Origin of the sequence: Pseudomonas sp. ES3-33 (genome assembly GCF_000952175.1) — a bacterium.
In the GTDB taxonomy this organism is placed as follows: domain Bacteria; phylum Pseudomonadota; class Gammaproteobacteria; order Pseudomonadales; family Pseudomonadaceae; genus Aquipseudomonas; species Aquipseudomonas gregormendelii.
In genome coordinates this window covers 1-56,155 of the sequence record NZ_JZRI01000034.1, presented here as the reverse complement: position 1 = coordinate 56,155, position 56,155 = coordinate 1, and the positions used below count along the sequence as shown (strand labels likewise).

The 56,155-nt window shown below is 59.7% G+C and carries 53 protein-coding genes and 1 pseudogene (1 of these 54 cut by a window edge); 23 read left to right on the top strand and 31 right to left on the bottom strand.

What is annotated here, in order from left to right; translation table 11 throughout:
• Positions 1–677: the 5' portion of an MIP/aquaporin family protein gene (locus tag UB23_RS03895; protein ID WP_045058010.1), read on the bottom strand. It extends 175 nt beyond the left edge of the window; the window shows 677 of its 852 coding nt (coding positions 1–677); the start codon lies at positions 675–677; its stop codon lies beyond the left edge, outside the window.
• 296 nt (positions 678–973) lie between these two features.
• Here UB23_RS03895 and ybaK point away from each other — a divergent pair, with 296 nt between their 5' ends.
• Entirely contained in the window at positions 974–1,444 is a 471-nt protein-coding gene (gene ybaK, locus UB23_RS03890; RefSeq protein ID WP_045058009.1) for a Cys-tRNA(Pro) deacylase, read from the top strand.
• A 139-nt stretch (positions 1,445–1,583) separates the two neighbouring features.
• On the opposite strand, the gene UB23_RS03885 is transcribed toward ybaK, so the two are convergent.
• Positions 1,584–2,693, bottom strand: coding sequence for an ABC transporter ATP-binding protein (locus tag UB23_RS03885; RefSeq protein ID WP_045058008.1), 1,110 nt, complete (start codon positions 2,691–2,693; stop codon positions 1,584–1,586).
• Positions 2,690–3,610, bottom strand: a complete 921-nt coding sequence (gene argF, locus UB23_RS03880; RefSeq protein WP_045058007.1) for an ornithine carbamoyltransferase — start codon at positions 3,608–3,610, stop codon at positions 2,690–2,692. Before argF ends, UB23_RS03885 begins: the two co-directional genes overlap by 4 nt.
• Before the next feature lie 396 nt (positions 3,611–4,006).
• Here argF and UB23_RS03875 point away from each other — a divergent pair, with 396 nt between their 5' ends.
• The 3 genes from UB23_RS03875 to grxD all read left to right on the top strand — a co-directional run bounded on the left by UB23_RS03875 (position 4,007) and on the right by grxD (position 6,979).
• On the top strand, positions 4,007–4,297 hold the full coding sequence (locus UB23_RS03875) for a hypothetical protein (protein WP_045058006.1): 291 nt from the start codon (positions 4,007–4,009) through the stop codon (positions 4,295–4,297).
• A 134-nt stretch (positions 4,298–4,431) separates the two neighbouring features.
• Positions 4,432–6,540 (top strand): molybdopterin oxidoreductase family protein, encoded by a 2,109-nt coding sequence (locus tag UB23_RS03870; RefSeq protein WP_045058005.1) that lies wholly within the window; start codon positions 4,432–4,434, stop codon positions 6,538–6,540.
• A gap of 97 nt (positions 6,541–6,637) precedes the next feature.
• Positions 6,638–6,979, top strand: coding sequence for a Grx4 family monothiol glutaredoxin (grxD, locus tag UB23_RS03865; protein ID WP_045058004.1), 342 nt, complete (start codon positions 6,638–6,640; stop codon positions 6,977–6,979).
• Positions 6,980–7,186: 207 nt separating this feature from the next.
• Here grxD and bfr read toward each other — a convergent pair whose 3' ends face one another.
• On the bottom strand, positions 7,187–7,660 hold the full coding sequence (bfr, locus tag UB23_RS03860) for a bacterioferritin (RefSeq protein ID WP_045058003.1): 474 nt from the start codon (positions 7,658–7,660) through the stop codon (positions 7,187–7,189).
• Positions 7,661–7,859: 199 nt separating this feature from the next.
• A complete protein-coding gene (locus tag UB23_RS03855) occupies positions 7,860–8,078 on the bottom strand; it encodes a bacterioferritin-associated ferredoxin (protein ID WP_008057530.1) in 219 nt (72 codons plus the stop codon).
• A gap of 302 nt (positions 8,079–8,380) precedes the next feature.
• Here UB23_RS03855 and UB23_RS03850 point away from each other — a divergent pair, with 302 nt between their 5' ends.
• Positions 8,381–8,983, top strand: a complete 603-nt coding sequence (locus UB23_RS03850) for a peroxiredoxin (protein WP_017340570.1) — start codon at positions 8,381–8,383, stop codon at positions 8,981–8,983.
• Between the two features lie 69 nt (positions 8,984–9,052).
• Here UB23_RS03850 and rnt read toward each other — a convergent pair whose 3' ends face one another.
• Together rnt and pyrC are read right to left on the bottom strand one after the other, a co-directional pair.
• Positions 9,053–9,727 carry a ribonuclease T gene (gene rnt / locus UB23_RS03845; RefSeq protein WP_045058002.1) on the bottom strand — a complete coding sequence of 225 codons (675 nt, stop codon included), beginning with the start codon at positions 9,725–9,727 and terminating at the stop codon, positions 9,053–9,055.
• The gene (gene pyrC, locus UB23_RS03840; protein ID WP_045058001.1) at positions 9,724–10,770 is read right to left on the bottom strand and encodes a dihydroorotase; all 1,047 of its coding nucleotides are present in this window, start codon (positions 10,768–10,770) and stop codon (positions 9,724–9,726) included. The genes rnt and pyrC overlap by 4 nt, the downstream gene beginning before the upstream one ends.
• Before the next feature lie 159 nt (positions 10,771–10,929).
• Here pyrC and UB23_RS03835 point away from each other — a divergent pair, with 159 nt between their 5' ends.
• The 3 genes from UB23_RS03835 to UB23_RS03825 all read left to right on the top strand — a co-directional run bounded on the left by UB23_RS03835 (position 10,930) and on the right by UB23_RS03825 (position 14,488).
• Positions 10,930–11,847: a flagellar protein MotY gene (locus UB23_RS03835; protein ID WP_045058000.1), complete on the top strand. Its 918-nt coding sequence runs from the start codon at positions 10,930–10,932 to the stop codon at positions 11,845–11,847.
• A gap of 129 nt (positions 11,848–11,976) precedes the next feature.
• Complete coding sequence (locus UB23_RS03830; protein WP_008032151.1) at positions 11,977–13,194, top strand: argininosuccinate synthase; 1,218 nt, start codon at positions 11,977–11,979, stop codon at positions 13,192–13,194.
• 667 nt (positions 13,195–13,861) lie between these two features.
• Positions 13,862–14,488: a response regulator transcription factor gene (locus UB23_RS03825; RefSeq protein ID WP_045057999.1), complete on the top strand. Its 627-nt coding sequence runs from the start codon at positions 13,862–13,864 to the stop codon at positions 14,486–14,488.
• Positions 14,489–14,553: 65 nt separating this feature from the next.
• Here UB23_RS03825 and UB23_RS03820 read toward each other — a convergent pair whose 3' ends face one another.
• The 8 genes and pseudogenes from UB23_RS03820 to metG all read right to left on the bottom strand — a co-directional run bounded on the left by UB23_RS03820 (position 14,554) and on the right by metG (position 21,145).
• A complete protein-coding gene (locus tag UB23_RS03820; protein ID WP_030128194.1) occupies positions 14,554–14,733 on the bottom strand; it encodes a PA3496 family putative envelope integrity protein in 180 nt (59 codons plus the stop codon).
• A 106-nt stretch (positions 14,734–14,839) separates the two neighbouring features.
• Positions 14,840–15,478: an endonuclease III gene (nth, locus tag UB23_RS03815; RefSeq protein ID WP_045057998.1), complete on the bottom strand. Its 639-nt coding sequence runs from the start codon at positions 15,476–15,478 to the stop codon at positions 14,840–14,842.
• Between the two features lie 24 nt (positions 15,479–15,502).
• Entirely contained in the window at positions 15,503–15,979 is a 477-nt protein-coding gene (locus UB23_RS03810; RefSeq protein ID WP_236695831.1) for an Rnf-Nqr domain containing protein, read from the bottom strand.
• Positions 15,980–16,005: 26 nt separating this feature from the next.
• Positions 16,006–16,614, bottom strand: coding sequence for an RnfABCDGE type electron transport complex subunit G (locus tag UB23_RS03805; RefSeq protein ID WP_045057996.1), 609 nt, complete (start codon positions 16,612–16,614; stop codon positions 16,006–16,008).
• Positions 16,611–17,603 (bottom strand): RnfABCDGE type electron transport complex subunit D, encoded by a 993-nt coding sequence (locus UB23_RS03800; RefSeq protein ID WP_045057995.1) that lies wholly within the window; start codon positions 17,601–17,603, stop codon positions 16,611–16,613. Before UB23_RS03800 ends, UB23_RS03805 begins: the two co-directional genes overlap by 4 nt.
• 424 nt (positions 17,604–18,027) lie before the next feature.
• Positions 18,028–18,402 (bottom strand): annotated as a pseudogene (rsxB, locus tag UB23_RS30640) (electron transport complex subunit RsxB); the annotation flags it as partial.
• A 17-nt stretch (positions 18,403–18,419) separates the two neighbouring features.
• Positions 18,420–18,989 (bottom strand): electron transport complex protein RnfA, encoded by a 570-nt coding sequence (locus UB23_RS03790; protein ID WP_045057994.1) that lies wholly within the window; start codon positions 18,987–18,989, stop codon positions 18,420–18,422.
• 104 nt (positions 18,990–19,093) lie between these two features.
• Positions 19,094–21,145: a methionine--tRNA ligase gene (gene metG, locus UB23_RS03785; RefSeq protein ID WP_045057993.1), complete on the bottom strand. Its 2,052-nt coding sequence runs from the start codon at positions 21,143–21,145 to the stop codon at positions 19,094–19,096.
• 259 nt (positions 21,146–21,404) lie between these two features.
• On the opposite strand from metG, the gene apbC reads away from it, so the two are divergent.
• The gene (apbC, locus tag UB23_RS03780) at positions 21,405–22,499 is read left to right on the top strand and encodes an iron-sulfur cluster carrier protein ApbC (protein ID WP_045057992.1); all 1,095 of its coding nucleotides are present in this window, start codon (positions 21,405–21,407) and stop codon (positions 22,497–22,499) included.
• Positions 22,500–22,624: 125 nt separating this feature from the next.
• On the opposite strand, the gene UB23_RS03775 is transcribed toward apbC, so the two are convergent.
• Positions 22,625–23,383, bottom strand: a complete 759-nt coding sequence (locus tag UB23_RS03775) for an SDR family oxidoreductase (RefSeq protein WP_045057991.1) — start codon at positions 23,381–23,383, stop codon at positions 22,625–22,627.
• 164 nt (positions 23,384–23,547) lie between these two features.
• On the opposite strand from UB23_RS03775, the gene UB23_RS03770 reads away from it, so the two are divergent.
• The 4 genes from UB23_RS03770 (at position 23,548) to groL (ending at position 27,057) form a co-directional block, all read left to right on the top strand.
• Positions 23,548–24,279, top strand: coding sequence for a HugZ family pyridoxamine 5'-phosphate oxidase (locus tag UB23_RS03770; protein ID WP_045057990.1), 732 nt, complete (start codon positions 23,548–23,550; stop codon positions 24,277–24,279).
• Between the two features lie 66 nt (positions 24,280–24,345).
• The gene (locus UB23_RS03765; RefSeq protein ID WP_045057989.1) at positions 24,346–24,822 is read left to right on the top strand and encodes an FxsA family protein; all 477 of its coding nucleotides are present in this window, start codon (positions 24,346–24,348) and stop codon (positions 24,820–24,822) included.
• Between the two features lie 248 nt (positions 24,823–25,070).
• A complete protein-coding gene (locus tag UB23_RS03760) occupies positions 25,071–25,364 on the top strand; it encodes a co-chaperone GroES (protein WP_019827816.1) in 294 nt (97 codons plus the stop codon).
• Positions 25,365–25,413: 49 nt separating this feature from the next.
• A complete protein-coding gene (gene groL, locus UB23_RS03755; protein WP_045057988.1) occupies positions 25,414–27,057 on the top strand; it encodes a chaperonin GroEL in 1,644 nt (547 codons plus the stop codon).
• 203 nt (positions 27,058–27,260) lie between these two features.
• On the opposite strand, the gene UB23_RS03750 is transcribed toward groL, so the two are convergent.
• Positions 27,261–28,004, bottom strand: coding sequence for a phosphatase PAP2 family protein (locus UB23_RS03750; RefSeq protein WP_045057987.1), 744 nt, complete (start codon positions 28,002–28,004; stop codon positions 27,261–27,263).
• A 53-nt stretch (positions 28,005–28,057) separates the two neighbouring features.
• The gene (locus tag UB23_RS03745) at positions 28,058–30,007 is read right to left on the bottom strand and encodes an LTA synthase family protein (protein WP_045057986.1); all 1,950 of its coding nucleotides are present in this window, start codon (positions 30,005–30,007) and stop codon (positions 28,058–28,060) included.
• A 196-nt stretch (positions 30,008–30,203) separates the two neighbouring features.
• Between UB23_RS03745 and colR the strand changes: the two genes are divergently transcribed.
• From colR to UB23_RS03720, 5 genes are all read left to right on the top strand, one after another.
• Complete coding sequence (colR, locus tag UB23_RS03740) at positions 30,204–30,887, top strand: two-component system response regulator ColR (protein WP_045057985.1); 684 nt, start codon at positions 30,204–30,206, stop codon at positions 30,885–30,887.
• On the top strand, positions 30,877–32,160 hold the full coding sequence (locus UB23_RS03735) for a sensor histidine kinase (protein WP_045057984.1): 1,284 nt from the start codon (positions 30,877–30,879) through the stop codon (positions 32,158–32,160). The genes colR and UB23_RS03735 overlap by 11 nt, the downstream gene beginning before the upstream one ends.
• A 161-nt stretch (positions 32,161–32,321) precedes the next feature.
• Entirely contained in the window at positions 32,322–32,990 is a 669-nt protein-coding gene (locus tag UB23_RS03730) for a class I SAM-dependent methyltransferase (RefSeq protein ID WP_045057983.1), read from the top strand.
• A 4-nt stretch (positions 32,991–32,994) separates the two neighbouring features.
• A complete protein-coding gene (locus UB23_RS03725; RefSeq protein WP_045057982.1) occupies positions 32,995–33,708 on the top strand; it encodes a lipopolysaccharide kinase InaA family protein in 714 nt (237 codons plus the stop codon).
• Between the two features lie 2 nt (positions 33,709–33,710).
• Positions 33,711–33,938, top strand: a complete 228-nt coding sequence (locus UB23_RS03720) for a hypothetical protein (protein WP_045057981.1) — start codon at positions 33,711–33,713, stop codon at positions 33,936–33,938.
• Between the two features lie 158 nt (positions 33,939–34,096).
• Here UB23_RS03720 and UB23_RS03715 read toward each other — a convergent pair whose 3' ends face one another.
• The 10 genes from UB23_RS03715 to UB23_RS03670 all read right to left on the bottom strand — a co-directional run bounded on the left by UB23_RS03715 (position 34,097) and on the right by UB23_RS03670 (position 47,949).
• Positions 34,097–37,123, bottom strand: a complete 3,027-nt coding sequence (locus tag UB23_RS03715; protein WP_045057980.1) for a multidrug efflux RND transporter permease subunit — start codon at positions 37,121–37,123, stop codon at positions 34,097–34,099.
• A 13-nt stretch (positions 37,124–37,136) separates the two neighbouring features.
• Complete coding sequence (locus tag UB23_RS03710) at positions 37,137–38,285, bottom strand: efflux RND transporter periplasmic adaptor subunit (RefSeq protein ID WP_045057979.1); 1,149 nt, start codon at positions 38,283–38,285, stop codon at positions 37,137–37,139.
• Between the two features lie 201 nt (positions 38,286–38,486).
• Positions 38,487–39,587 carry a DUF1513 domain-containing protein gene (locus tag UB23_RS03705; protein WP_045057978.1) on the bottom strand — a complete coding sequence of 367 codons (1,101 nt, stop codon included), beginning with the start codon at positions 39,585–39,587 and terminating at the stop codon, positions 38,487–38,489.
• A 14-nt stretch (positions 39,588–39,601) separates the two neighbouring features.
• Positions 39,602–40,666, bottom strand: coding sequence for an imelysin family protein (locus UB23_RS03700; protein ID WP_045057977.1), 1,065 nt, complete (start codon positions 40,664–40,666; stop codon positions 39,602–39,604).
• 27 nt (positions 40,667–40,693) lie between these two features.
• Entirely contained in the window at positions 40,694–42,121 is a 1,428-nt protein-coding gene (locus UB23_RS03695) for a di-heme oxidoreductase family protein (RefSeq protein ID WP_045057976.1), read from the bottom strand.
• Between the two features lie 248 nt (positions 42,122–42,369).
• The gene (locus tag UB23_RS03690; RefSeq protein ID WP_045057975.1) at positions 42,370–43,707 is read right to left on the bottom strand and encodes an imelysin family protein; all 1,338 of its coding nucleotides are present in this window, start codon (positions 43,705–43,707) and stop codon (positions 42,370–42,372) included.
• Positions 43,708–43,831: 124 nt separating this feature from the next.
• Entirely contained in the window at positions 43,832–45,883 is a 2,052-nt protein-coding gene (locus UB23_RS03685) for a putative bifunctional diguanylate cyclase/phosphodiesterase (protein WP_045057974.1), read from the bottom strand.
• A gap of 281 nt (positions 45,884–46,164) precedes the next feature.
• On the bottom strand, positions 46,165–46,761 hold the full coding sequence (locus UB23_RS03680) for a superoxide dismutase (protein WP_008034365.1): 597 nt from the start codon (positions 46,759–46,761) through the stop codon (positions 46,165–46,167).
• 177 nt (positions 46,762–46,938) lie between these two features.
• On the bottom strand, positions 46,939–47,541 hold the full coding sequence (locus UB23_RS03675; RefSeq protein ID WP_045057973.1) for a LysE/ArgO family amino acid transporter: 603 nt from the start codon (positions 47,539–47,541) through the stop codon (positions 46,939–46,941).
• 6 nt (positions 47,542–47,547) lie between these two features.
• On the bottom strand, positions 47,548–47,949 hold the full coding sequence (locus UB23_RS03670; protein WP_045057972.1) for an ACT domain-containing protein: 402 nt from the start codon (positions 47,947–47,949) through the stop codon (positions 47,548–47,550).
• 96 nt (positions 47,950–48,045) lie between these two features.
• On the opposite strand from UB23_RS03670, the gene UB23_RS03665 reads away from it, so the two are divergent.
• From UB23_RS03665 to UB23_RS03650, 4 genes are all read left to right on the top strand, one after another.
• On the top strand, positions 48,046–48,939 hold the full coding sequence (locus tag UB23_RS03665; protein WP_045057971.1) for a LysR family transcriptional regulator ArgP: 894 nt from the start codon (positions 48,046–48,048) through the stop codon (positions 48,937–48,939).
• A 54-nt stretch (positions 48,940–48,993) separates the two neighbouring features.
• A complete protein-coding gene (locus tag UB23_RS03660; protein ID WP_045057970.1) occupies positions 48,994–49,986 on the top strand; it encodes an NAD-dependent epimerase/dehydratase family protein in 993 nt (330 codons plus the stop codon).
• Positions 49,987–50,092: 106 nt separating this feature from the next.
• Entirely contained in the window at positions 50,093–50,962 is an 870-nt protein-coding gene (locus tag UB23_RS03655) for an ATPase (RefSeq protein ID WP_045057969.1), read from the top strand.
• A 72-nt stretch (positions 50,963–51,034) separates the two neighbouring features.
• Positions 51,035–51,883 (top strand): cache domain-containing protein, encoded by an 849-nt coding sequence (locus tag UB23_RS03650; RefSeq protein ID WP_045057968.1) that lies wholly within the window; start codon positions 51,035–51,037, stop codon positions 51,881–51,883.
• Between the two features lie 52 nt (positions 51,884–51,935).
• Here UB23_RS03650 and UB23_RS03645 read toward each other — a convergent pair whose 3' ends face one another.
• Positions 51,936–53,453 carry an MDR family MFS transporter gene (locus UB23_RS03645; protein WP_045057967.1) on the bottom strand — a complete coding sequence of 506 codons (1,518 nt, stop codon included), beginning with the start codon at positions 53,451–53,453 and terminating at the stop codon, positions 51,936–51,938.
• Positions 53,454–53,529: 76 nt separating this feature from the next.
• Positions 53,530–54,723, bottom strand: a complete 1,194-nt coding sequence (pobA, locus tag UB23_RS03640) for a 4-hydroxybenzoate 3-monooxygenase (protein WP_045057966.1) — start codon at positions 54,721–54,723, stop codon at positions 53,530–53,532.
• Positions 54,724–54,903: 180 nt separating this feature from the next.
• Between pobA and UB23_RS03635 the strand changes: the two genes are divergently transcribed.
• Positions 54,904–55,800 (top strand): helix-turn-helix domain-containing protein, encoded by an 897-nt coding sequence (locus UB23_RS03635; RefSeq protein ID WP_045057965.1) that lies wholly within the window; start codon positions 54,904–54,906, stop codon positions 55,798–55,800.
• 9 nt (positions 55,801–55,809) lie between these two features.
• On the opposite strand, the gene UB23_RS29865 is transcribed toward UB23_RS03635, so the two are convergent.
• Positions 55,810–55,986: a hypothetical protein gene (locus tag UB23_RS29865; RefSeq protein ID WP_163019474.1), complete on the bottom strand. Its 177-nt coding sequence runs from the start codon at positions 55,984–55,986 to the stop codon at positions 55,810–55,812.
• Positions 55,987–56,155 lie beyond the last annotated feature (169 nt).

Below are 56,155 nucleotides of genomic sequence, written 5' to 3'. Positions count from 1 at the left end.
GAAATTTCACCCCAGCCGGTGAAAAAAGTCATCAGTTTCGGACCGAAGTCCCGGGCCGGGTTCATCGCAAAACCGGTCAGCGGGCCCATCGAGCTGCCGATCACCGCGATCAGCAAGCCGATCAGCAGCGGGGCCAACGGGCCCTTGGGCAAGCCGTTGTTGTCGTCGGTGAGGGACATGATGACGCCCATCAGGATGGCAGTGATGGTGACTTCAACCAGAAACGCCTGGGCCGTGGACAGGGCCGGGTGCGGGAAGGTCGAGAACACCGAGGCCAGTTCCAGGCTTGCCTGGGTGCCGCGAACCATTTGGTGGGTTTGTTCGTAATCGAAGAACAGGTTGCTGTAGAGCGTGTAAACCAACAAGGCGCCACAGAAGGCACCGGCGACCTGGGCGAGGATGTAAAAGGGCAGTTTGCGCTTTTCGAAGTCAGTAAAGATGCACAGCGCGATGCTGACGGCGGGGTTGAGGTGAGCCCCGGAAACGCCGGCGGTCATATAGATCGCCATGCTCACGCCGATACCCCAGATGATGCTGATTTCCCACAAGCCGAAGCTGGCACCCGCGACCTTGAGCGCAGCCACACAACCGGTGCCGAAAAAGATAAGCAGGGCAGTGCCCAGGAACTCGGCCATGCACTGGCTCGAGAGCGGCGGTTGTTGTAAAGCAGTTGTCATTGAAAACCTCGTTGTTGTTTTTGTCTGCGTGCAGCGTAGGACCATTCGTACAGCATTCGTATTCGAAAAAATATAGACAAGAAACACTGCTGTCAAAGGTCGAAAGTGAACCATCGGTCACATTTCAACTATTAGTCATGTGAATGATCCTATTGTTCACCCGGCAGGAGGAATGCGGACGAGTGGTAAACCGCTGCTGCGCACCGATGAAACAGTGGCGCTATAGAGCCTTTTAGGGGGCAATGACCTAGAATCCGCCAGTGGATTTTTCTACCGCCGCCCAGTCTGGAGCTGACATGACCCCCGCATTGGATTTGTTGAAAAAAGTTCGAGCCGAACATCGTGTGCACAGTTACGAACATGATCCCAAGGCCGCTTCTTATGGTTTGGAGGCCGCGGAGAAGCTCGGCCTTGATCCGGCACAGGTGTTCAAGACATTGCTGGCGGCCAGTGAAAAAGGCGAACTGTTGGTGGCGGTGGTGCCGGTCGTCGGAAGTCTCGACTTGAAGGGCTTGGCGCACGCTGCGGGGGTGAAGAAGGTCGAGATGGCAGATCCCGCGGCAGCGCAGCGCTCGACCGGGTATTTGCTGGGGGGGATCAGCCCGCTAGGGCAGAAGAAGCGCTTGCGCACTTTTATCGATAATTCAGCTCAGGTGTTTGACAGCATCTTTGTCAGTGCGGGGCGCAGGGGGCTGGAAGTGGAGCTGGCTCCTGCGGTGCTGGCCGAGCATACCCAGGCGAAGTTTGCGGATATCGGGCGTGCCTGACACCGCTCCTGTAGGAGCGAGCTTGCTCGCGAAAGACTGCAGTGCGCCGCTGGGTATCAGGATCTTCGCGTAATCGTTAACGTCCATCGCGAGCAGGCTCGCTCCCACAGGGGAACGAGCCGGTTCAACTGCGCTTGGCTCAGCTGGCTGTGCTGTACCGTCGAACGCCGGTCTCGGTTGCCGGAATCTGCGCCGCCGTGCTGCCGGAGGCCTGGAACAACACCAGGTGTTCAGCCGCGACACGAATGCCCACTTCAGCACCGACCAGATGATCGGCGTGGCTCGGGAAAATCGACTCCAGCTGTGCACCCGTCGGCAATTGCAGGCGATACAAGGTCGAAGCCCCCTGGAACGACTTGCCGACGATCCGCGCTCTCAAGCCGCTGTCCGGTGCATAAACGATATCGTCGGGACGCAATAGCACGTCCACGGCGCCGCCGACCGGCCAGGTATACGCCCGATTACCGCGCAACTCGCCCAGTTCGGTCTGCACCGACTCGGGACTGTCCAGCCTGCCGCGAATGAAATAGCCCTGGCCGATGAAGCTTGCGACATAAGGTGTCAGCGGTTCGTGGTACAGGTTGTAGGGCGTGTCCCACTGCTCCAGGCGCCCCTCCTTGAATACCCCTACATGATCGCTGACAGCGAAGGCTTCTTCCTGGTCGTGGGTCACCAGAATCGCGCTGGTGCCACGGGCCTTGAGGATGTCGCGCACCTCATGGCTGAGCTTGCGTCGCAACTCGCCATCAAGGTTGGAAAACGGTTCGTCGAGCAGCAGCAATTGCGGCTCCGGCGCGAGGGCGCGGGCCAGGGCGACACGCTGCTGCTGGCCACCGGAAAGCTCGTGCGCAAAGCGTTTGCCGAGGCCTTTGAGGTTGACCAGTTCCAGCAACTCTTCGGTCACACGATCTTTTTGCGGGTGCTTGCGAATGCCGAAAGCGATGTTTTCGGCGACGCTCAGATGCGGAAACAGCGCGTAATCCTGGAACACCATGCCGATCCGGCGTTTCTCCGGCGCGAGGGTGAATCCGGCGCTGGAGATCGTCTCGCCCGCCAGGGTAATTTCCCCTTCGTGCACCGGTTCGAAGCCGGCAATGGCGCGCAGGGTGGTGGTCTTGCCGCAGCCCGAAGAGCCCAGCAGGCAACCGATATCACCGGCATTCAAATGCAGGTTGAGGTTCTGCACGACTCGCTGGTCTTGATAGCCGCAGGCGAGGTTGCGCAGGTTTAGCAATAATGGCTGGCTCATGCGTGGTGGTACGCCGGTTCGACGAGAAATTCGAGCAGGGCCTTCTGTGCGTGAAGACGGTTTTCGGCCTGATCCCAGGCGACCGAGCGCTTGTCATCGAGCAGGTCGAGGCTGATTTCCTCGCCACGGTGGGCAGGCAGACAGTGCATGAACAGCACGTCCGGAGCGGCCAGGTCGAGCAGCGCACGGTTGACCTGGAAGGGAGCAAACAGCTTGAGACGCTTGGCGGTTTCTTCTTCCTGGCCCATGGAGGTCCAGACGTCGGTGCTCACCAGGTGCGCACCGTGTACGGCGTCTTTCGGGTCGCGGACGATGGTCACACGATCGCCGGCCTTGGCCACGAATTCCGGATTGGGCTCATAGCCTACCGGGCAGGCAATGCGCAACTGGAAGTCGAACTGGATCGCCGCTTCTATATAGCTGTTGCACATATTGTTGCCGTCGCCGATCCAGGCCACGGTCTTGCCCTGGATCGAGCCCCGGTGTTCGAGGAAGGTTTGCATGTCGGCCAGCAACTGGCACGGGTGCAGGTCATCGGACAGGCCATTGATGACCGGCACGCGGGAGTTGGCGGCGAATTCGGTCAGGGTGCTGTGGGCGAAGGTGCGGATCATCACCGCGTCAAGCATGCTCGACATAACGATCGCGCAGTCACTGATCGGCTCGCCGCGACCCAGTTGGGTGTCGCGCGGCGACAGGAAGATCGCCTGGCCACCCAGCTGGATCATGCCGGCTTCGAACGAAATACGGGTGCGCGTCGAGGACTTCTCGAAGATCATCCCGAGTACGCGGTTTTTCAGAGGCTCGAACAGTACGCCGCGGTTACGCAGGTCCTTGAGCTCAACGCCTCGACGGATCACGCTGACCAGCTCTTCGGGCGTGCAATCCATCAGGGAGAGAAAGTGCCTTGCGCTCATCATTGACTACCTTTTTGCAACAGACCGCAGATACTCAAAGCCTTGTTTAACTGAAAAACGGGCGAGACCTGCGGCGTAAGCCGCACGGGGCGACGAAATAGGGGAAGGCGCGATATTATAATTAAATGTCGCGTCTTACCAATAGGGCTACGGTTTTTAGGGGATTCGGAGGGGCTACGGGATTACCGCAGTAGCGCTTTTGAAGCCTGTTTCCTGACAGCAGCGCACCATTTGTACACTGCGGCCCCGGGGCTTTGCAATCAAACCGGGCAGGCAGAGTCGATTTCTGACCTTTCGTCCAGTCACGGCAACGCGCCTGTTTCTGGTCTGAAAGTTTTGCTAATACAAAGTGCTGGGTTATAACTAACGCACGAACGACGCAGGAAGCCCTTCGGAATGGAATCGAAAGAACAGCAACTCATGGAACTGCTCGGCCTCACGGCCCGCTCCCTTACTCACCTCACCGCTTCCATGACTTCGATGTCCTTCGAGCTGCTGCGCAGCAATGACGAAGTTACCAAGGCCGCCGGCCGCCGCATGATCGACCGCATGGCCACCATCAGCAGCGGCCTGGACGAACACTGGCGCCTGATCGGCGAGCTCACCGGCGTGCATGTCGGCCATGAGCAGATCGAGACCGTCCAGGAAATCCAGCAGCAACTCCCCCCCAGGCTGCCGCCGAACTGATTCCTTGTGTGCATCGGCTGGCCTGATGGCGGCCGATTCACAAGACGAACGTCGCTGGCGAAGTGGCAGGGCAGGCGCCATAGTTTTGTTCCCGCGGTCGCTATTGCCCGCCCAGAACAAGACAGAGACTGGCCATGACCAAGACTCTCCACCACCGTGCGTGCCACCTGTGCGAGGCCATATGCGGCCTGACCATCGAAACCACTGAAGTCGAAGGCGCGGGCGTGCAGATCACCTCGATCAAGGGTGATGCCCAGGATACGTTCAGTCGCGGTCACATCTGCCCCAAGGCGGTGGCCCTGCAGGATATCCAGAATGATCCGGATCGCCTGCATCGGCCGATGCTTCGAGTGGGCAGTGAATGGCAGCCGATCGAGTGGGAGGCAGCGTTCAGTCTGGTGGCCGAGCGCCTGGCGCACATTCAGGAGCGTCACGGACAGAATTCGGTGGCGGTCTACCAAGGTAACCCCAGCGTGCATAACTACGGGCTGATGACCCACAGCAACTACTTCCTCGGCCTGCTGAAAACCCGCAACCGCTTTTCCGCGACCTCGGTCGACCAGTTACCCCATCACCTGACCAGTCACCTGATGTACGGCCACGGTCTGCTGCTGCCGATCCCGGATATCGATCACACCGACTTCATGCTGATCCTGGGCGGTAATCCCCTGGCCTCCAACGGCAGCATCATGACCGTGCCGGACGTGGAAAAACGCTTGAAGGCCATTCAGGCCCGGGGCGGCAAAGTGGTGGTGGTCGATCCGCGGCGCAGTGAAACGGCGGCGATCGCCGACCAGCATCTGTTCGTGCGTCCCGGCGGCGATGCGGCGCTGCTGTTTGGTCTGCTCAACACCTTGTTCGCTGAGGGCCTGGCCAAGGGCAGTCACCTGCCGGTGGATGGCCTGGACGAAGTGCGTGCGGCCGTTGCGCCATTCACAGCCGAGACCATGAGCCCGCTGTGCGCGGTGCCGGCCGAGTCCATCCGCCAGCTGGCCCGTGATTTCGCCGGCGCGCCTACGGCGGTGTGCTACGGACGCATGGGGGTGTCGACCCAGGCCTTCGGCACGCTGTGCCATTGGCTGGTGCAATTGATCAACCTGGTCACCGGCAACCTTGATCGGGTGGGTGGGGCGCTGTGTACCGAGCCCGCAGTGGACCTGGTGGCGTCGACTTCCGGCGGGCATTTCAATTTGTGGCAGAGCCGCGTGTCCGGGCGGCCAGAGTATGCCGGCGAGCTGCCAGTCTCGGCGCTGGCCGAGGAAATGCTCACCGAGGGCGATGGGCAGGTGCGGGCGCTGATTACCGTGGCGGGCAACCCGGTGTTGTCCACGCCCAACGGTCGCCAGCTGGAGCAGGCGCTGGATGGCCTGGAGTTCATGGTCAGTATCGACCTGTACATCAATGAGACCACGCGTTACGCCGACCTGATCCTGCCGTCGACCTCGGCCCTGGAGAACGATCACTACGACACCACGTTCAACCTGTTCGCGGTGCGCAACGTCAGCCGCTTCAACCGGGCGATCCTCGCCAAGCCTGAAGGCGCGCTGCACGACTGGGAGATTTTCGTGGGGCTGGCCCAGGCCTTTGCCGCCAGGACCGGCAAGGCGCTCAAACCGACGATTGCGCCCGCGCAGATGATCGACCTTGGCCTGCGCATGGGCGCCTATGGCGACGCTTCCGAGCACAAGTTGTCATTAGCGACCTTGTTCGATCACCCCCATGGCGTCGACCTGGGCGCTTTGAAACCCAACCTGGCGCAGCGCCTGAAAACCGCCAACCAGCGACTTCAGGCGGCGCCGCCGGTGATCCTCGCTGACCTGACACGTTTCGCTGCCCTGCAGGCGCCGGCCGCCGATGAGCTGTTGATGATTGGCCGCCGTCATGTGCGCAGCAACAACTCCTGGATGCATAACTATCACCGTCTGGTGAAAGGCAAACCGCGCCATCAGTTGCTGATGCACCCTGAAGACCTGAGCAAGCGCGGGCTGGTCGATGGGCAGCGGGTGCGGGTGAGTTCGCGGGTAGGGGTGATTGAAGTCGAGGTGATGGCGAGCCTGGACATGATGCAAGGTGTGGTCAGCTTGCCTCACGGTTGGGGCCATGCCCGCCCCGGTGTGCAGATGACCATCGCCAGCGGCCAGCCTGGCTCGAGCGCCAATGACCTGACCGATGAATGCCAGCTCGACGAACTTTCAGGTAACGCGGCGTTGAACGGCGTGCCAGTGACGGTGGCGGCGGCGTGATCGTGTCTGTCGGGGAGACCGAGCATGGCGCTCGGGTTTCCGTTACAATGCGCCACCGTGCCGACCCTTGAGTCGGAAAGTTCAGCCGAGGTGCTCCATGGATATCATCGAAACGATTAAAGAGCAGATTGCTAACAACACCATTCTGCTTTACATGAAAGGTTCGCCGAATGCCCCGCAGTGCGGCTTTTCCGCAAAAGCTGCGCAGGCCGTGATGGCATGCGGTGAAAAGTTCGCTTACGTGGACATCCTGCAGAACCCGGAAATTCGCGCCAACCTGCCAAAATACGCCAACTGGCCAACTTTCCCGCAACTGTGGGTCGGTGGTGAGCTGGTCGGCGGTAGCGACATCATGACCGAGATGGCTGCTGACGGTTCGTTGCAGACTACGATCAAGGCTGCTGTCGAAGCGGCTGCTACGACCAAGACCGAAGCCTGAAAACGATTGGCTCCGCTGTAGGAGCTGTGTAGGAGCTGTCGGGTGCAGCGAGGCTGCGATCTCGTGATTTCCGGCAACTAAAAAGCCCCGCCCTCGGAAGAGGAGCGGGGCTTTTTATTGCGGTTGATAAGTTGTGTCGAGGTCGAGTTTGAGGTTGCCATCGAAAAGATCGCAGCCTCGTTGCACTCGACAGCTCCTACAGTGCTATTACTCTTCGCCCATCTGCGACTGCAGGTAGTTCTCAAGACCAATCTTGTCGATCAGGCCCAACTGCGTTTCCAGCCAGTCGATATGTTCTTCTTCGGATTCAAGAATGTCTTCAAGCAGTTCGCGGCTGCCGAAGTCGGCAACGGTTTCGCAATGCGCGATGGCCACCTTGAGGTCGGCATGCCCAGTGCGTTCGATGCGCAGGTCACACTCGAGCATTTCCCGGGTGTGCTCGCCGATCTGCAGCTTGCCCAGGTCCTGGACGTTCGGCAGGCCTTCCAGGAACAGGATGCGCTTGATGAGCTTGTCGGCGTGCTTCATCTCGTCGATGGATTCTTTGTACTCATGCTTGCCGAGCTTGTTCAGGCCCCAATCTTCGTACATGCGCGCATGCAGAAAATATTGATTGATCGCGACCAGCTCATTGGCAAGGATCTTGTTGAGATGCTGGATGACTGTAATGTCGCCTTTCATGATGGGGTCCTGCCCTGTATTAACTGTCTATAAGGCAGAGTTTGAGCCGCTCAACTAAGAGTGTCAAACCTAAGTTATTGAAAGATAAGTGAAAATTAATCGGAATAAGAATGTTTGTGTTCCGCGTCTAGCATCTAAGCAATTGATTTAAAGGCATAAAAAAACCGGACATGAAGTCCGGTTGTTCGAAATAGGGTATTTAAGCCGCAGTAAATTCTACCGGGAAGGGGATCGCCGCCTGGGCGGTTTGCAGCTTGGTCAGGGTTTCACGCACCACTTCCTTGGCAAGGCAGGCGCATTTACCGCATTGGCTGGCTACGCCGGTAGCCTGACGGACTTCCTTGTAGCTGCAGCAACCTTCATAGATTGCATCGCGGATTTGACCGTCGGTGACGCCAGTGCAGAGGCAGACATACATAAGTGAGAACCGTCGCTGGTTGTGACTCAATTGCGATGGATCTTAATGTTAACGAGAATGATTGTCAAAGTGGTTTATGAAAGCATCTCGTTATAAGGGCGTGTCTCTGACGAACGGTTCAGACTAACGAAATCATCGGCCACGATATTTTGTGGCGCTCGGGAAATCCGTTGGGGACAGGTTAAAAACCCAGTGTATGATTGCCGGTCCTTATGAAGCGGGTTCGTGTCACAGGGCTGTCGCCTGAAGGTGGCAGGCTGGCACCGACCCGGCACTTCACGTTTCTACACCAGGAGATATCAATGAGCGTACTCGTAGGCAAGCAAGCCCCTGACTTCACCGTACCGGCCGTACTCGGCAATGGCGAAATCGTAGACAGCTTCACCCTGTCGTCGGCCATCAAAGGCAAATACGGCCTGGTGTTCTTCTACCCGCTGGACTTCACTTTCGTTTGCCCGTCCGAGCTGATCGCTCTGGACAACCGCATGTCTGACTTCAAGGCACGCAACGTCGAAGTGATCGCAGTGTCGATCGACTCGCACTTCACTCACAACGCATGGCGCAACACCCCGGTGAACAATGGCGGTATCGGCCAGGTTCGCTACACCATGGCTGCCGACATGAAGCACGAAATCGCCAAGGCCTACGACGTTGAGTCCGAAGGCGGCGTGGCTTTCCGTGGCGCGTTCCTGATCGACGACAAAGGCGTTGTCCGTTCGCAGATCATCAACGACCTGCCGCTGGGCCGTAACATGGAAGAGCTGATCCGTCTGGTCGACGCTCTGCAATTCCACGAAGAGCACGGCGAAGTCTGCCCTGCCAACTGGAAGAAAGGCGACAAGGGCATGACGGCTTCGACTGAAGGCGTTGCTGCTTACCTGACCGAGAATGCTGCTGCCCTGTAAGACGCATTCGAGGCAAAAAAAACCGGCCATTGCGGCCGGTTTTTTTATGGATGGGATAAACCGACTGCGTCAATCGTTGAAGTCTTCCCAGCCGCCCATCTGCTTCCAGCGATTGACGATGCCGCAGAACAGCTCAGCGGTTTTCTCGGTGTCGTAGCGAGCCGAGTGCGCCTCACGACCGTCGAAATCGATGTCGGCGGCCTGGCAAGCCTTGGCCAGTACGGTCTGACCGTAGGCGAGACCGGCGAGGGTTGCGGTATCGAAGCTGGAGAACGGATGAAACGGGTTACGTTTCATGTCCAGGCGCGCAACGGCTGCGTTGAGGAAGCCCAGGTCGAAGCTGCTGTTGTGGCCGACCAGGATCGCGCGCTTGCAACCGTTGGCTTTGAGTGCCTTGCGGATGCCGCGGAAAATATCAGTCAGTGCAGCTTCTTCGCTCACCGCCATGCGCAGCGGGTGATCGAGCTTGATCCCGGTGAACTCCAGTGCTGCCGCTTCAATGTTCGCCCCTTCAAAAGGCTCTACACGGAAGAAGTAGGTGTGGTCCGGATACACGAAGCCTTTTTCATCCATGGCAATCGTGGTGGCGGCGATTTCCAGCAGGGCGTCAGTGGCAGAGTTGAAACCACCGGTTTCAACGTCGACAACGACTGGCAGGTACCCACGGAAGCGGGCAGCCATCGGGTGGCGTGAACCACCGCCGCCTTGACCTTCCTGTTCGTCGTCGTAATGGTCTTCACTCACGCGTGTTCCTCCAGCAGGCGCCAGCGCAGTTTTTCACCGGCGCGCAGCGGGATAACGGTCAGCTCGCCAAATGGCAGGCTGGTAGGGGCGGTCCACTCCTCGCGGACCAGGGTGATGCGATCGGTGTTCGCCGGCAGGCCGTAAAAGCGCGGGCCGTTGAGGCTGGCGAAGGCTTCGAGCTTGTCCAGCGCGTTGCGTTGTTCAAATGCCTCGGCGTACATCTCGATTGCCGCATAAGCGGTGTAGCAACCGGCACAACCGCAGGCGGCTTCTTTAGCGTGCTGGGCGTGCGGCGCCGAATCGGTACCCAGGAAGAACTTGGCGCTGCCGCTGGTGGCGGCGTCGAGCAGGGCTTCCTGGTGGGTATTGCGCTTGAGGATCGGCAGGCAGTAGAAGTGCGGCCGAATCCCGCCCACCAGCATGTGATTGCGGTTGTACAGCAAGTGATGCGCGGTGATGGTTGCGCCGACGTTGGCCGAGGCTTCGTTGACGAACTGCACGGCGTCTTTGGTGGTGATGTGTTCGAACACCACCTTGAGGGTCGGGAAACGCTCGACCACTCGACGCATGTGCTCGTCGATGAAGATTTTCTCCCGATCGAAGACGTCGACATCGCCACGGGTGACTTCACCATGGATCAGCAAGGGCATACCGACTTCGGCCATGGCCTCGATTGCCGGGAAGATCTTGTCGATGCTGGTGACGCCAGAGTCCGAGTTGGTGGTGGCACCGGCCGGATACAGCTTGGCGGCGTGCACGAATCCACTGGCCTTGGCCTCGCGAATTTCTTCAGGCTGGGTGCGGTCGGTCAGGTACAGCACCATCAGAGGTTCGAACTGGCTGCCGGATGGGCGCGCGGCGAGAATCCGCTGGCGATAGCCATCGGCTTCAGCCGCATTGCGTACCGGAGGTACCAGGTTGGGCATGATGATGGCGCGACCAAAGGTGCGCGCGACATCCGCGACGGTATTGGTCAACACGGCACCATCGCGAAGATGAATGTGCCAGTCGTCGGGACGCAGCAGGGTCAGGCGGTCGGACATGAGGAGATTCCAGGCGGGTCAAACTGAGGGGAATGCTACCGGAAAAGACTCTTCCAGGCACTCGCTATCAAGTTTTGCGACAACCTTCCGATATCCAACAGGTACGCCGTAAACAAGTCGGCGTCCGTCTTTCAGTTGTCGAAGCCAGTGGAGCCTCCCGTGCGCCAGCGATATTTAGCCTTGCTCAGTGTGTTTACCAGCGTCCCCGCGATGGCGCTGACTTTCCAGACCCGCCTGGAGAACACCGAGTGGACGGTCGCCGGCGACCGGTTCGAATGCCGTCTGGCCCAGCCCATCACGGACTTCGGTGCGGGCGAGTTCGTTCGCCGCGCGGGCGAGCAGGCGGTGTTCCGCCTGACGGCCTACAACGCGATGATCGGCGGCGGGTCGGCGACGCTGCTGGCCGCTGCGGCTCCCTGGCAGCCGGGACGTGGCGACATCAACCTGGGCTCGGTGCATATCGGCAGTGGCAACGTGCTTTTTAATACGTCCCAGGTCCAGGCAGGCCGCTTGATCAGCGGCTTGCTCGACGGCCGCAGCCCGGTGATCCGGCATTCGTCAGGCGATGGGCGAGTGTCGGAAGTGCGCCTGTTACCAGTCAGGTTCAGTCAGGCGTTCAATGAGTACCAAGGCTGCGTGGCGAAGCTGTTGCCGAAGAATTTCGAACAGGTGAGGCAGTTACAGATCGGTTTTCCCGGAGAAAGCCTGGACCTCGACGCGCGCGCCAAGGCTCAGTTGCAGGTGATGCTGGAGTACATGAAGGCCGATCCAACGGTCAATCACATCGAACTCGATGGGCACTCCGACAACAGCGGCAACCGCCTGACCAACCGTGACCTGTCACGTCGCCGAGCGCTGGCGGTGATGGAGTTCTTCAAGGCCAATGGCATCCTGGAGTCGCAGGTAACCCTGCGTTTCCACGGCGAGCGGTATCCGTTGGCACCCAATACCAACGCCGCCAACCGGGCGAAGAACCGGCGGGTGGCCGTGCGTCTTGAGCGCGTGGCTGCAGACAAGGCCGCCCCTCAAGTCGCCCCGCAGACCAACACTCCCGGGGCCGCGCCTGCAACTTCCTGACCGGCGAGTCATCGTCGCGCTCTCGACAGAATCTGTCGCTTCGTCGTCATAAGCTGTCGCGCCTCTGTAAATTAACGCGCATGACCGGTAGACTCGACGGCTTTCCGTAGAACCCCGTGGAGTGATGGCATGGCGGACGTAAACAAGGTCGTTCTGGCGTATTCCGGCGGCCTGGACACTTCGGTGATCCTCAAGTGGCTGCAGGATACTTATAACTGTGAAGTGGTGACTTTCACCGCTGACCTGGGTCAGGGCGAAGAGGTCGAACCTGCACGCGCCAAGGCTCAGGCCATGGGCGTCAAAGAGATCTACATCGACGACTTGCGCGAAGAGTTCGTGCGCGATTTCGTTTTCCCGATGTTCCGCGCCAACACCGTTTACGAAGGCGAGTACCTGCTGGGTACTTCCATCGCTCGTCCGTTGATCGCCAAGCGCCTGATCGAAATCGCCAACGAAACCGGCGCTGACGCCATTTCCCACGGTGCCACCGGTAAAGGTAACGACCAGGTTCGTTTCGAACTGGGCGCGTATGCCTTGAAGCCTGGTGTGAAAGTGATCGCTCCGTGGCGTGAGTGGGACCTGCTGTCCCGTGAAAAACTGATGGATTACGCCGAGAAGCACGCGATTCCGATCGAGCGTCACGGCAAGAAGAAGTCCCCGTACTCGATGGATGCCAACCTGCTGCACATCTCCTATGAGGGCGGCGTGCTGGAAGACACCTGGACCGAGCACGAAGAAGACATGTGGAAATGGACCGTCTCCCCGGAGAAGGCTCCAGACAAGGCGCAATACCTGGAACTGACCTACCGCAACGGCGACATCGTCGCGCTGGACGGCGTCGAGATGACCCCGGCCACCGTGCTGGCGACCCTTAACCGCATAGGTGGCGAACACGGCATCGGTCGTCTGGACATCGTCGAGAACCGCTATGTGGGCATGAAGTCCCGTGGCTGTTACGAGACCCCAGGCGGCACTATCATGCTGCGCGCCCACCGGGCGATCGAATCGATCACCCTGGACCGTGAAGTGGCTCACCTCAAAGACGAGCTGATGCCTAAATACGCCAGCCTGATCTACACCGGTTACTGGTGGAGCCCTGAGCGGCTGATGCTGCAACAGATGATCGACGCATCCCAGGCCCACGTGAATGGTGTTGTGCGCCTGAAGCTGTACAAAGGCAACGTGATCGTCACCGGTCGCAAGTCTGACGAATCCTTGTTCGATGCCAATATCGCAACGTTCGAAGAAGACGGCGGAGCCTACAACCAGGCGGACGCAGCGGGCTTTATCAAGCTCAACGCGTTGCGCATGCGCATTGCCGCGAACAAGGGCCGCAAGCTGTTCTGAGCCCTGTGAGCCAATGAATGAAAGGCCTTGTCATCGACAAGGCCTTTTTTTTTGTCATTCGTGCCTGCCATCGGCGGTGCGCGTTGGTTTGCGTGTGTCCACTGGCGTCCCGCCTCGGCAGGCTTCAGATAACGTTGCGAATATCGCAAATATTGACATGGGGTTGGTTGGTGTTTGCTTGATTCTGTCCATTGTTTTTACTTGTTTGATTGTATGTTTAATTAGCAAATAGTTTGAACATTGTGGGTGTTGGCCGGTGCATGATAAGCGTCCAGAGTTGTTCGTTTAATGTGCCTGCTTTTCACTAGGATCGATCAAGGCTTTTTTCGGTAATTATTGCTCACTGTTGCGCATCTATCGTGGTTACTTCATTTGTTTTATTGTTGGTGCTGATCTGATAAGTCGTGCCGAATACGTAAATATCTGGAATTGTAAGAAATCCCCGATCTCGCATTCCGATACAAAAAAACCCGGGCAAACGGATTTTGGTGGTCAGTACCCTCACTCCTGTTCGCTCAGTTCAAGGATTTTTTGTAGGAATTTTCTTTATGTTTTGTAGGGTATGTCTCTTGGTGAGGGCGCGCAGGGGACGCACCGTGCCAAGGGTGAAACGACTAGGCTATTGTGCTGGTTCTAAAAATTCGAACAGCGAAAATTGGACTTGCCCATGAATAAAGTGCTGATCGTGGATGATCACCCCGTCATTCGTCTTGCGGTGCGTTTGCTGATGGAACGTCATGGCTACGAGGTCGTTGCAGAGACCGATAATGGTGTAGACGCATTGCAACATGCCCGCGACTATACGCCGGACATTGTCATTCTGGATATTGGGATACCGAAGTTGGACGGGTTGGAAGTCATTGCGCGGCTGGCATCTTCTGCGATGCCGATGAAAGTACTGATATTGACATCGCAGGCGCCGGGGCGTTTTTCCATGCGTTGCATGCAGTTGGGCGCTGCCGGGTATGTCTGCAAACAGCAGGATCTCACAGAGTTGTTAAGTGCGATCAAAGCGGTGCTGTCGGGCTACAGTTACTTTCCCAATCAGGCGCTGCATACAGTGCGCTCCAGTCTAGGCAATGCCAGTGAAGCCGATATGGTGGATCGGCTATCGGGGCGCGAAATGATGGTCTTGCAACAATTGGCAAGAGGAAAAACCAACAAGGAAATTGCCGACGGAATGTTCCTCAGCAACAAGACCGTCAGCACTTACAAAACCCGCTTGCTGCTTAAACTCAATGCACGCTCCCTGGTCGACCTGATCGAGTTGGCTCAACGCAATGGCCTGGTGTGAAGGTGCAGGCCCTGATCATGCTTCATACAAAGTAAAAAGCCTCCGTTTCGGGAGGCTTTCAGGTTTCACAAGTCAAAATCGTAATCGGCCAATTGCTTTTGCAGTCGGCGCTCCTCCAACATATTATCGATGGTGCGGCGCTTGCTCAGGTTGGTCTTTGCCACTTCCACCACCGGTTCGGCGTCATCAGCCTCCACGGGAGTAAAATCGTCTTCGACGTCCAATTGCTCTTTGCCAGTGCTCATAGGTTAACTCCAGGCTAAAGATGCCTTTGGCGCCTCTTATATCGATAATCTCCCAGCGGGTAAAAAAGATTTTTTCAATCGGTTGATAAAGAAACCTAATAGTCACTCAATCGTCCGAAGTCTTGTGCTTGTATTCGCACAGGTCTTCGATGCGGCAACTGCCACACCGCGGCTTGCGGGCCAGGCACACATAGCGCCCGTGGAGGATCAGCCAGTGGTGGGAATCAAGCAAAAACTGCTTGGGCACAAACTTCATCAACTTGGTCTCGACCTCCACCACGTTCTTGCCTGGCGCTATACCCGTTCGGTTGCTCACCCGGAAAATGTGAGTGTCAACGGCCATGGTCAATTGCCGAAATGCGGTGTTGAGGACCACATTTGCTGTTTTGCGACCCACGCCCGGCAGCGCTTCCAGTTCTTCGCGGGTTTGCGGCACTTCACCGCCGTGGCGTTCCACCAACAGGCGACAGGTCTCGATGACATTCTTCGCCTTGCTGTTGAACAGGCCGATGGTCTTGATGTACTCCGACAGACCCTCGATCCCCAGCGCATGAATGGCCGCCGGAGTATTGGCGACCGGGTAAAGCCTGGCTGTGGCTTTGTTGACGCCTACGTCGGTTGACTGCGCCGAGAGGATTACCGCGATCAGTAGTTCGAACGCAGAAGAGTAGGCAAGCTCGGTTTTCGGTTCCGGGTTGTCTTCATGCAGCCTGCGGAAAATTTCCAGACGTTTTGCGGCATTCATGTGAAGTGCGTTTCCTCGCAGGAGTCAATTCGATGAGATGGGGCGCGCCCAGGCTTGCCGTGCAGCGATCAGCAGTCCGAGCACAATGAACCCCCCCGGGGCCAGCGTGGCCAGGCGCAGCCCGCTGTCGCCAAGCAGTTCGCGCAACAGGCCCAGGCCTACCATCAGTACGCCAAATATTGCGGCCTGGCGCAGGCGATCAAGCACTGGGCGCTGATGAAATCCACTGTATTCGAGCACCACGCATTGCAAGGCAATCAGTCCTGAGTAAAGTCCCAGTTGCTGGTGCCACTGCAAGGCCATAGCTTGCAGGGCCAGTTGCAGGCAACTGGTGAACGTTGCCGCGACGATCACTGCGGCCACCAGCCGGCTTGCGGGCGTCAGCCGCAGGCGCAGCCCCGCCATGGCCAAGCCGAACACGCTGATGACGACAACGAACATCAGCCATACGCCCAGCGCGGGCATCCACGAATACGTGGCACCGATCAACGGTGTCAGCATCAGAGCACCTGGCAAGGATGACCTTTTCATTCGTCACTACCCCCAATCAAGGCCTGCCGATGTTCGTCGAAATAGCGTAACGCGTCATGGATGGCATTGATCGCCGCCCGTGAGGTGATGGTTGCGCCGGCAATCTGGTCGAACTGCCCCTGATCCTTTTTCAGCGCCCATCCCGCGTCGACAGGATCGGCGCGTGACCGGCCGGCAAACACCTGGAGCCAGCCCTGCGGCCAGTCGGCGATATGAGCGCCGAGCCCCGGAGTTTCCGAGTGCTTGAGGGTCTTGACTGCCAGCAGCCTGCCGTCGGGACCGATGGCGATCATCAAGTCAATGCTGCCCGCATAACCCAGGGTCTGGCTGCGCAGCAACAAGGCAATGACCTGTCCGGATCGCGTCGCGCGGTAGCCGCCGAGCAGGGTGCTATGGGCCAGCTTGACGTCGGCGAGGCTAAGCGGTTGCTCCAGTGGCTGATTGTCATAGCTGTCAGGCGCGAGCATGTCGAGCAAGTGACGACTGTCGAGCAGGCGTTGTTGCTCGGCAATACGCGGTGCGGCCGTATGCTGGACGAACCAGGTCCCGCCGGTGCCCAGCACCGCCAGTAACGCCAGGGTGGCAATGCTCGTGGTTCGATTCATCGCGCAAGCCTTTCCTGCCGCGACGCCACCAGTCGGTCCAGCGCGGGTACGCCCAGATTCATCAGCAGCACGGCAAACGCCACCCCATCAGGATAGCCACCCCAGGTGCGAATCACGTAGGTCAGCAGCCCCACGCCCGCGCCGAACAGCAGGCGCGCACCCGGGGTCCTGGGCCCGGACACCGGTTCGGTGGCGATGAAAAACGCGCCCAGCATGCTCGCGCCGGTCAACAGGTGAAACAGCGGCGAGCCATTGGAATCGGAGCCCGAGCCGTTCCAGCACAGCAGGCTGATGACGAACAGGCTGGACAGCATCCCGGCCGGCGCATGCCAGGTGAACACCCGGCGCTGCAGCAAAAAAATGCCCCCGGCGAGAAACGCCAGGTTGACCCATTCCACGCCGTGGCCACCATAGCGGCCGAACGCCGGATTGGCCGTGAACAGCTCGTCCATGGTCAGGCTTTTATTGATGCGCAGGCTGTCCAGCGCAGTGGCTTGGGCCCAGGCGTCCGGCGCCTGATCCACGCCAAGACCGAAGACGTGCTGCAGGCCCTTCAACAGGTCCATGCCATGGGACACCGGCCAATGCGTCAGCTGTTGCGGGAAACTCACCATCACCAAGGCGAAACCGAGCATCGCCGGGTTGAAGGGGTTGCTGCCGACGCCGCCGTACAGGTGCTTGCCGAATGCCATCGCGCAGAGGGCGGCGCTGACAGTCACCCACCAAGGGCAATACGGGGGCAGGGCCAGCGCCAGGAGTGTCGCCGTGACGAGCGCGCTGCCGTCTTGCAGGGTTGGCCACAACGGGCGCTTGCGCAATTGCAGCACCAGCGCTTCGGTGGCCAGGGCGGAAATACCCGCCAGAAGCAGATTGATCAGCATGCCCCAGCCGTTCAGCCAGAACATCACTGCCATACCGGGCAGCAGCGCCAACAGCACCAGCTTCATCGCCTGCTGCAAGCGCTCATCGACCGGTTCAAGGGGAGGCATGGGCGTGCACCAGTTTCGCCAAGGCCTGCTCGGCGGCTTCGAATTGCTGTTGCAGTACGATCAACTGCGATTGCTGGTCGAAGGTTGGGGGATGCCCGAACGCCTTGAGTGATTTGTTCAGCTGGGCGCGGCTCATGGCCACTTCAATCTTGGCCTTTTTCAACGCCGCGTCAGCGCCTGCGGCCTTCTGCGCGCGAACCCGTTCGAGGGCGGCCCGGACCGGATCCTGCGCAATCTCGTCAGCCTTGGGTACGGCCTGCTGCGCCCGGGCCAGGCGCTCGGCGATTCTCTGTTGTTCCTCGCGCTGCAAACGCGCATTGCGCTGTTCGAAGCGGCCGCGGGCGTGGTTGCGTTTGACGGCTCGTGCGCGGTGTTCTTCAAGGCTTATGGCGAGCCCACCGACGACCGGCACCACCGTTTTCAGTGGCAGCGGCCGCATCTCGATGCAATCCACCGGGCAGGGCGCTACGCAGAGATCACACCCGGTGCACTCATCGATGATTACGGTGTGCATCAATTTTGCCGCGCCGACAATCGCATCGACAGGGCAGGCCTGGATGCACTTGGTGCAACCAATGCACTCGGCTTCGCGTATGTAGGCAATTTGCGCCGGCGCCGCGCCGCGGCTGATATCCAGCTCCAGCACCGGAACCTTCAACAGCTCGGCGAGCGCGCTGATGGTCTCGTCGCCCCCGGGCGGGCATTTGTTGATCGGCTCCCCGGCGGCGATGCCTTCGGCGTAGGGTTTGCATCCTGGATGGCCGCACTTGCCGCATTGGGTCTGCGGCAGAAGGGCGTCGATGCGTTGAATCAGACTCATGTTTTGATCAGTCCGCTGAATCCGAGAAAAGCCACTGCGATCAGTCCGGCGCCTATCAGATCGATCGGCAGGCCGCGGAAGGGCAGGGGGACATCATTATCACGTGTACGTTGGCGCAAGTCGCTGAACAGGCTCAGCACCAGCCAGAAGCCCAAGCCCGCGCCGAGGCTGAGGGCCGTGGCGCGCAGCATACCCAGGTCGTCCCGCGCGTTGAGCAGCATCAGGCCCAGGACGGCGGCGTTGCCCAGTACCAGCGGCCATAGTCGTTCAAAGCAGAGCTGGGGCAATGCAGCAGACAGTAACTTCAGCACCGGACTGATCAGCAGCACGCTCAGCGGCAGGAAGACCAGCAATTGCAGCGATGTCAGTTGCAGGGGGACCAGCAGCCACCGATGGAGCGCATGAGCGAGCAGGCCGGCGATCAGCATCAGGCTCGTCGTGGCGATGCCCAGTGCATGCACCTGGCGGCGCTCGGCCCCCAGCAGTGGATCGACGCCCAGCGGCCAGTGCAACACGAAATTGTTGATCAGGGCTGCGCTGACAAGCGTAAGAATAATTTCGCTCATGATCGTCCGAGGTTGCAGGCTCCTATGGGGTAATTATGGGCCAGACATGAAAATCCCACAGTCATGCCGGGCACGACTGTGGGATCGGTCGAGCAGATCGAACCTTACTTGATGCGCTGACCTGGCTTGGCGCCGCTGTCCGGGCTGAGCAGGTAAATCTCTTCACCGCCTGGGCCCGCTGCCATCACCATGCCTTCGGAGATGCCGAACTTCATTTTTCGTGGCTTGAGGTTGGCGATCATCATGGTCAGGCGACCATTGAGCCTGGACGGATCAGGATAAGCGCTCTTGATCCCGGAGAACACATTGCGCTGCTCATCGCCGATGTCCAGGGTCAGGCGCAGCAGTTTGTCGGCACCTTCCACGGCTTCGGCCTTGAGGATCAGCGCAACGCGCAGGTCGACGGCGGCAAAGGCGTCGAACTCGATTTCCGGCGACAACGGATCCTTGGTCAACTCGCCGTTGCCGACCTGGGCAGCTTCGCCGGTGTCGGTGGCGCTGGCGGTCAGGTCTTCTTTCGAGGCGTCGGTCATGGCTTGCACTTTTACCGGGTCGATACGAGTCATCAACGGCTTGAACTCGTTCAACGGGTGGTTACTGAGCAGGGTAGCGTGGTCATTCCAGGTCAGCGGCGCGACGTTCAGGAACGCCTCGGCGTCGGCGGCCAGCAACGGCAGTACCGGCTTGAGGAAGATCACCAGCTGGCGGAACAGGTTGATACCCAGGGCACAGATGGCCTGGACTTCGTCCTGCTTGCCTTCCTGTTTGTTCAGCGACCAGGGTGCCTTGTCGGCGATCCACGCGTTGGCGCGGTCTGCCAGGCCCATGATCTCGCGCATGGCGCGGGCAAAGTCACGAGCCTCATAGGCCTCGGCGATGCTCGGTGCGGCAGCCAGGAACGCGTCGGTCAGTTCCGGTGCGACGTTGCCGGCCACCAATACGCCGGCGTTGCCTTTATGGATGAAGCCGGCACAGCGACTGGCGATGTTGACGACTTTGCCCACCAGGTCGGAGTTGACCTTCTGCACGAAGTCTTCAAGGTTCAGGTCCAGGTCATCGACGCCACGGCCCAGCTTGGCCGCGTAGTAGTACCGCAGGTACTCCGGGGACAAGTGGTCCAGGTAGGTCCGCGCCTTGACGAAGGTCCCGCGGGACTTGGACATTTTCTGGCCGTTGACGGTCAGGTAGCCGTGCACGTTGATGCCGGTCGGTTTACGGAAACCGGCGCCTTCAAGCATCGCTGGCCAGAACAGGGCGTGGAAGTTGACGATGTCCTTGCCGATGAAGTGGTACAGCTCGGCGGTGGAGTCCTTGGCCCAGAACGCGTCGAAGTCCAGGTCTGGACGACGCGCGCAGAGGTTCTTGAAGCTGGCCATGTAGCCGATTGGCGCGTCCAGCCAGACGTAAAAATACTTGCCTGGCTCACCCGGGATTTCGAACCCGAAGTACGGCGCGTCGCGGGAAATGTCCCACTGTTGCAGGCCTGCATCCAGCCATTCGGCGATCTTGTTCGCCACAGCGTCCTGCAGCGTACCGCTGCGGGTCCATGCCTGGAGCATTTGCTGGAAGTCCGGCAGCTTGAAGAAGAAGTGCTGGGAATCCTTGAGCACCGGGGTGGCGCCAGAGATCGCCGACTTCGGATCCTTCAGGTCGGTCGGTGCGTATGTCGCGCCGCATTTTTCACAGTTGTCGCCGTACTGGTCTTCAGTGCCGCATTTAGGGCAGGTGCCCTTGATGAAACGATCGGCCAGGAACATTTTCTTTTCCGGGTCGAAATACTGGGTGATCGAGCGCTGGTCAATGTGCCCGGCGTCACGCAGCTTCAGGTAGATCTGGCTCGACAGCTCACGGTTTTCTTCGGCGTGAGTGGAGTGGAAGTTGTCGAAGTCCACCAGGAACTCGGCAAAGTCGGCGCTGTGTTCGGCCTGGACGTTGGCGATCAGTTGCTCCGGAGTGATGCCTTCCTTTTCCGCGCGCAGCATGATGGCCGAACCGTGGGCGTCGTCGGCGCAGACATAGATGCATTGGTTGCCGCGGTGCTTCTGGAAGCGCACCCACATATCAGTCTGGATGTATTCCAGCATGTGGCCAAGATGGATCGAACCATTGGCATAGGGCAGGGCGCTGGTGACGAGGATCTTGCGTGGCTCGGACATGGGGCTCGGCTACTTGATGAAACGGAGGTCGGCCACTATAAAGCGCTGGCGCAGATTTTTCACCCCGTGAGGTTGTTTCCTCCGATGATTGAATCGGTGGTGCGGCCAAAAGCTCGCAGCCTTCGGCAGCGCCCACAGGCGCGTAGGCGCTGCCGAAGGCTCGGGCCGCGTTCGGACGATCTTTTCTCGGCATCCCGCGAAACGATCAGAACAGGTACGATACCCGCCTGATTTTCCAGTCTTGCTATCGGAGTTGCCCATGAGCGCCGTCAATCGCGCAGCGGTGGAAGCCGTCCTTCGCCAATACACCGACCCTTACCTGAACCAGGACCCGGTCAGCGCCGGGTGCGTGCGCACCATCGACATCCAGGGTGATCGCGTCAGCGTCCAGCTGGAGCTCGGTTACGCCGCCGGTCTGTTCAAGACGGGCTGGGCGCAGATGCTGGAAATGGCCCTCCAAAACCTGGACGGCGTGACCAGCGCCCGCGTTGATATCACCAGCGTCATCGCCGCACACAAGGCCCAGGCGCAGATTCCGGGCCTGGCCAACGTGAAGAACGTAGTCGCCGTGGCCTCCGGCAAAGGCGGCGTCGGCAAATCCACCACCGCTGCCAACCTGGCGCTGGCGCTGGCGCGCGAAGGCGCCAAGGTCGGTATTCTCGACGCGGACATCTACGGCCCGAGCCAAGGCATCATGTTCGGTATTGCCGAGGGCACACGGCCCAAGGTCAAGGATCAGAAATGGTTCGTGCCGATCGAGTCCCATGGCGTAGAAGTGATGTCCATGGCGTTCCTCACCGACGACAACACACCCATGGTCTGGCGCGGCCCGATGGTGTCCGGTGCGTTGTTGCAGCTGGTGACACAAACCGCTTGGGGCGACCTGGATTACCTGGTCATCGACATGCCGCCAGGCACCGGCGACATCCAGTTGACCCTGGCGCAGAAAGTCCCGGTGGCGGGTGCCGTGATCGTCACCACCCCGCAGGATCTGGCCCTGCTGGACGCCCGCAAAGGTGTCGAAATGTTCCGCAAGGTCAACATTCCGGTACTGGGTGTAGTGGAAAACATGGCCGTGCACATCTGCTCCAATTGCGGGCATGCCGAGCATCTGTTCGGTGAAGGCGGAGGAGTGAAGCTGGCCAATCAGTACGGCGTTGAACTGCTGGCCTCGTTGCCGCTGGCGATGGCTATCCGCGAGCAGGCCGATGGCGGCAAGCCCACGGTGATCGCCGAGCCGGACAGCCCGATTGCGCTGGTGTATCAGGAACTGGCTCGCCATGTAGGCGCGCGCATTGTGCTGCAGGAAGCGGCTTCGCCGGCGATGCCGAACATCACTATCAGCGACGATTGATCTGCTGATCGGCGTCGCTTGTTGAAAGATCGCAGCCTCGTTTCACTCGACAGCTCCTACGGGAGAGGGGGCATTCCCTGTAGGAACTGTCGAGCGAAGCGAGGCTGCGATCTCTTGATCTTGCTTTAGATCCGCAACCCGCCATCCATTTCCAGAATCCGCCCGGTGTAGTAGTCATTCTCGAAGATATAAGCTGCCGAATGCGCGATCTCGTCCGGTTTGCCCATGCGCTTGAGCGGAATACCGGCAGTCATTTTCTCCAACGCTTCAGGCTTCATGCCCAGGGTCATCTCGGTTTCGATAAAGCCTGGCGCAATGCCCGCTACGCGGATGCCGTAGCGTGCCAGCTCCTTGGCCCAGGTCACGGTGGCTGCGGCGACACCGGCCTTGGCTGCCGAGTAGTTGGTCTGGCCGACGTTGCCGGCGCGGGAAATCGACGAGATGTTAATGATCGCGCCGCTGTTGTTCAGCTCAACCATTTTCGCCGCGACCTCACGGGTGCACAGGAACACGCCGGTCAGGTTCACATCGATAACCGCCTGCCACTGGGCCAGGCTCATCTTGCTCATTACGCCGTCCTTGACCTTTAGCAGCAAGCCATCACGCAGGATGCCGGCGTTGTTGATCAGGCCATGGATTGCGCCGAAATCCTCGGCTACCTGGGCGACCATGTGCGACACCTGTTCTTCATTGGCGACGTTGCACAGGTAGGCACGGGCCTCGACCCCTTGGGCCTTGCACGCGGCAACCGCAGCGTCGAGTTTTTCCTGATTCAAGTCCACCAGCGCCAATTTGGCGCCTTTTGTTGCGAAATACTCGGCCATCGAACGGCCTAAACCCTGGCAACCGCCAGTGATAATGATTACTTTGTCAGTGAGTTGCATTCGCATGCCCTGGTCGCAGTTTGAGGGGTCTTCCTTCTAGAGAGCCGCCCTTATCTGCACCGGTCGTGGACGGGTTGCACATGAGAATTGCCCGATGGCGACTGGGAACTTATCCCCAGTCGCCCGTCCGTTTTTTCGACGGATTCTATATAAGGAGTCATAAATTGAGCGTTGAAGCGGCCAAGAATGCCCGAGAATTGCTTCTCAAGGAATACCGTGGCGTGCTGTCGACCCACTCCAAGGCCATGCCCGGTTTTCCATTCGGTTCTGTCGTCCCGTATTGCCTGGACGAGCAGGGGCGGCCGCTGATCCTGATCAGCCGCATCGCCCAGCACACCCATAACTTGCACAAAGATCCAAAATGCTCGTTGTTCGTGGGCGAGCGTGGCGCTGAAGACGTGCAGGCCGTCGGCCGCCTGACCTACCTCGCCGAAGCCGAAAAAATCGACGACCCCACGGCCATCGAGGCTGCCGCAGAGCGTTATTACCGCTATTTCCCTGATTCGCAGAATTATCACCAGGCCCATGATTTCGACTTCTGGATGCTCAAGCCCGTGCGCCATCGCTACATCGGCGGTTTCGGCGCGATCCACTGGGTGGATCAACTGACCCTGGCCAACCCCTTCGCCGGGAAGGCGGAAGCGAGCATGGTCGAGCACATGAACGCCGATCATGGCAAAGCCATCGCGCACTATGTTGAACTGGCCGGCCTGCCCAAAACCGAGCCGGCCCTGCTGGCGGGTATCGATACCGAAGGCATGCACCTGCGCATCGGTCAGAGCCTGTACTGGCTACCGTTCCAAACGCCGTGTAATACGCCGACACAAGTGCGCGAGGCCTTGGTTTTCCTGGCTCACGCCGAGCATTGGCCAAAAAATCCGGTGGCTGGCGCTTGAATTCACGAAATGGCGACGTCATCTAGGGATTACTGGCAAGGCATTCTTGCGTTGAGGAACCATTTGATGCGCCCTTTTTTATTGCTCTTTGTACTGTTTCCGGTGTTGGAGCTGTTCGTATTCGTCAAGGTGAGTGGGGCGATCGGGTTTTTCCCGGCCCTGCTCCTGGTGATTCTCGGCTCGATGCTCGGCGTGTTCGTGCTGCGTATCGCCGGGCTGGCCACTGCGTTGCGTGCTCGTGAAAGCCTGAACCGCGGCGAATTGCCTGCCCAGACCATGCTTGAGGGCCTGATGCTGGCTCTGGCCGGTGGTCTGTTGATCCTGCCGGGTTTCGTCACTGACGTCCTGGGCCTGATCATGCTGCTGCCGATCTCCCGTCGACTGCTGGCCAACAAGATGCGCCAGCGCGCCGAAGAAGCGGCGATCCGTCAGCGCGCATTTGCCGACGACCTGCAGCCGCGGGGCGGCCCCGCTCCACGACAACCGCTGGGTCGTGAGCCTGATGTGATCGAAGGCGAGTTCGAACACCGCGATTCCAAGTAACACCTTCCATCGACACGGCACCCTCGGGTGCCGTGTTCATTTGCAGGCGCTCCAGCTAAAAAATTTTCAATGCCCACTCTTGTAATAAGCTTATGTGCCCATATGTAACGGTCACCGCAAGGTTTCTGGCGATCACGCCAGACAGACTTCCGCGTCACGCTCGTCGAGACGCACCCGGCACCGCCGGATTTGTTAAACCCGCCGGGACTACACCGGCCGATGAAAACCACAATTAGGAGAGATCGACAATGAAGCTTCGTCCTCTGCATGACCGCGTCGTCATCCGTCGCAGCGAAGAAGAAAAGAAAACCGCTGGCGGTATCGTCCTGCCAGGTTCGGCTGCTGAAAAAGCCAACAGCGGCGAGATCCTCGCTGTCGGTACCGGCCGCGTGCTGGACAACGGTGAAGTGCGTGCGCTGGCCGTGAAAGTGGGTGACAAGGTTGTGTTCGGCCCTTACTCCGGCAGCAACACTGTGAAAGTTGACGGCGAAGACCTGCTGGTAATGGCTGAGAACGAGATTCTCGCTGTTATCGAAGGCTGATACCCCGCTCATTTTCCCGCTACTACAAAGTATTTAAGGAATATCGATCATGGCTGCTAAAGAAGTTAAATTCGGCGATTCCGCCCGCAAGAAAATGCTCGCCGGTGTCAACGTCCTGGCTGACGCAGTAAAAGCGACCCTGGGCCCTAAAGGCCGTAACGTGATCATCGAGAAGAGCTTCGGCGCTCCGACCATCACCAAGGACGGCGTTTCCGTAGCCAAAGAAATCGAGCTGAAAGATCGCTTCGAAAACATGGGCGCGCAGCTGGTCAAAGACGTTGCCTCCCGTGCCAACGATGACGCAGGCGACGGCACCACCACCGCTACCGTTCTGGCTCAATCGATCGTCAACGAAGGCCTGAAAGCCGTCGCTGCCGGCATGAACCCGATGGACCTGAAGCGTGGCATCGACAAAGCGACCATCGCTATCGTCAAAGAGCTCAAAGCCCTGTCCAAGCCTTGCGCTGACACCAAGGCCATCGCTCAGGTCGGCACCATCTCGGCCAACTCCGACAGCTCCATCGGCGACATCATTGCCGAAGCCATGGAAAAAGTCGGTAAAGAAGGCGTGATCACCGTTGAAGAAGGCTCGGGCCTGGAAAACGAACTGTCGGTTGTAGAAGGCATGCAGTTCGACCGTGGTTACCTGTCCCCGTACTTCGTCAACAAGCCAGAAACCATGACTGCCGAGCTCGACGGTCCGCTGATCCTGCTGGTCGACAAAAAGATCTCCAACATCCGCGAAATGTTGCCAGTACTGGAAGCCGTTGCAAAAGCCGGCCGTCCACTGCTGATCGTTGCTGAAGACGTTGAAGGCGAAGCCCTGGCGACTTTGGTTGTGAACAACATGCGTGGCATCGTTAAAGTCGCAGCCGTCAAGGCTCCAGGCTTCGGCGACCGTCGCAAGGCCATGCTGCAGGACATCGCTGTTCTGACTGGCGGTACCGTAATCTCCGAAGAGATCGGTCTGAGCCTGGAAAGCACTACCCTGGAACACCTGGGTAATGCCAAGCGCGTGATCCTGTCCAAAGAAAACACCACCGTGATCGACGGTGCCGGCGTTGAGGCTGATATCCAGGCTCGCGTCCTGCAGATCCGTCAGCAAGTGGCTGACACTTCGTCCGACTACGACCGTGAAAAACTGCAAGAGCGTCTGGCCAAGCTGTCCGGCGGCGTTGCAGTGATCAAGGTTGGCGCTGGTTCCGAAGTTGAAATGAAAGAGAAGAAAGCCCGCGTTGAAGACGCCCTGCACGCTACCCGTGCAGCCGTTGAAGAAGGCGTGGTACCTGGCGGCGGCGTGGCACTGGTTCGCGCTCTGCAGGCTATCTCCGAACTGAAAGGCGACAACGCCGATCAAGACGTTGGTATCCAGTTGCTGCGTCGCGCTGTTGAAGCGCCACTGCGCCAGATCGTTGCCAACTCCGGCGACGAGCCAAGCGTAGTAGTCGACAAGGTCAAGCAGGGTTCGGGTAACTACGGTTACAACGCTGCTACCGGCGAATACGGCGACATGATCGAAATGGGCATCCTTGACCCGGCTAAAGTGACTCGTTCGGCTCTTCAGGCAGCGGCTTCCATCGCCAGCCTGATGATCACCACCGAAGCGATGATCGCCGAGATCAAGGACGACGCTCCAGCTGGCGGCGGTATGCCAGACATGGGCGGCATGGGCGGTATGGGCGGCATGATGTAAGCCAGCCTCACCCCTTGCATAAAAACCCCGCCTGCGTGAAGCAGGCGGGGTTTTTTATTGGCTGTCATAAAGACAAAGTCAAAAGATCGTCCGATCGCGGCCCGAGCCTTCGGCAGCTCCTACAGGGTGATTGCATATTCCCGTAGGAGCTGCCGAAGGCTGCGATCTTTTGATCTTTTGATCTTTTGATCTTTTATCTTCTGTCAGGCGCCTGCAGGTGCCGCCTCGGCAACCGCTTCAACCCGGCAAGCCGGTCGATAAAGAATGTAGTAATACGCCCCCAAACAAATCAGCCAGCAGAAAATTGCCGTCCACACGTTATGGGAAAAGAAGTGTGCGCCTTGCATCATCCGGCTCACCGAAAACACCGTGCCCAGGGCAAAGGCGAATACGAACGCCTGCCGCGCCAGGCGCGGGCGACGATCACGCAGGGCGAAGAACAAGGCGAACAAGGTAAAACCGGTGGCCGCATGCCCACCCGGCCAGCACCGGCCAGGCTTGTCGGTGGCGGGCCGCGGGCTGAGCAATTCACTGTAGGTCTCATGCCCGCCGAATTGTTCCAGGCTCCAGGGGCACTGCACGGCCGTGACTGCTTTCATGGGCGTAACAAAGGAAGTGGCCAGCGCCAGTGACAGGACCAGGCAACCCAGCTCGCGCTTGAATGGCTTGAGCCTGTCGATGAAAAACGCCCCGGTGAAGCCCAGTATGGCGAACACCGAAAAGATTATGACGACCTGCTTGGCGCGGTCATGCAGGATGTCCTCCAGGAAGTAGCTGTGGCGCCCGATAAACTGCCCGGCAACCGGATCATAAAACAGCCTGGCCAAATCCATATCCAGTGAGGTCAGTTCGAGCAGTACCAGGATGATTGCGGCAATCGCGGGTACTCCCAAGCACACCCAGAAGTTGAGGGGGCGTGAGATGGGGCGGACAACAGTTGATGGCATGGTGAGTCCTGAACAGAGGAAAATGCCCCCAGCATCAGCCCGGGGACATTCGGTTAGCGTTCGCCGACTTGGAGGTCGCCATCCTTGGGCGCTTTCCAACCAAGCAGCTGTTGCTTGAAGCCATAGCTGGCGGTTTGGTAATAGGTAATGGCGCGAGTGATCAGCGGGTCACTGGCTTGTGCCTTCGATTCGCGGCTTTCGGTCAACGCATCGTCATGCCGGCGCAGCCCTTGGCGCGGGCTGAGGATCGCCAGGTCTTTACCGTCGAACAGTCCCAAGTATTGATAGTTGCCAACGACCACCCGTGGTGGCAACGGATTATCCTGTAAAAGATTGCGGCCAAAGAATGTCGATTGGTAGTCCATATTCAGCAAACCCAGCAGGGTGGGTGCCAGATCAATCTGGCTGGCCAGTTGCGCAGTTTCCCGCGCATCAATCAATTTGGGCGCATAGATGAACAAGGGAATCTGGTAGTTGCTGATCGGCAAGTCTTCCTTGCCGGCGCTGCCCGCCGTGTGATCGGCGACGAACACGAAGATCGTATTGTCGAACCAAGGCTTCTGGCGCGCTTGCTCAAGGAAATGTCCGATGGCGTAGTCGGTGTACTTCACTGCGCCGTCGCGTCCGTTGCCGGACTTGATGTCGATCCGGTTGTCAGGGTAAGTGTAAGGGCGATGGTTGGAGGTGGTCATCAGTTGCAGCAGGAATGGCTGCTGTTTGGCGTAATCGGCGTCGGCCAGCTTCAGAGTCTGGGTATAGAGGTCTTCGTCGGCCATTCCCCAAGCGTTCTTGAAGTGAATTTCTGCTTCATCGACACTGCTCTGATCGACCACGCGATAACCGTTGCCGCTGAAAAAAGCATTCATATTGTCGAAGTAACCGCGCCCGCCATAGACGAACACGCTGTCGTAACCGACGGCATTGAGCTGTTGGCCCAGGCTGGCGAAACCGCTTTCGCGACCTACGCGTTTAACGATTGAGCGCCCCGGCGTCGGTGGGATCGCCAGGGTAATGGCTTCCAGACCTCGGTCGGTGCGGGTCCCGGTGGCGTAGAAATTGTTGAAGTACAGGCTCTCTTTACGCAGTGCATCGAGGTTTGGCGTCAGATTGCGTTCATCGCCGTTGCTGCCCATATACTTGGCGCTGAAGCTTTCGAGGGTCACTAGCACGATGTTAGGGCTGCGCGCGGTACCCGGGTTATCGATGTTGCGACGAATGTCTTGCGGGTCCTGGCCAACGAAACGAACGTTTGGCTCGCTTAGCTCTACACGGATCTGCTGGGCAACTACTTTGGACGGCAGGCTTTCATAGAACTGTTGGTAATCCAGTTCGTTGTTCCGGAATGCGGCGAAGAACTGGTAGGGGCCATTGCTCGCCAGTTCGTTTTCGTAGGCGTTGCCGCCTTGGACGCGCGGTGCGTCCTGGCTGAGCAGTTGCAGGCTCAGGCCTGCGATGATCAACAGGCCCAAGGCACTGAGCAGGCGTCGGCGTAGCGGGGGTAGCGGGGCGTCCAGCGCAGCATTGAATGGCTTGCGCAGCACAAAACTCAGGACCACGGCGAGCACCGCAAGGATGCTCAGCAACTGGCCGATCGGGTAAGACTCCAGCAAGTTGTTCAATACCTCGTCGGAGTACACCAGGTAGTCGACCGCGATGAAGTTGAAGCGCACACCGAACTCGTCCCAGAACAACCACTCGGCGACGCAGGTGAACAGCATGGCGAACAGGCTGATCGTCAGCAGCCCCTGTAAAAACCATCGATGGCCACGGCGGCGCCACAACGCTGGCGGGCAGAGCAGGAGATAGAGGCCCATCGGCAAAGCCGCATAGGCCAGGAAGCCCAAGTCGTAAAGAAGACCGATCCCAAAAACCGACCGAAAGCCGTTACCGGCCTCATCCAGGTGAGTAAGCAGCAGAGCTGTTCGGGTCAGAAAGAAAATTACCAGCCATGCACCGGTGACGAGCAATAACAAGCGCATCGGCGCAGTTTTGAAAACATCCATTAGTAACATTCCTTTTTTCACAATCCGCGCGAATTTAGCCCTCCAACTGTAGTGGACTTGTGAGCTGATAGTGAAAAACTCGTCAACCCTGGCTTTTGATTGATTGAACTGAGGCCGGCGATACCCCTGGCTCTGAGCCACCTGAGGCCTTAAGCTGCGCGGGCCATGACGGCTGTTACTGTGTAGAGGAGTACCCATGCGAATTCTGGTGGTTGAAGACAACCGCGATATCCTCGCCAATCTGGCCGATTACCTGGGGCTCAAGGGTTACACCGTGGATTGCGCGCAGGACGGCTTGTCGGGCCTGCACCTGGCCGCCACCGAGCATTACGACTTGATCGTGCTCGATATCATGCTGCCCGGCATCGATGGCTACACGTTGTGCAAACGGCTACGCGAAGACGCGCGCCGCGACACCCCGGTGATCATGCTGACCGCGCGCGATCAGCTGGACGACCGACTGCAGGGGTTCAAGTCCGGCGCTGATGACTACCTGGTCAAACCCTTCGCGCTGTCCGAGCTGGCAGCACGCATCGAAGCCGTCATGCGCCGTGCCCAAGGTGGCGGTCGCCGAACCCTGCAGGTCGGTGATTTGCAATATGACCTCGATACCCTGGAGGTCACTCGCGAAGGGCGCCTGCTCAAACTCAACCCGGTGGGCCTGAAATTGCTCGCGGTGCTGATGCAAAAAAGTCCACACGTACTGCGTCGCGAAATTCTAGAAGAAGCGTTGTGGGGTGATGATTGCCCGGACAGCGACAGCCTGCGCAGTCATGTCCACCAGTTGCGCCAGGTGATCGACAAACCGTTTGCCAAACCCTTGTTGCAAACAGTGCACGGTGTCGGTTATCGCCTCGCCGAGGGTCGAGATGGAGTTTAGACAGAGCCTCGCTCAACGGATCATCATCGCCTTTGCGTTGATGAGCGCGCTGGTGGCGGGCGCCTTTGCCATGGGCATCGTCGCGACTGTGCACCTGGTTGAGGAAAAACTGATTTCCGCGGGACTGGGCGGTGACCTGCAGCGTCTGCTGTTGATGGACAGCGTGGCGGACTGGAGCCATCGACCGGAGCCGGACCAGCTGTTCTATTTCAGCGGCGGCCCGGGTGATTTCGATGTACCCAAGGACCTGCGCCACCTGGACCCTGGATTCCACGAAGTGTTTCGTGACCAGCTGTCGTATCACGCGATGGTCGAGGTCGTCGACGGCCGGCGCTACGTGCTGCTGCAGGACCAGAGCGATTTCGAAGAACGCGAGCGGGTGCTGTTTGCCGTGGTGCTGGTGGGCTTTGTCCTGAGCCTGGCGCTGGCGGTATTTCTCGGCTGGGTGCTGGCGCGCAAGGTCATGGCGCCGGTAGTGCGCCTGGCGCGGCAAGTGCGCCATCGCGACCAACTGCTGGGTATGGCGCCACCGCTTGCACCGGACTACGCCGCTGATGAAGTGGGCGAACTGGCCGTGGCCTTCGACGCCACGCTCGGGCGCCTGCGCCAGGCGTTGACCCGGGAGCGGTTGTTCACCAGTGACGTCAGTCACGAGCTGCGCACGCCATTGATGGTGCTGGCCAGTTCCTGCGAACTGTTGCTGGAGAATCCTGCTATCGACCAGCGTGGGCGCGCGCAGGTCGAGCGCATCGCCCGCGCCTGCGCAGAAATGCGCGAGCTGGTGCAAACATTCCTCGTATTGGCCCGCGCGCAACGCGAGGATGCCAGCATGGCACCTCAGCAAAGCCTCAGTGAAGTGGCCGACGGTTTGCTCAACCTCTGGCGCGAGCCGATCGAGAACAAAGGGCTGGAGTTGCAGTTTGTGCCGGGCGATCCGGCCGGCACCCGCTACAACGCCACCCTCCTGCATGCGGTGATGGGCAACCTGTTGCGCAATGCACTGCATTACACCGAGCAGGGGTTCATCCGCCTGACCCTGACGCCGACGGGGTTCCTGGTAGAAGACAGTGGGGTCGGTATTCCCGAAGAGAAACGCGAGGCGATGTTCGAGCCGTTCGTGCGGGGTGCCGAGAAACGCGGCGAAGGCCTGGGCCTGGGGCTTTCGCTGGTGCAAAGGATCTGCGAGAACCAGGGCTGGAGCGTCAGCCTGACCACGATGGAGCCCAACGGCTGCCGATTTAAAGTAGAGCTGCATCCGGTAGATGTGAGCTGACTGATCCCTTCCTGCAGCACTGGCCCATAGATATTATGCGCGCCATGTAGAACCCTGAAATACTTCAGGGTTTTACATAACAAATCTTTCACAAAGTCATGACCTGACGCTGACATGGCCCTACCTATGGTGGTCGTCATCAGCAATTAGGAAACTTGGCTATGGACAATCCGATCAAACTCGATTTTTCCAAAAAGTATGACGAACAACATGCTTTAAGATACCTTCAGAAACATAAGAACGGTTTGGGCCGCCGCCTGTCTCATTGGCGGGATATTCAGCTGGCGCGTAAAGCGCTGACGTTGGCGGGCGAGCCCGGACTGGTCCTTGATTTACCCTGTGGTGCCGGACGTTTCTGGCCTTTGCTGGCTGAGAAGAGCAATCGAGCCATTATCGGAGCCGACAACTCCGAATCGATGCTCAACGTCGCTATGCAGGCGCAACCTGCCGACGTGGTGAAAAGGGTACAACCCTTGCAGACATCTGCATTCGACATTGCCTTACCCGATAACGCCGTCGACAGTATTTTTTGCATGCGTCTGTTGCACCACATCGGTGAGGCCGAGCATCGATTGGCCATTTTGCGTGAATTCGAGCGAGTCACCCGTGACAGCGTGATCATTTCTCTGTGGGTGGACGGCAATTTCAAGGCCTGGAAACGCAAGCGCTCGGAGAGCACTCGCGGGCAGGAAGGTTACCAGAACCGTTTTGTGTTACCGGTTGTTACGGTCGAAAAAGAATTTGAGCAAGCCGGTTTCCGTATCCAGGAACGGATGGATTTTTTACCGCTCTATGCCATGTGGCGAGTTTACGTATTACGCAAGAGGTAACAGGATGGCAGTGCAATGTGCACCAGAAGTGGATGTCGATGCCGATGAGCGGTTCGACTATTTCTGGAATCAGCGCGGTGAATGGGTAGAAGAACCCAATGTGCGGCGCGGTGGCGAAAGTGGCGTGCAGCGGGTCAGGGGCAGCGATGGGCAACTGTTGTATGCCAAGCGTCAGACCGGGCACATCTACCGCAGCTGGCTGCACCCCTTTGGTCGGCCGACTGTATTGCGCGAGCTGGATGCGCTGACCGGTCTGCACAAGATCGGCGTGCGGGTACCGCAGGTGGTGTTCTGCGGCGCTCAACGCGACCCCGTTCACAAGTGGCGTGCATTGCTGGTCACCAAATCCCTGGATGGCTTTGAGGAAATCGAACACTGGTATGCCGGCGGTGGCCGTGAGCGCCATGGCGAGGCCGTTCACGACCGGGTCCTGAAGGATCTGGCGGACAACCTGGCGCGCATGCACAAAGGACGCTGGCAGCACAGCTGCATCTACATCAAGCATGTTTTCGTGCGTGTCAGCGGCGAAGGCGAGGCGGCCACGGTCGAGGTTGCATTGATCGACCTGGAGAAATGCCGGCAGCGCCTCACCGCTCGTCAGGCGGGCGCCCATGACATGAAGCAACTGCGTCGCCATTCGTCGTTCAGCTCGGCGGACTGGCAGAAACTCGTCTATTTTTATGAGACGGCGTTTGGCAGCGCTATCAAGGGTTTATAGCGATGAAACTCGAAATTGCACGAGGTTTGTTTCTCATAGGAGCCTTGGCAGTTGCTTCAATCGCGGTGGCGGCTTGGGAGCAGCCCCGCTCGCAGGTCCTCAGTTCAGTGGGCGGCGACGCTCACTGTCCAATGCCACGGGTTGCCAAGGCAAACGTGGCGTCCCAGCCTGACCATGACTTGTTACTGTTCATGTTTGGACTATCACAGGGAATGAGGCCGCAAAGTTGACTGGATTGAAGCCAAAATAAAAGGCCTCGCGTATGCGGGGCCTTTTGTTTTGGAAGCAAGTCCAACAGATCGCAGCCTCCGGCAGCTCCTGCATTAGGACCGCGTAAACCTGTCGGAGCTGCCGGAGGCTTTGGCAGCGATCGGACGATCTTTTGACGCTAGGGTTTGTCGGGTTTGGCCAGCAATGTGTACACGCATGGCAACACAAACAGCGTAAACAACGTCCCGATCGACATTCCTGTGGCAATCACCGTACCGATATCAAACCGGCTCACCGCCCCCGCGCCCGTGGCAATGATCAGCGGCACCATGCCGAACACCATCGCCGCAGTGGTCATCAGCACCGGTCGCAAGCGAATCGCCGCCGCTTCTTCCACCGCCTCGCGCGGCGACAGGCCCTTTTCCTTGCGCAGCTGGTTGGCGAATTCGACGATCAGGATCCCGTGCTTGCTGATCAGCCCGATGAGCGTCACCAACCCCACCTGGGTATAGATGTTCATGCTCGACCAGCCCAGGAACAGCGGGATCAACGCCCCGCAAATCGACAGCGGCACCGTCACCAGAATCACCAGCGGATCGCGGAAACTCTCGAACTGGGCAGCCAGCACCAGGAAGATAATCGCCAGGGCCAGGGCAAAGGTTACCCACAGCGCGCTGCCTTCCTGGATGAATTGTCTTGAGGCGCCGGCGTAATCCACGGAGAACCCTGCCGGCGCTTCTTCCCGGGCGATCTGGCGCACGGTGTCGAGGGCTTCACCCATGCTCACCAATGGCACCCCGGACAGGATCGCCGAGTTGAGTTGCTGGAACTGGTTGAGTTGCCGCGGACGCGCGCGGTCAGTAACGGTGATCAGGGTCGACAGGGCCAGGAGCTCACCCTTGGTGTTCCTGACGTAGTAGTTGTTGAGCCAGTCGGGGTTGTCGCGGAAGGGGCGCTCGACCTGGGCGATCACCTTGTAGCTGCGGCCTTCGATGGTGAAGCGGTTGATCTCCGCTTCGCCGAGCATGGTCGCCAGCGTGCCACCCAGGTCCTGCATCGACACGCCCATCTGCGCCGCTTTGGCCCGATCGATGTCCACCACCACTTCAGGCTTGTCGAATGCCAGGTCGACGTCGACGAAAGCGAATTTGCCAGACTCCATTGCTCGCTTTTTCACCCTGTCCATGACCTGCAGCAGTGACTCATAGTCGTTGGCAGAGTTGATCACGAACTGGAAGGGCAGGCCCTCGCCCGTACCCGGCAGGGAGGGCAGGTTGAAGCCGAACACCTGCAAGCCGGAAATATTCCCCAGCTTGGCCTGGAGCTCCGGCAGGATTTCCATCTGGGTGCGGCTGCGCTCATTCCATGGCTTGAGCAGGAAACCGCCAATCCCCGATTGCACGCCGTTGACGCCGTTGATCTGGAACGAGGAATAGTATTCCGGGAACTCCTTGAAGATTTGGATGAACTCGTCGGTGTAGGCGTTGAGGTAATTGAGGTTGGTCGGCTGCGGCGCGTTGGCCAGCATGAAGATAATGCCCTGGTCTTCGTCGGGGGCCAGCTCGGACTTGGTGAACTTGAGCAATACCGGAATCAGGCACAACACGATAACCGCGAACACCAGCACCACGGGCCGGGTGTTCAGGGTGCCGTGCAACATTTTCTGATAACGGCGCTTGATGGTTTCGAAAGCCCGGTCCAGGCGATGGGAAAATCCGCTGGGATTTTCATCGTGGCGCAGCAAAAAAGCGCACATCATCGGCGATAGGGTCAGCGCGACGACACCTGAGATAACTACCGCGCCGGCCAGTGTGAGGGCAAACTCCTTGAACAACGCCCCGGTCAGTCCGGTGAGGAAGCCGATGGGCGCATAGACCGCCGCCAGGGTGATGGTCATGGAAACCACCGGCATGGCGATTTCCCTGGCGCCCTCAAGGGCGGCATCCATGGGCGTCTTGCCTTCCTCGATATGACGGTGGATGTTCTCCACCACCACGATGGCATCGTCCACCACCAGGCCGATAGCCAGGACCATGGCCAGCAGGGTCAGCAGGTTGATCGAGTAACCCATCATCTGCATGAAGAACATCACGCCAATCATCGATAGCGGGATGGTCACCACCGGGATCACCACCGAGCGCAGCGCACCCAGGAACAGGAATACGACAACTATGACGATGAGTACGGCTTCGAACAGCGTCTTGACCACCTCATCGATCGAGGCCTGGATGAACAAGGTCGCATCATAGGCAATTTCACCCTTGAGGTTCGGCGGCAGCTGGGCCTCCAGGTCCGGCATGATCTTGCGGACTTCCTTGATCACGTCCAGCGGGTTGGCGCCCGGCGTGGCCTTGATGCCGATGTACACCGACGGGGTGCCCCCGAAGGAACTGATGGTGTCGTAGTTCTCCGCGCCCATCTCCACCCGGGCGACGTCGCCGAGCAGCACGCGGCTGTCGCCGTCGATCTTCAACGCAATCGCGGCGAAGGCTTCAGCAGACTTGAGCTCGGTGTTGGCGTTGATGCTGGTGACTACATACTCGCCTTTCACTTCACCGGCGGCGGAAAGAAAGTTGTATTGCCGAACCGCGTTGGTCACGTCGCTGGCGGTCAGGCCGAAGCCGGCCAGCTTCACCGGGTCCAGCCACAGGCGCATGGCGAACACCTGGTTGCCGAGAATCTCGGCTTCGGCCATGCCGGGCAGGGTGGCCAGCTTCGGCTGGATCACCCGCGACAGGTAGTCGGTGATCTGCGGGTTGTTCAGTTCCTTGCTGAAGAAGCTGATGTACATCAAGGCCGAAGCGTCGGCGGCTTCCTTGCTCAGCACCGGGTCTTCAGCGTCCTGGGGCAGCTGGTTCTTGACCTCGTTGGCCTTGGCCAGCAGTTCGGTGAACAGGCGGTCGCTGTTGGCGCCGATGCGCGCATAAATCGAGATGACCGAGAAGTTCTGGCGACTGACCGAGGTCATGTAGTCAATGCCTTCGGCGCTGGCCAGGCTTTGTTGCATTGGCTGGGTGATGTAGCCCTGGATAGTTTCGGCGTTCGCCCCGGGGTAGGCGGTGGTCACCGTGATCAGTGCGTTTTCCATCTGCGGGTACTGGCGCAGGGGCAGTTTGCTCCAGGCCTGGAAGCCCAGCAGCACAATCAACAGGCTGACCACGGTGGCGAGCACCGGGCGGCGGATGAACGGGTCGGTAAAAGCCATGGGGATTCCTTGATCAGTCCGCGCGCGGCGTGCTGTTCTGCTCGGCTAACGTCTTGTCGTCGCTGATTGCGATGGGTGCGCCGTTGTCCAGTTTGATCTGGCCGGCGGTGACCACTTTTTCACCCTTTTGCACACCTTTGTTAATTATCACCAGGCCGTCGCGGCGCTCGCCGGTTTCGATGAAACGCCGCTCGGCGATGAGGATCGGCTGATTCTTGTCGTCTTTCTCGACTGTGCCGTCTTCGGCTTTTTTCTGCGCCACCACGTACAGCGAGTTGCCGTAGAGGGTATAGGTGATAGCACTCTCCGGCACGACGATGCGCAGCTGCGGATCCGGCAGCAGGACCTGCAGGCTGGCGAACATGCCTGGCAGCAGCTTGCCCTCGGGGTTGGCCAGGGTGGCGCGCACTTGCACGTTACGGGTGGTGTTCTCGACTTTCGGGTTGATCGCGCTGATGGTGCCGGGGAACGTCTGGGCCGGGTAGGCGGAAACCACGATCTGCACCGCCTGGCCCACCGCGATTTTCGGTACCGATTGCTCAGGCAGGAAAAAGTCGACGTACAGGCTGGTAAGATCCTGCAAAGTGGCGATCACCGTGCCGCTGGCCACATAGTCGCCAACGTCCACCTGGCGGATGCCGATGGTGCCGCTGAAGGGCGCAAGAATGCGCTTCTTCGCCAGTGAAGCCTTGAGCTGATTGACCGTGGCCTTGTTCTTCTTGAACACGGCAGAGAGCCTGTCGAACTCGCCTTTGGAGATGGCCTGGCTGCCCACCAGCTGGCTGCCGCGGTTGTAGTCGACCTGGGCCAGCCCGAGGTCAGCCTGTGCGGTTTCCAGCAGTGCGCTTTCGACGGCGCTGTCGAGTTGCACAATCGGCTGGCCGGCCTTGACCTTCTGTCCAGACTCAAACTGCACCTCGGTGACGGTGCCGGCGATTTCCAGGCTCAGGTCTACGCCCTGCAGCGCCTTGAGGGTGCCAACGGTAGGCAGGCGGGCTTGCCAGGGCTGCTCGGTGGCGGTGGCCACGGCGACGCTGGTCGGCGGTTTAGGCGCAGAGAAGCCTTGGATCATCGTGTAGATGGAGAAGGCCTTGTAGGCAGCCAGGACCAACACGATCAACAGCACAACACCCAACATGATCAGCATGCGACGGCGCAGCATATTTCCACTTCCTTGGAGAAAATCAGAGCATACAGATCGGCACATTACTCCGAGTGGCGGGGGGATTCCAACTGATAGAACTTACAGGGGGTACGGCTTTCGACGGGCGTTGGCCTGAAAAGATCGCAGCCTTCGGCAGCTCCTGCAGGGTGTGCGCATTCCAGTGCAGGAGTTGCCGAAGGCTGCGATCTTTTGGCGTTATTACGTCATCAGGTGCAGATGGTTATCCCAGAGCCCTGCAGGCAGTTCCAGGGGTTTTGCCAGCAGGTCCGCCTGGCGGCAGTCGTAGTACCGGCAGCGGCCCTGGCCCGAGGTCACGACAAAACCATCAGCCACCGCACCGACCCCGGCGCAATCGGGAAGCGGCGCATCCAGGCGCACTTCGCCGCTGTCCAGGTCCCAGATGAAAAAGCGGTTGCCCCGTGGCGCAGTCAGCGCCACCAGGCGCAAGTCACTGTGCACCGCCACGCTTGCGGTGTAATGACCCATCGCCTGCAACTGGTGTTCAGGCACAGGGAACGCCACGAATGGCTGGCCGGGCCGCTTGATCGCCAACAACTCCGAGGATTCGTGGGACGGCCCCATGAATTGCTGGCCGGCGACGATGGTGCCGTCGTTGGCGATGCCCAGGTGTCGCACGCTGTTCATTTGCTGGGCGAGGGTTTCCTTGCTCAGCAGGGTCCCGTCGCGTTGCATCAGCACCAGGCTCGGCTCCATGGCGTTCAGATTCATCTCGACCCGGCTCTCGGCCTCGGTGCGAATGCCGCCGTTGGCCACCACCAGGGTCTCGCCATCGGGCATCCATGACACTTGGTGCGGACCGATACCGTGGGTAGAGATCTCGCCGCTGTGGACCAGACGCTGGCCCTCGAAACGGTACACCCCGAGCAGGCCTCGACCGGGATCGGAGGTATCGTTTTCGGTGGCGTACAGCCAGTCGCCGCTGCTGTGGATCACTGCGTGGCCGTAGAAGTGCCGGTTGGGCAGCGAGGTCACGGTTTGCAGCACAGTGCCGTCGCGCAGGTCGATCAGGTAACTCTCGGTACCTGGGCGACGGGCCACGAACAAGGCCATCGGCTCTGTCGGATGATTGATGATGTCATGGCAACGCTGGCCAACCTGCGTGGCGAACACCTGCGTGCCGTCCAGACGATAACCGACCGCATAGTGCTTGCCATCGGTATCGTCCCGCGCCGAGAGCAGCAGAGGGCTCTTGTCCTTTTGCTTGAACAGCGTCCAGCCGCCCAGTGTCACTGCTCCCAGCAGCAAGCTACCTAAAGTCAGAGCCTGACGTCGCAGCATCGCAGTCGCCCTCATCAGTCACCGTCGTTGGCGTTAAAGCCCAGTTGGATGCCCAGCGCCTTGGCCAGTTCGCCTTCGTGCAGGCGATGGACGACGTTGAGGCTGTCGTAGATATCGTTGAGTTGCTGGCGACCGGCGTCGTCGCCAAGCATTTCGGCCAACGTGCGCTGATTGCTGGCGAACAGTTTCAGGGATGCAGCGTAAGCGGCGTCGATCTTGTCGGCCAGGGGTTTCTGCTCGCTCGGCAGCAGGCCGCGCAGGCCTTTGTTGTCGACACCTTCCCAGACGGTCTTGGCGGCGGCAAGGCTGGCTTCCAGACCACTGAGGGAGGAATGGCTACGCCATGCATCGGCCTGGAACGGTTGTGGCACGCCTTTACTCTGGCGGCCCATCGGTGTGCCGAGTTTTTTCTTCAGGCTGTCGAGGGCGGTCACCTGCACTCGCAGCAGATCGGCGATGGCCTCATGGGAGTCGGCGTAGCGCTGGTTGGGGAATTTGCTCATTTGCGCGAGCATGCCGTCGGTGTTGTTCCAGCTTTTGAGAATGTCTTCGGCCAGCAGTTTCTGATGTTCGCCGATCGCCTTGAGCAATGGGCAGTATTTGGCTTTCTGCGCATCGTTGGCAACGTCAGGCTTGCTGTCGAACAGGATGTATTCGTAGGCCGACAGTCCTTGCACCACAACACTCGACTTGGCGAGGGTAGCTGCGTCGATCTGCGGCTGCGCGGTGACCAGTTGCTCGACCTGCCGGCCGACCAGGTTTTTCTTGTCCGGCCAGAACTGCACGGACCAGGCACGATTGCCCTCGGCCAGGGGGCCGATCAGCAGCGGCTGCAACTCGGCCCAGGCCTTTTGCGCATGCAGGAAGTCCTTGCGTGCCGTGTCGAGATTTTCCTTGCCTTCGCAGTAGGCGAGGGCACTGACAGCCAATTGGCGATCGGCTTCCACCCAGCGGGTGTACGTTGGCAGGATCACCGATTTGGCGATTGCCGCCGACGTGACGGCCTGCGGGTCCTGCGGGGAGCAGGCGCCCAGGGCGAGGGCGGCAAGGCTGGTGAACAACAATTTGGGACGGAACATGTAAGGCTCCCGCTGAGTAGACGCTTATTAAAGGGAATTCAGGAACGCCAGCAACGCAGCGCGCTGCTCGGCGTTGAAAGACAACACCTGTTGCTGCGCCGCTTTGGCTTCGCCGCCATGCCAGAGCACGGCTTCGAGCAGACTGCGGGCGCGGCCGTCATGCAAAAACTGGGTATGCCCACTGACCGCCTGCGTGAGGCCGATGCCCCACAACGGCGGGGTGCGCCATTGGCGGCCACTGGCCTGGAATTCGGTACGGTTGTCTGCAAGGCCTTCGCCCATGTCATGCAGCAGCAGGTCGCTGTAGGGGCGGATCACCTGATTGGCCAGTTCAGGTTCTGCGGCCGTCGCTGCGGTGGTGTATTTGGGGGTGTGGCAGGACTGGCACCCGGCCTGGAAAAACAGGCTCTTGCCCGCCAGCACCTCGGGCGCGCTGACATCACGACGGGCTGGAACGGCCAGGTTGCGGCTGTAGAACAGCACCAGGCGCAGGATGTTGTCGCTGACTTCCGGCTCGCCATCGGGGCCATTACCGTTGGGCGCCTGCCTGCACGCGGTTTGCGCGTCGGTGCAGTCATCGATGGGCTTTAGGCTGGTCGTGAGGCCCATGTCACCGGAAAACGCGTGGACGTTCTGCTGATTCAGATTCGGTTGCCCGGCTTTCCAGCCAAATCGACCCAGGACGGCTTTTTGCTGCACGTCGTCCCAGACCCAATTGGGCTGTCCGCTGATGCCCCGGTTCTCCTTGGCCTGCGCTTGGGCGTTGGCCAGGATGGCGGCTTGCGGGATGGCTTCGAGCAGGCCCAGGCCGATCATCGGCGGAGCGACCCGTGCCGAGAAGCGCGTGTCGGGGTGCATCGGGCCGTAGCCGAGCTGGCTGATCTGCAAGGTGGGTTTGCGCAGTTCGATCTCAGTGCCGTCCTTGAAACGCACAGGCACTGGTGTGTAATCGACTCGTACCTTGCCTTCGGGAACCACGCCCGGTACTGACATGTCCTGCAACTGACCGCCGTAGACGGGCTCCGGGACCACGCCGAGCTGCTCAATGACCTTGGCATAAGTCGGCGCATCCGGGATCGACAGGCGCACCAGCATTGACACGGCATTGGCCGCACCCGGCGTGGGCGGGTGGCCGCGACCGTCCTTGATGTGGCAGTTCTGGCAGGCGTTAGTGTTGAACAGGGGCCCCAAGCCGTCGCGTGCGGTGGTGGTCGAAGGGGCGATCACCCAGGGGTTGCGGAAGAAGCTGTTGCCGACGCTGAAGTCCACGCGCCGTGAGGGCGCAAGGTTGGCGGAGGGCAGGGAAAAGGCATTCTGATCTGTCTTGCGCACAGTCGCGCTGCCACCGGAACGGGCTTCACCGGGTTCGGCCTTGGTAAAACGCGGGGCGTCATCGCAGGCACTCAGGCACAGGGCCAGAAACAGTGCGGATAAGCGAAGAGGCAGCGAGAGCATCAGACATCCTGCAGAACGAGCAAAACACGGGCGCAAAGTCTAACAGGGCGGTGAAGATTGAATAAGAGGAATTATCGTTTGGTTGATGTGGCGCAGGAAAAGATCGCAGCCTTCCGCAGCTCCTACGGGTTTACGCCGATCAATGCAGGAGCTGCCGAAGGCTGCGATCTTTTATGAACTGGCGCACAACATTAAGCGAAAACAAAAAAGGCGACCCTGAGGTCGCCTTTTGATCCAGCCAGCGTTGATCAGAACTCGTGATCAGCGTTGTCCGGGTTCAGGTCGCTGATGCCCAGCTTGCCAGCAGCGGCTTCGATCGAACCGGTCTGCTTGACCAGCGAAGCGATGGCGTCGCGAACGATCTGGTTGCCGGCGGTGTTGCCGGCCGCGATCAACTGGTCGTAGTGCTCACCCTTGTTGGCGTGGTCGACGATGACCTGCATCTTGGCTTCAGTGGCTTCCAGGTCAGCTTTCAACGCGCTGTCGGCAGCCGGATCAGCCTTGGCCACCAGGGACGACAGGCTCGCGCCGGTCATCTTGGTACCGTCGACGCGGGTGTATTCGCCCAGGTATACGTTACGGATGCCTTTGGCGTCGTAGAACTGCGAGTTGTGGGTGTTATCGCTGAAGCAATCGTGCTCGTCTTCAGGGGAGTTGGCTTCCAGGGAAACCTTCATGCGCTCGCCCGCCAGTTCGCCCAGGGACAGGGACCCCATGCCGAACAGCATTTTGCGCAGGCCGGTTTCACCCGACTCGGCTTCCAGCGTCGCGCGGTAGTTGTCGGTCACGTTCGGCTTCCAGTTGCCGACCATCTCTTCCAGGTCGCTGACCAGCAGTTGGGTCACGGACTTGAGGTAGGCACGACGACGATCGTTGTGACCACCGGTGGCGCCAGTGCCTTCGAGGTAGTCGGAAGCCGGACGGTTGCCAGCGCCAGGGCCGGTGCCGTTCAGGTCCTGGCCCCACAACAGGAATTCGATGGCGTGGTAGCCGGTGGCGACGTTGGCCTCGGAACCGCCCAGCTCATTGAGGCTGGCGAGTTTTTCCGGGGTGATGTCCTTGACGTCGATCTTGTCTTCGCCGACCTGAACTTCAGTGTTGGCGATGATGTTGGCCGTCGCGCCCGGGTTGCCCAGTGCGTGCTCGTAGGACTTGTCGACATAGTCGATCAGGCCTTCGTCCAGTGGCCAGGCGTTCACCTGACCTTCCCAGTCGTCGATGATGGTGTTGCCGAAGCGGAATACTTCGCTCTGCAGGTAAGGTACGCGAGCAGCTACCCAGGCAGCTTTGGCCGCTTTCAGGGTGTCGGCGTTCGGCTTGGCGAGGAAGGCGTCGACAGCGCTCTGCAGGGTTTTCGCGGTGGATTCGGCATCGCTGTAGACGGCGAAGACGATGTCGGCGTAATGCGCGACAACGGCTTTGGCGGCGGCTTCGTCGACCTTGCCGGCAGCAGCAGGCGCCGGGGCTGTGGCAGTGGCTGCTGGAGTCGGCGCTGGAGCGGCAGCTTTGTCTTTGCCTTCGCCACAACCGGCGAGGGAAATAGCGATGGCCAACAGACTGGCGGTAGCCAGAGGCATACGAATCATGGCGAACATCCTGCTTCGAGAAGGGGGTGGAATGGCGCAGCAAGCGCGCAAAACTGCGACATAATGCAAATCTTTCGCATTATCTGTAAAGGGTTGTGACTGTAAATATTTCTTGTTCACTCACCTACAGGATCACAGCATTGCTGCGCTGCGCCTGCTTGAGGTAGGCGCTCAACTCTCGCGCCGGCAATGGCTTGCTGTAGAAATAGCCCTGCCCCTCGTGGCAACCCTCGGAGATGATGTAGGCCTCCTGCTCTGCCGTTTCCACGCCCTCGGCAATCACCTGCATGCCCAGGCTTTTACCCAGCTGGATGATCGCCCGGACGATCGTGGCATCGTCGTCATCGTCCAGCAGGTCCTGGACGAAGCTCTTGTCGATCTTGATCTTGTCCAGCGGCAGGCTCTTGAGGTAACTGAGCGACGAGTACCCGGTACCGAAGTCGTCGATCGCGATCAACGCGCCGGAGCGACGCAGGCTCAGCAGGTGCTGGGCGGCGGTGCTGATGTCTTCCATCAGGCCGGTTTCCGTGACTTCCAGTTCCAGGCTGCGCGGTGGCAGGCGGTACATCTGCAGCAGGTTGTTGACCACCCTTGGCAGTTCGGCGTGGTGCAATTGCACGGTGGACAGGTTGACCGCCATTCGCAGGTCGATGAAGCCTTGGTCATGCCAGTCGCGTAGTTGCTTGCAGGCTTGATCCAGTACCCACTCGCCGATGGCGATAATGGTGCCGTTCTGCTCTGCCAGCGGGATGAACAGGTCTGGCGGGACCAGGCCGTGCTCGGGATGCTGCCAGCGAATCAACGCCTCGACACCCACCACGCGGTTTTCCCGGTAGCTGATCTGGGGTTGGTAAACCAGATAGAACTGGTCGCGGGCCAGGGCATCGCGCAGGTCTTTTTCCAGCTCGCGACGGCGGCGCATCTCGGTGTCGACGCTGGCGATGTAAAACTGGTAGCGGTTGCGCGAGCGGGTCTTGGCCAGGGTCATGGTCTGCTCGGCTTTCTGCAGCAGCTTTTCAGTGCTGTCGCCATCCTCGGGAAACAGGGTGATGCCGATGGTCGCGCGCAGGCGAATTTCCTGATGATCAAGAGCAAACGCGGCTTCGAGATCGTCGAGAATGCTCTGGGCCAGTTCCGCCGCTTCATAGGGCTGTTCGATGTCGGCCTGGACCAGGGCGAACTGGTCGCCGCCGAGACGGGCCAGTGCGCCAAGGCGTCCGCTATGGGCCCGCAGGCGATCGGCAAGGGCCAGCAACAGTTGGTCGCCGGTCTGGTAGCTGAACTGTTCGTTGATACCCTTGAAGTCATCGAGGCCCACGCACAGCACCGCCACCCGGCGCTGCAACTTGCCGGCGTCCACCAGGATCTTGTCGAGTTGATGCTGCAGCTGCTGGCGGTTTGGCAGGCCGGTCAGGAAATCGTACTGCGACATGCGCAGCAGGCTGTTTTCCGCTTCGTGGCGCAGGTGCGTGTTGCGCTCGATGGACTCCAGCAACTGGTTGGCGGTGTTGATCCAGATACCCAGTTCGTTGTTCTCGTGCCCCTTGAGCTGGGGAATCTTGTGTTCGCTGGGTCGGTCCGGGTTGATTTCAGTCAGGTGCTCGATGATCCGCGACAGTGGTTTGGTCAGCAGCCAGTGATAGACCAGGTACAACACCAGGCCCATGGCCAGTGCCCGCAAGACCCCGGAGATGAAGATGATCACCGAGCTGACGATAAACCCCTGGCCATAGGTGGCGGTGTCGAGGGTGATACTCAGGTCGCCGTAATACTCGCTGTACGGGCCGCGCCCCACCAGTTGCGTGGTGAAAGTGCGTTCCTTGCCAAGAATCAGGTCAGTCAGCCAACGGCTCTCGGAATGCTGCAGGTCGCGGGATTTCTGCGCGAGCATCGCCTCGTTGGGATGGCCGATGGAGGCCTGGCGCACGGCGTCGTCCTGAAAAAGACCTTCGATGACCTGCATGCCCATCTCGCGGTCCAGGCTGTAGACGGCCTGGGTGGAGGGGTCACGAAACATGTCGAGGATGCGCTCGGCATCATTGGCCACGGCCTGGCGTGTCTTATAGGCATCGAAGACGATCTGCGCGCAGCTCAAGACCACGCCGACGATCAATGCCGACAGGAGCACGACCCGGAGCAACTTCACCGACAAGCTGTTCTTGAGTTCCAGCTTCAAAAGGCTATTCCTTGTTCCGTGCGGGTAGCATCAAGTTGCCATGAGTATTGGCAATCCCGTGATGGCAGTCAAAGGGACATTCATCCGCGGGAGATTTTGCCTGCTGCCTGGCGAAAATGCAGTTGCCTGAGGTTTTCTGCTGATCAGCACTGTGTCGTCAGGCGGGCCCTGGAACTTGAGGGCGGCTGGATGATTTTTTCCACGGGTCGATGTTAGACCGGTCTTTTGCGCACCCATAAAAAAACCCGGCCGAAGCCGGGTTTTCTTTACCGGTGTCGATCTTAAGCGGTGAAGGTTTTGCCTTCGAACTGCTCAGCCACGAATTTCCAGTTGACCAGGTTCCAGAACGCTTCGACGTATTTCGGACGAACGTTGCGGTAGTCGATGTAGTAAGCATGTTCCCAGACGTCGCAGGTCAGCAGCGGGGTATCGCCATTGGTCAGCGGGTTGCCGGCGCCGATGGTGCTGGCCAGGGCCAGGGAACCGTCAGCCTTTTTCACCAGCCAGCCCCAACCGGAACCGAAGGTGCCGATGGACGTCTTGCTGAACTCTTCCTTGAACTTGTCGAACGAACCGAACGAAGCGTTGATGGCTTCAGCCAGGGCGCCGGTTGGTTGACCGCCGGCGTTTGGCGCCAGGCAGTTCCAGTAGAAAGTGTGGTTCCAGACCTGAGCGGCGTTGTTGAAGATACCGCCCGAGGAAGACTTGACGATTTCTTCCAGGGTCTTGCCTTCGAACTCGGTGCCTGGCACCAGGTTGTTCAGGTTCACGACGTAGGTGTTGTGGTGCTTGTCGTGGTGGTATTCCAGTGTTTCCTTGGAAATGTGCGGCTGCAGGGCATCGTGTGCGTAAGGCAGCGGCGGCAATTCGAAAGCCATGATGATTCTCCTAATCAGGTCAGTTGCGGTGAGCGCAAGGCCGATCACGGGCGGCCAGACAAGCGCCGGGGAGTTTGTACTCTTTGCGGCGCATCGGACCGGATCATAGCACCGGGGGTGCGGCATAACCACGCAACAACTGTGTGGGATAGAGGTTCCAGAGCCTTTTGGAATAAATCAGGGGCTGGTGATGAGTTGCACCGCTACCGTGAACATCATCACCGCCACCAGCAGGTCGAGGATCCGCCAGGTACTCGGCCGGGCCAGCCACGGCGCCAGCCATGCGGCGCCCAGTGCGAGAGTGAAAAACCACAGCAATGACGCGCTCGCTGCGCCCACTACGTAAGCGCCCGGTTCGGTCTGCTGCGCGCCGAGCGAGCCGATCAGCAGGACGGTGTCCAGGTAGACATGCGGGTTGAGCAAGGTCACGGCCAACGCGCTGAGCATGACCGCCCGCAGCGAACGCACGGTCTGGCCCTCGCCCTGTTGCAGGCTCTGTTTTGAACAGGCCCGGCGCAGCGCCAGGCTGCCATACCAGAGCAGGAATATCGCGCCACCCCAACGGGCTACCGCCAGCAAGGTCGGGTTGTGCGCCAATACCGTCGCCAGGCCAAACACTCCGGCGGCAACCAGCAATGCATCACACACCACGCACAATGCAGCGACCGGCAGGTGGTGTTCACGCCGCAGGCTCTGGGCCAGCACAAACGCATTCTGGGTGCCGATCGCCATGATCAGCCCTGCGGCCACTAGCAGGCCGTTGACATAGCTTTGCCACATTGATGGTTACTCCGCGTTAGCTGCCAGGTCCCGCAACACGCCCATGGCGCGCTCTGCATCGGCCTGGCCGACGAATAGATGGTCGTGGTAGTAACCTGCGATCACATTGCAACTGATTCCGGCCTGTCCCAGTGCGGTTGCGAAGGCCGCTGTCAGGCCGACGGCCTGCAGCGCCGAATGCACGTTCAGAGTGATCCAGGCGGCGACGTAGTCAAAGTGCAGGCCGGCTTTTTCGGCGTGGCGACGCTCCAGGATCACCGTCAGCCCTTCTTGCTCGCGAAAGCTGCCGATCAACTCAAGACCTGCCGGCAGCTGGCTGTCGTGAAGGGTACAGAAAACGTATTCGCCGGCGTTGAGTTGCGGGCTCATGCTGCGCAGCAGGGTTACCAATGAAGTTTCGCCAGCCATGTGGGTGATCCTTGTCGAAGAGTTCTTGCTGGCCATTCTCCCCGTGGAAGCGGTATAAGAAAAACCAATCTTGCTGATCGCTCATTAGGAAAACTGATGTTTGACTATAAATTACTGTCAGCCCTGGCAGCTGTGGTTGAGCAGGCCGGCTTCGAACGCGCCGCACAGGTGCTGGGTCTGTCGCAATCGGCGATTTCCCAGCGCATCAAATTGCTCGAAGCCCGGGTCGGCCAGCCGGTTCTGGTGCGGGTCACGCCGCCCGCGCCTACCGAGATCGGACGGCGCCTGCTGAACCATGTGCAGCAGGTACGGCTGCTGGAGCGCGACTTGCAGACCCTGGTGCCGGCGCTGGACGAAGAAGGCCTGCCGGAGCGTCTGCGCATCGCCCTCAATGCCGACAGCCTGGCCACCTGGTGGGCCGCCGCCGTCAGCGATTTCTGCGCCGAGCAACACCTGCTGCTGGACCTGGTGGTTGAGGACCAGACGGTTGGCCTCAAGCGCATGCGCGCCGGCGAAGTGGCCGCCTGTATCTGCGCCAGTGAGCGCCCGGTGGCGGGCGCGCGCAGCGTGTTGTTGGGCGCGATGCGCTATAGGGCCCTGGCCAGTCCCGCGTTCATTGCTCGGCATTTCCCGCAAGGGGTGCGTGCAGGTCAGTTGGCGAAGACCCCGGCGCTGGTGTTTGGGCCGGACGATTTCCTGCAGCATCGCTACCTGGCTTCCCTGGGTGTCGATGGCGGTTTCGAACACCATTTGTGCCCGTCCTCCGAAGGTTTTATCCGCCTGACCGAAGCCGGACTTGGCTGGGGCCTGGTGCCTGAACTGCAGGTGCGCGAGCAGCTGGAACGCGGTGTGTTGCTCGAGCTGTTACCAGATAAGCCCATCGATGTGCCGCTGTACTGGCATCATTGGCGCAATGGCGGGCAGTTGCTGGGGTTACTGACCGAACAATTGGTGCGTTCATCCAGGCAATGGCTGGTGCCGTTGGACTGACGGGCAGCGTCAAGGCTTACGCATTACGCAAAATGAAACACATCGGAGCACTACATGAAGATTCTGGTCACCGGCGCAAGCGGCTTCATTGGCGGGCGCTTTGCGCGTTTCGCCCTGGAGCAGGGCCTGGACGTACGGGTCAATGGTCGCCGGGCCGAAAGCGTCGAACACCTGGTGCGCCGTGGCGCCGAGTTTATCCAGGGTGATCTCGGCGACCCGCTGCTGGCCCGTGACCTGTGCGTGGATGTCGACGCTGTGGTCCATTGCGCCGGTGCCGTGGGGTTGTGGGGCCGTTATCAAGATTTCCACCAGGGCAATGTCCAGGTCACCGAGAACGTGGTCGAAGCCTGCCTGAAGCAGCGGGTGCGGCGCCTGGTGCACCTGTCTTCACCCTCGATCTATTTTGACGGCCGCGATCACCTTGGTCTGACCGAAGAGCAAGTGCCCAAGCGCTTCAAGCACCCCTACGCGGCGACCAAGTACCTGGCCGAGCAAAAAGTATTTGGCGCCCAGGAATTTGGTCTGGAGACCATCGCCCTGCGTCCGCGATTCGTGACCGGCGCCGGTGACATGAGTATTTTCCCGCGGCTGCTGAAAATGCAGCGCAAGGGGCGGTTGTCGATCATCGGCAACGGTTTGAACAAGGTGGATTTCACCAGCGTGCAAAACCTCAACGAAGCCTTGCTCAGCAGCTTGCTGGCCACGGGCTCGGCGTTGGGCAAGGCCTACAACATCAGTAATGGGACCCCGGTTCCGCTGTGGGATGTGGTCAATTACGTGATGCGCAGGATGGACGTCCCGCAGGTCACCCGCTACCGTTCCTATGGGCTGGCCTACAGCGCTGCCGCGTTGAATGAAGGCGTATGCAAGCTCTGGCCGGGCCGCCCCGAGCCAACCCTGTCGCGCCTGGGCATGCAAGTGATGACCCGGGATTTCACCCTGGACATCAGCCGCGCGCGGCATTATCTGGATTACGATCCAAAGGTCAGTCTCTGGACCGCCCTGGACGAGTTCTGCAGCTGGTGGAAGGCCCAGGACATCCGCTGACGGGCTCGTCACTGAACCGAGTTGGGGGTTCAAGGTCAATCGATGCGGTTGTGGGGGGTATACTGCGCCGCATCAAGCCATCACCGCGTTCACAAAGGTTGACTCAATGTCCATGCGTAACGATGCCAACGACGACTTCGATGTACCGAGCTTGCGTGCCGACAGCCTCGACGACGATGATTTTGTGCCTGCCGCGCGTCATTCCGGGCACTCGCGCACGCCCCCGGTGGTCAAGGTCAAAGGTCCGAGCACCGGTCCTCTGTGGGCACTGGTCGGTGCTTTGTTCATCGCCTTTGGCGGCCTTGCCTGGTGGAGCTTCCAGCAGATTTCGCTGATGGAGCAACAGCTGGTGGCGACCCAGGAAAGCTTTGCTCGCATCAGCGAGGAAGCGGCAGGGCGCCTGCAGGATATTTCCGGCAAGGTGGTCGCCAGCCAGACCAACGTATCCAGTGACAGCGAGGCGTTGAAGCTGCAGATCAGGCAGTTGGAAAGCAAACTCCTGGATCAGGGCAAGCAGCAGCAGGGCGTTGTCGGCCAGACCACCGAACTGGACAAGCGCCTGGCGCAGATGACGGCGCAAACCGCCGAGCTCGACAAACGCCTGGTCGAGGCGAGCGCGCAAACCACTGAACAGCAGAGCGCCAACACCCAGTTGCAGGCCCAGGTCAAAGCCCTGAGCAGCGAACTGGCAGCACTGAAAAGCGCCCCAGCCGATACCAGCAAGGTCGACGCCCAGCTCAAGAGCCTCGGTGCCGATATCGCTGCATTGAAGAAGCAGGGCAATCCAGGCGCGGCCATCGACCGCCTGGAACAGGACATGATCGTGCTCAAGGCCCAGCAGGATAATCGTCCACCCGCCAGCGCCAGTGGCAATACTGCCGAATTCGATGCGTTCCGCACTCAGGTCAGCCGCAACATCAACACCCTGCAGGCGCAGATCCAGAATCTGCAAAAGCAACTCAACGCCCGACCGTGAGGACGCCGTGCGCTCCTTGGCGGCTGTGCTCGTCTACGCTGCTTGAACATCAACAGGAATGAGGAACGCGCAATGGGGGTTTGGCATAAATTGATGTTACTGGGGGGGCTGCTGTTGTTAGGCCTTGGCCAGGCACAGGCGGCCGGCACGGAAAAAGACGACAGCCAGGCCGCCAAGGCTCTGCTGGAAAAGGCCTTGGCCTACTACCATGAGAATGGCGACAAGGCGTTTGCCGCATTCAGTCGCCAGGGTGAGTTTGTCGACAAGGACCGTTATGTGTTCGTGGTCGACACCAAGGGCGTCATGCTCGCCAGCGGCGGGCCTTCTTCGGCGGTGATCGGGCGGGGTGTATCGGATGTGCTCGGGCCGGATTTGCAGAAAGCCTTCAAGGACGCGTTGAAGGTGCCTGAGGGCAACGGCATTCAGCAGGCCGAATATCGCTGGCAGAACTGGTCCGACGGCAAGGTCGAGCGCAAGCACGTGTTCTACCAGCGTGTCGGCCAGCGCATTCTGGCAGTGGGCTATTACCTGCCTCGCGCGTCAGCGGAGCAGGCCATGGCGTTGCTGAACAAGGCGGCCGGCGATCTGGCCAAGGATGAGAAAGGCACCCTGACCGCGATCAATTCGCTCAAGGGCGGGTACCTGCAGGATGACCTGTATGTATTCGTGGTGGACCTGGACACCGGTCGTTACGTTGCCCATGGCACCAACCTGCGCTTGATCAACACCGACTTCAGCAAGATCAAGGATCCCGAAGGCAAGCCCGTGGGCGAGCCGATCCTGGCGTTGATTGCCAAACAGGATTATGGCGAATACGAATATCGCTGGAAGAACCCGGTGACTGGCAAGGTTGAGGCCAAGCATGCGTACCTGAAGAAGGTCGGGCATTTCCTGGTGGCTGTGGGTTATTACAGCCCATAAGATCAAAAGATCGCAGCCTTCGGCAGCTCCTGCGCAAGCTGCGATCTTTGTGTTAACGAACCTTGTCCTCGCGCCCCCGCAACATCATGTTCGGCATTGCAATCGCTGCCGCCAACCCCAGCAGTGACACCGCCGCACTGACCATCAGCAAGTGCCGAAACGTCAGCAGCAACTCTGCCCGCAGGGCATTTTGCGCATCCCCCGGCGCGGCGTTCAAACCGTCCAGCAGGACATTTCCCGAACCGCCTTCGCCAATCAGCGTCGAGCTGCCCAGGTGGGCGAAGCTTGAGTCCTGCAACAGCGCCAGCAGCAATGCCGACATCAAGGCTACCCCCACCGCGCCACCCAGGGAGCGGAACAAATTGGTCGTGCTGGTGGCCACGCCAATGTCCCGCTGTTCTACCGAATTTTGCGTCCCTACCAGCGAGGTCGGGAATTGCATGCCGCCCGCAATACCACTGAGCAACATGAACAGGCTGCTCCAGATCATCGCCTGGGGCGGGCTGAACGCCATGCCGAGAATTGAAATCGGCATCAGCGCCGCGCCGGTCAGGATCATCGGTTTGTAGCGTCCGGTCACCGAGGTGCGACGACCGGCAAAATAGGCGCCTATCGGCAGCCCCATGGCCAGCGGTAACAGGTGCAGGGCGGCACTGTCGGCGCCTGCACCGGTGACGCTCTGAAAGCGCAGGGGCATCAGGACGATCAGCGAGATCGCCTGGAAACTGGTGAAGAAAATCGTGCACCAGCAGAGCAGGGCATTGCGGTTGGCAAACAGGTGCATCGGCAGCAACGGTTCCCGCGCCCGGCGTTCGTGCCAGACGAACAGCCCCAGTATCACTACCGCACACGCGAGCAGCCCCGTGACTTCGAGGCTGTTCCAGGCATGGCCCTGGCCAACTTCGGTAATGCCGAGCAGCAAGGCCGTCAGGCCGATAATCATCAGCACGGTGCCAAGGTAATCGATCACCGGTTTGCGCTGCGGCACCGGCAGACCGACCAGGGTGCGATGAGCGACCACCAGGGCGCCCACCCCCAGCGGCAGATTGATCAGGAACACCCAGCGCCACGACAGGTACTCGGTCATGTAGCCACCCAGCACCGGTCCGGCGACACTCGCCACCGCGTACATGCTACTGAAATACCCCTGGTAGCGACCGCGTTCGCGCGGCGGCACGATGTCGCCGATGATCGCCTGGCTGACCGAAATCATCCCCCCGGCACCAATGCCCTGGAGAATTCGCGCCAGGACCAACTGCTCCATGCTCTGGGCCATACCGCAGAACAGCGAAGCCAGCGTGAACAGCCCCATGCCGAACAGCATCAACTTGCGGCGCCCGTACAGGTCGCCGAGCTTGCCGTAGATCGGTACGGCCACCGTCATGGCCACCATGTACCCGGAAATCACCCAGGCCAGCAGGCTGACATCCTTGAATTGTGCGGAGATGGCCGGCATCGAGACTGCCACGATGGTCTGGTCCAGCGCGCCAAGGAAGATCGCCAGCATCAGGGCAATCAGCACGCTGCGAATCGCCGGTTTCGGCGCGTCGGGCTGGGTGAGGTGGGTCACGGTAAAACCTGCGGCAATGGATGATCCGCAGGCAAGAGGCGAGCGGGAATGCTCGCCAGTGTAAGTCGATAGCAGGCTATTCGATAGGCTCGTAGGGAAGGCCGACGTAATTTTCTGCAATGGTCTTGCGACCGGCTTCGGAGTCGACGAAGTACGCCAGCTCTGATTCGGCGATGCGCTGGCTGAAACCGTCGTGGTCGTCGAAGCGGTGCAGCATCGACGTCATCCACCAGGAAAAACGCTCGGCCTTCCAGACCCGTCGCAGGCAAATTTGCGAGTACTTCTCCAACAGATCGAGGCGGTCTTCGCGGTACACCTTCAGCAGAATATCAAACAGCGTACTGACATCGCTGGCCGCCAGGTTCAGGCCTTTGGCTCCTGTGGGTGGGACGATGTGCGCGGCGTCGCCGACCAGGAACAGTCGCCCGTACTGCATCGGCTCGACCACAAAACTGCGCAGCGGCGCGATGCTTTTCTCAATGGACGGCCCGGTGACCAGCGTTTCGGCCAATTCCGCTGGCAGACGGGATTTGAGCTCCTCCCAGAATCGCTGATCGGACCATTGCTCCACCGTCTCCCCGGTGGGCACCTGCAGGTAATAACGGGTGCGGGTTGACGAGCGCATGCTGCACAGGGCGAACCCGCGTGGATGGCGGGCATAGACCAGCTCTTCGTGCGCCGGCGGGGTGTCGGCGAGGATGCCCAGCCAGCCGAACGGATAAACCCGTTCGAAAATCTTCAGGCTGTCGGCGGGGATCGATTGCCGCGCCACGCCATGGAAGCCGTCGCAGCCGGCGATGTAGTCGCAGTCGAGTCGATAGCTCTCGCCGTCTTTTTCAAACGTGACGAAGGGTTCAGCGGTCTTCATTGCATGGGGAACGACGTTCTCGACGCCGTAAAGGGTCGTGGCGCCTGCAATCTGACGAGCGGCCATCAGGTCGCGAGTGACTTCGGTCTGGCCGTAGATCATCACGGTTTTTCCGCCGGTAAGGGCGTGCAGATCGATGTGCACCTGGCGACCGTCGAGCGACAATTCAAAGCCGTTGTGGATCAGCCCTTCGGCATCCATGCGTTGTCCCGCACCGGCCTTGCGCAGCAGCTCTACCATGCCCTGTTCAAGCACCCCGGCACGGATGCGCCCGAGGACGTAGTCCGGGGTCTGGCGTTCCAGGATGAGGGTGTCGATTCCGGCGTTGTGCAGCAGCTGGCCGAGGAGCAATCCGGATGGACCTGCACCAATGATGGCGACTTGGGTTTTCAGCGTTTTCATTGTTTTTATGGCTCGCAAGCTGCACTCGGCCAGGGCCGGTGAGTAATTGTTATGGATCGAGTGCTTGCATTTTTCACTTGCGAGTCTGTCAATTGAAGGTGAAAACTGAGCCGATACCTGTACATTCTGCCAATCGGTGCGATTATCGCCCGCTACTATCTCCGAGGCCTGATTGAAGTTATGAACAAGCCTGCCCTGCCTTCCATTCCGGTGTTCAAGCTTTACGGAGAAAGCCTGGACTGGCCCACCCCGGACCTGTTGCATTGTGAAACCATATCCAAACGCAGCCGTGAGCATCAGTGGGAAATCAAGCCCCATCGCCACGCTGATTTGTGCCAGTTGCTCTTCGTCTTCCAAGGTCAGGCAGAGCTTGAGATCGAAGGGCAACGCACACTGCTCACAGAGTCGGCGATCCAGATCCTGCCGCCTTTATCCGTGCACGGCTTTCGTTTTTCCGAGGACGTCGAAGGGTTTATCGTCACGCTGGCTGCGCCGCTGGTCGCGCACCTGCAGGCGCAGCTGGGCAGTTCGATGAATGCCCTGGGCCAGGCCGAGAGTTATCCGGCGGGCAAGGACAGTGAATATCTAAACAGCCTGTTTACTGCGCTGCAGGACGAGTACACCGGTCATCAACCGGCGCGGGAAATGCTTATGCATTCGCTGGTCAGCGTGATCATGGTCTGGGCCAGCCGCCAGGCCCTGCAGCGACGGTCTGCCAGTCAGCGTCCGCAGCGGGCGCGCGAGTACCTGAACGGCTTTATTCAGCTGGTGGAAGAAACCTATCGCCAGCATGTCAAGGTTGAAGACCTGGCGCATCGGCTGGGCATCTCTGTTTCCCACCTCAACGGCACTTGCCGCGAGTTGGCCGGGCAACCGGCGCTGCAGATCATGCACGAGCGCCAACTGCTCGAAGCCAAGCGCCTGCTGACCTATACCAGCATGACGATCTACGAGATGTCCGACGTGTTGGGGTTTTCCGATCCAACCAATTTCACCCGGCTTTTTCGACGTCGGGTAGGCATTTCGCCCAAGGCGTTTCGCGACCGTTTAAAGGCCGATCAGGACAACGAAACCTGACGCCTTTCGTCAGCGAAGGGCGTTGAGGGTGGCGTTGTGGGGAATACAGCGCTCGAAGTTGCAGCTCGCAAAATCGCGGGGCAGTTGCCGCAGCTGTTCGACCCGCCACGCAGCGGTGCCATAAAGCGCCAACGTTGCTGCGCAGGTGACGAAAATGGCGAGGTATCTTCTTGTTTTGATGTTCATGGCGCTCACCTCTGAACGACTACCCAGGGTACTACGTTGAGCATAGTAGGAGCTGCCGAAGGCTGCGATCTTTTGATCTTGTATTTGCTTTTGATCTTCCAAAGAGCGCCACCCACAGCTGAAAATCAACAGATCCTCCGATCAAAATCCCCCCCAACTGCCCCCCAAC

What these genes read in the sequence shown, in the direction of transcription:
- ybaK (WP_045058009.1), top strand. Translation starts at nt 974, where the DNA reads ATGACCCCCGCATTGGATTTGTTGAAAAAAGTTCGAGCCGAACATCGT.
- UB23_RS03885 (WP_045058008.1), bottom strand. Translation starts at nt 2,693, where the DNA reads ATGAGCCAGCCATTATTGCTAAACCTGCGCAACCTCGCCTGCGGCTAT.
- argF (WP_045058007.1), bottom strand. Translation starts at nt 3,610, where the DNA reads ATGAGCGCAAGGCACTTTCTCTCCCTGATGGATTGCACGCCCGAAGAG.
- UB23_RS03875 (WP_045058006.1), top strand. Translation starts at nt 4,007, where the DNA reads ATGGAATCGAAAGAACAGCAACTCATGGAACTGCTCGGCCTCACGGCC.
- UB23_RS03870 (WP_045058005.1), top strand. Translation starts at nt 4,432, where the DNA reads ATGACCAAGACTCTCCACCACCGTGCGTGCCACCTGTGCGAGGCCATA.
- grxD (WP_045058004.1), top strand. Translation starts at nt 6,638, where the DNA reads ATGGATATCATCGAAACGATTAAAGAGCAGATTGCTAACAACACCATT.
- bfr (WP_045058003.1), bottom strand. Translation starts at nt 7,660, where the DNA reads ATGAAAGGCGACATTACAGTCATCCAGCATCTCAACAAGATCCTTGCC.
- UB23_RS03855 (WP_008057530.1), bottom strand. Translation starts at nt 8,078, where the DNA reads ATGTATGTCTGCCTCTGCACTGGCGTCACCGACGGTCAAATCCGCGAT.
- UB23_RS03850 (WP_017340570.1), top strand. Translation starts at nt 8,381, where the DNA reads ATGAGCGTACTCGTAGGCAAGCAAGCCCCTGACTTCACCGTACCGGCC.
- pyrC (WP_045058001.1), bottom strand. Translation starts at nt 10,770, where the DNA reads ATGTCCGACCGCCTGACCCTGCTGCGTCCCGACGACTGGCACATTCAT.
- UB23_RS03830 (WP_008032151.1), top strand. Translation starts at nt 11,977, where the DNA reads ATGGCGGACGTAAACAAGGTCGTTCTGGCGTATTCCGGCGGCCTGGAC.
- UB23_RS03825 (WP_045057999.1), top strand. Translation starts at nt 13,862, where the DNA reads ATGAATAAAGTGCTGATCGTGGATGATCACCCCGTCATTCGTCTTGCG.
- UB23_RS03820 (WP_030128194.1), bottom strand. Translation starts at nt 14,733, where the DNA reads ATGAGCACTGGCAAAGAGCAATTGGACGTCGAAGACGATTTTACTCCC.
- nth (WP_045057998.1), bottom strand. Translation starts at nt 15,478, where the DNA reads ATGAATGCCGCAAAACGTCTGGAAATTTTCCGCAGGCTGCATGAAGAC.
- UB23_RS03810 (WP_236695831.1), bottom strand. Translation starts at nt 15,979, where the DNA reads ATGCTGACACCGTTGATCGGTGCCACGTATTCGTGGATGCCCGCGCTG.
- UB23_RS03805 (WP_045057996.1), bottom strand. Translation starts at nt 16,614, where the DNA reads ATGAATCGAACCACGAGCATTGCCACCCTGGCGTTACTGGCGGTGCTG.
- UB23_RS03800 (WP_045057995.1), bottom strand. Translation starts at nt 17,603, where the DNA reads ATGCCTCCCCTTGAACCGGTCGATGAGCGCTTGCAGCAGGCGATGAAG.
- UB23_RS03790 (WP_045057994.1), bottom strand. Translation starts at nt 18,989, where the DNA reads ATGAGCGAAATTATTCTTACGCTTGTCAGCGCAGCCCTGATCAACAAT.
- metG (WP_045057993.1), bottom strand. Translation starts at nt 21,145, where the DNA reads ATGTCCGAGCCACGCAAGATCCTCGTCACCAGCGCCCTGCCCTATGCC.
- apbC (WP_045057992.1), top strand. Translation starts at nt 21,405, where the DNA reads ATGAGCGCCGTCAATCGCGCAGCGGTGGAAGCCGTCCTTCGCCAATAC.
- UB23_RS03775 (WP_045057991.1), bottom strand. Translation starts at nt 23,383, where the DNA reads ATGCAACTCACTGACAAAGTAATCATTATCACTGGCGGTTGCCAGGGT.
- UB23_RS03765 (WP_045057989.1), top strand. Translation starts at nt 24,346, where the DNA reads ATGCGCCCTTTTTTATTGCTCTTTGTACTGTTTCCGGTGTTGGAGCTG.
- UB23_RS03760 (WP_019827816.1), top strand. Translation starts at nt 25,071, where the DNA reads ATGAAGCTTCGTCCTCTGCATGACCGCGTCGTCATCCGTCGCAGCGAA.
- groL (WP_045057988.1), top strand. Translation starts at nt 25,414, where the DNA reads ATGGCTGCTAAAGAAGTTAAATTCGGCGATTCCGCCCGCAAGAAAATG.
- UB23_RS03750 (WP_045057987.1), bottom strand. Translation starts at nt 28,004, where the DNA reads ATGCCATCAACTGTTGTCCGCCCCATCTCACGCCCCCTCAACTTCTGG.
- UB23_RS03745 (WP_045057986.1), bottom strand. Translation starts at nt 30,007, where the DNA reads ATGGATGTTTTCAAAACTGCGCCGATGCGCTTGTTATTGCTCGTCACC.
- colR (WP_045057985.1), top strand. Translation starts at nt 30,204, where the DNA reads ATGCGAATTCTGGTGGTTGAAGACAACCGCGATATCCTCGCCAATCTG.
- UB23_RS03735 (WP_045057984.1), top strand. Translation starts at nt 30,877, where the DNA reads ATGGAGTTTAGACAGAGCCTCGCTCAACGGATCATCATCGCCTTTGCG.
- UB23_RS03730 (WP_045057983.1), top strand. Translation starts at nt 32,322, where the DNA reads ATGGACAATCCGATCAAACTCGATTTTTCCAAAAAGTATGACGAACAA.
- UB23_RS03725 (WP_045057982.1), top strand. Translation starts at nt 32,995, where the DNA reads ATGGCAGTGCAATGTGCACCAGAAGTGGATGTCGATGCCGATGAGCGG.
- UB23_RS03720 (WP_045057981.1), top strand. Translation starts at nt 33,711, where the DNA reads ATGAAACTCGAAATTGCACGAGGTTTGTTTCTCATAGGAGCCTTGGCA.
- UB23_RS03715 (WP_045057980.1), bottom strand. Translation starts at nt 37,123, where the DNA reads ATGGCTTTTACCGACCCGTTCATCCGCCGCCCGGTGCTCGCCACCGTG.
- UB23_RS03710 (WP_045057979.1), bottom strand. Translation starts at nt 38,285, where the DNA reads ATGCTGCGCCGTCGCATGCTGATCATGTTGGGTGTTGTGCTGTTGATC.
- UB23_RS03705 (WP_045057978.1), bottom strand. Translation starts at nt 39,587, where the DNA reads ATGCTGCGACGTCAGGCTCTGACTTTAGGTAGCTTGCTGCTGGGAGCA.
- UB23_RS03700 (WP_045057977.1), bottom strand. Translation starts at nt 40,666, where the DNA reads ATGTTCCGTCCCAAATTGTTGTTCACCAGCCTTGCCGCCCTCGCCCTG.
- UB23_RS03695 (WP_045057976.1), bottom strand. Translation starts at nt 42,121, where the DNA reads ATGCTCTCGCTGCCTCTTCGCTTATCCGCACTGTTTCTGGCCCTGTGC.
- UB23_RS03690 (WP_045057975.1), bottom strand. Translation starts at nt 43,707, where the DNA reads ATGATTCGTATGCCTCTGGCTACCGCCAGTCTGTTGGCCATCGCTATT.
- UB23_RS03680 (WP_008034365.1), bottom strand. Translation starts at nt 46,761, where the DNA reads ATGGCTTTCGAATTGCCGCCGCTGCCTTACGCACACGATGCCCTGCAG.
- UB23_RS03675 (WP_045057973.1), bottom strand. Translation starts at nt 47,541, where the DNA reads ATGTGGCAAAGCTATGTCAACGGCCTGCTAGTGGCCGCAGGGCTGATC.
- UB23_RS03670 (WP_045057972.1), bottom strand. Translation starts at nt 47,949, where the DNA reads ATGGCTGGCGAAACTTCATTGGTAACCCTGCTGCGCAGCATGAGCCCG.
- UB23_RS03665 (WP_045057971.1), top strand. Translation starts at nt 48,046, where the DNA reads ATGTTTGACTATAAATTACTGTCAGCCCTGGCAGCTGTGGTTGAGCAG.
- UB23_RS03660 (WP_045057970.1), top strand. Translation starts at nt 48,994, where the DNA reads ATGAAGATTCTGGTCACCGGCGCAAGCGGCTTCATTGGCGGGCGCTTT.
- UB23_RS03655 (WP_045057969.1), top strand. Translation starts at nt 50,093, where the DNA reads ATGTCCATGCGTAACGATGCCAACGACGACTTCGATGTACCGAGCTTG.
- UB23_RS03650 (WP_045057968.1), top strand. Translation starts at nt 51,035, where the DNA reads ATGGGGGTTTGGCATAAATTGATGTTACTGGGGGGGCTGCTGTTGTTA.
- pobA (WP_045057966.1), bottom strand. Translation starts at nt 54,723, where the DNA reads ATGAAAACGCTGAAAACCCAAGTCGCCATCATTGGTGCAGGTCCATCC.
- UB23_RS03635 (WP_045057965.1), top strand. Translation starts at nt 54,904, where the DNA reads ATGAACAAGCCTGCCCTGCCTTCCATTCCGGTGTTCAAGCTTTACGGA.
- UB23_RS29865 (WP_163019474.1), bottom strand. Translation starts at nt 55,986, where the DNA reads ATGAACATCAAAACAAGAAGATACCTCGCCATTTTCGTCACCTGCGCA.